This is a genomic window from Streptomyces sp. NPDC015346, assembly GCF_043078785.1.
In the GTDB taxonomy this organism is placed as follows: Bacteria; Actinomycetota; Actinomycetes; order Streptomycetales; family Streptomycetaceae; genus Streptomyces.
Window position 1 is genome coordinate 681345 of sequence record NZ_JBIBTW010000003.1, and the last position, 56743, is coordinate 738087.

Here is a 56743-nt window from a genome sequence, read left to right on the forward strand (position 1 = left end):
CGGGCCGCGTGGGGCCGGCGGCGGGGCCGCGCCCGCGGGGGGCCGCCCCCGGGGGGGCCCCCGGCCGCGCGGCGCGGGGGGGGCCCCCGGCCGGGGGCCCCCCCCACGGCCGCTCACCTGTCACGTCAGACGGCCGGCGGCACCCGTGAGGGGCGCCCGGAGCCGCGGGTCAGCACGTACCCGCCGATCCCCGCCAGGGCGCCGAGCGCACCGCCCACCGCCGTCCAGACCCAGCGGTCGGACCACCAGCCGGAGGACCAGCCACCCTCGGGCGCCCGCGCCTCGACCGCGTCCTCGGTCGTGGCACCGGGCACCAGCGGCGCGGCGAGCGAGCCGCCGCCCGCGTAGGCGCCGCCCTGGTCGACGGACACCGCGCCGATCCGGGCCGCGAACGGCTGGCCGAGATCCTCCTCCGGAAGCCCCGTCACCGTGAGCCGTACGTAATAGCTGCCCGGCAGGGCGTCGTTGTCCCAGGTCTCGGCCCAGGGCCGGACCGTCCGCAGCGTGCAGGACAGCTCCGCGGTCGGCGCCTCCTTCGCCACGGTCCGGGACTGCGTTCCGTACATGCAGGGCTGACGGCGGCGCAGGCCGTCGTAGACGTCGATCCGCCAGGTCGACGAACCGTGGCGGGCGGCGGACTCGGGCAGGGTGACCGAGGCCGACACGGTGGGGCGCTGCCCGGCGTCCGCCGGGAAGACCCAGTAGAGGTAGTCGCCCGTCGAGGCCTCGGCGGTAGCCCGCTGCCCCTGCCGGAACGCGGCGGCGGTACGGAAGGTGGTGCCCGCCTCCGTCGGCCCCGCGGCCGCTTCCGCGGCGGTGCTCGCGCTGCCGCTCGGGGAGGGAGTGTCGGCGTGGGCGGGAACGGCCGGGCCGAGCAGCCCGGCGCCCGTCAGGAGACCGGCTCCCGTCAGCAGGGCGGCGGTCAGCGCGCGTACGGTACGCATCAGTTGGTCCTCCAGACGGCGACGCGCCAGCGGGACAGCCAGCCCCACAGCAGACCGCCCACGAAACCGGCCAGTACGAGCACGGCGAGCAGCCACCAGCCGCGGCCGAGACCGAAGGCGGCCACGTCGGAGGCCTCGTCGGGCGCGTCGACGAGGTCGACGGCGAGCTCGATCGGCATGCCCGGAGTCGTCTTGACGCCGGGCGGCGCGGAGAAGGAGTTGCTGACCTGGAGGCAGACGGTCTCCGCGGCCGGCTTCGCGTCCCCGTCGACGCCGTCGAGCGGCGGCTTGGGATAGCGCAGCCCCGTCGAGATCACGTCCGTGCGACCGTCGCCCGCCTCGGAACCCCGGACGATCTCCCGGCCGCGCACGGTCACCGCGCGCAGCAGGACGCCGTAGTCGTCGTTGACGGCGCGGTCGGCCGACACGCTCACCGAGGCCCGCAGCTCCTGCCCGGGCAGGACGTCCACCCGGTACCAGCGGTGCTGGCCGAAGGTCTCCCGGTCGGTGAAGAGACCGGGCTGGAGCCGCGGGGCGTCGGCGCACCGGTCCGTGCCCTCGGTGGCCACCGGGGTGACCACCGGGTCCGCGGCGCGGTCCACCAACTGCCGCACGCGCTTGGAGAGTTCCTCGGTGTGGCGGACGGAGGTGTAGGTGCCGCCGGTCGCCTCCGCGATACAGGTCAGCTGCTGCCGGATCTTCGCGTTCGGCACCAGGCCCAGCGTGTCGATCGTGAGGTGGATGCCGCGGGCGGCGATGTCACGCGCCACCTCACAGGGGTCGAGCGGGGCGCAGGTGTCCTCCCCGTCCGTGATGAGCACGATCCGGCGGGTGGCGTCACCGCCCTTGAGGTCCTCCGCCGCGCCCAGCAGGGCCGGGCCGATGGGGGTCCAGCCGGTGGGTGCCAGCGTGGCGACGGCGGTCTTCGCCTCGGTCCGGTCGAGCGGGCCGACCGGATACAGCTGCCGGGTGTCCTTGCACCCCTTCTGCCGGTCCTGCCCGGGGTAGTCGGCGCCCAGCGTGCGTATGCCGAGCTGGACGTCCTCGGGCACCGCGTCGAGCACCTCGTTGAACGCCTGCTTGGCGGCGGCCATCCGGGACTGGCCGTCGATGTCCCGCGCCCGCATGGAACCGCTGACGTCGAGGACCAGTTCTACCTTGGGGGATTCCTTGGCCGCCGGTTCGTCGGCGGCGGCGCCGGTGGGGAAGAGCCCGGCGGCCAGGGCGGCGAGCAGGGCGCATGCTCCGGTCGCCAGCCGTTTTCTCGTGATCATCTGCCGGATCGTAGGGATGATCGTCCGACAATCCAAAACGGTCCCCGGGGCATGGGCCCCGGGCCGTGGTGTCAGGCGCCGGCCGGGAAGCGGACGTGCGCGGCCACCGGCAGATGATCGCTCCCCGTGTCCGGCAGCGTCCAGGTCGCGGTGACCTCCGCGCCGCGCGCCAGGACGTGGTCGATACGCGCCAGCGGGACGCCGGCCGGCCAGCTGAAGGCCCACTCCTCGCGGCTCCCGCGCACCTGGGACAGGACGGGAGCCAGGCCCCGGTCGTCGACGGTGCCGTTGAGGTCGCCGAGGACCAGCACCGCGCGGGAACGTTCCTTCTCCAACGCCCGCCCGAGCAGCGCGGCGCTCTCGTCCCGCCACCCCGTGGCGTACCCCCGCGTCGGCCGTATCCGGACGGACGGCAGGTGCGTCACGTACGTCGCCACGTCCCCGTGCGGGCCGCGTACGACGGCCCGCAGGCCGCGGTCCCAGCCGGCGCCGACCGCCCGGGGCCGCAGATCGACGCGGCCGATGTCCGTCAGCGGGTACACCGACCACAGCCCGACCGTTCCCACGGTGGCGTGATGGGGATGGGTCCGGCCCAGCTCCATGCGGTAGGCGGGCAGGCTCGCCGGCGTCAGCTCCTCCAGCGCGACGACATCCGGGTCGGCGGCGAGCAGGACCCGGGCGACGCGGGACGGGCTGGTGTTCTCGTCGCTCACGTTGTGCTGGACGACGGTCAACCCGTACGGGGTCGGTGAGGCGACGGCCGGGGGCAGCAGCACCTCCCGGAAGACACCCGCCCACACCGCGGCGACCACCAGGCACGCCACCGCGACGACGGCCGACCGGCGGACCGCGGCCACGACGAGCCCGGCCGGCACCACCAGGCCGAGCCAGGGGAGGAAGGTCTCGAACAGCCCCACCACGTTCCCCGGCCGGCGAGGCCACATGGGGTGAGTGAGGAGCAGACAGCCCACGGCGGCGACGGCGGACACGACCACTCCGGTGACCCGGCCTCGCCGCCGAAGCGCCCGAGAAGAATCGTCACTCCGCTCGCTCATGTCTGCCCTTCGCCGCTGCGGGATCTCCGACCCCAAAGCGCGCCGGACATGGAATGGGACGCCGGCGAGGGAGATCCAGTTCCCCGTCACGCCGCCGGGTCGGCGGACAGGACCGCGATGCCGAGGGGGCGGTCACCTGCGGCGAGGCGATGGGTCGCACCAGTCGGCAGGTCGACGACGGTGATGCCGTTCCAGTAGCCGTCACGGGTGAAACCGCCGGTGACGTACGCGGTGCGCCCGTCCTTCGACACGGCCACGTCCTCGTGGGGGCCCTCCAGCGGATAGACCCGTTCGTCACCGGCGGTCGTACGGACCGTGAGCGAAGGTCCCTCGTCCTCGGACGGGTCGATGGGGCCGGTGCCGACGACGAGGAGCGTGCCGTCGGGCGTGATCGTCGCACCGTGCTGGTGGGTGTCGGCGGTCATCGGCCGGATCTCCGAGCGGCCCGTCCGGGGATCGACCACCACCAGCCGCTCGCCCTCGAAGGGCAGCAACAGCCTGCCGTCCGAGGGCCGCACGACGGCGTAGTGCGGCTTGAGCCAGGAGCCGAGCCCGCCTTCCGTGCCGTACGGGGCGACCTCGACGCGGCGCGCGGCGAGCGAGTCGGTGGTGACGACCGTGACGTCGAAGGAGTCGTGGTTCGTCGCGTAGACCTCCGAGCCGTCGCGCGACACGTCGACGTCGAAGGGGCGACGCCCGACCGGCACGGTGCCGGTCACCTCACGGCGGTTCGTGTCGACGACCTCCAACACGCCGTTGCCGCCCGGCACGTTGACGCCGACGTAGACCCGCCCGCCGTCGGAGGAGAGGGCGATGCCCATGCCGCCGCCCCGGTACTCGCCGGTGCCGACGGGGCCGGTGTCGGTCTCGTACGGGATGAGGGCGAGCCGCTCCCGCGTGCGGGTGTCGACGACGGCGACCCCTTCGGCGGTAGCCACCCAGGCCCGTCCGTCGGCGCCGACGGCCAGGCCGTAGGGCGCCGTCCCCACCTCGACGGAGTCGACCGGGCCCCGCCGGGGGTCGACGAAGGTGACGGTGTCGGAGCCGAAGTCGGCGACGAGGAGGGTGCCGCCGGACGTGGCGGTGGCCGTGGGGGCGGGAGGGCCGGTCGGGGTGGCGGGGGAGGTGTGCGCGGCTCCGTCGTGGGCGGCGCAGCCGGCGATCAGGAGCGCTGCGGCCGCGCAGCAGGTGAGGGTACGTGCGAGGCGCCCGGCGCGACGCGCGTACGACGGGCTTGCGGGCCGAGCGGTGCTCGTGGGCCGAGCGGTGCTCGCGGGGCTCGTGCCGGTCTTGGGGGCTGGCGTGTCGAACCCCGCGACGGCGGGAGGTTCCCCAGCCCTCGGGAAGGCATGTCGGTCATCGGGGTCATCGGGTGTTCCCCGCCCCGGGCAAGGCGTGTCGGTCCTCGGGGTCATCGGGGGTCCCCCTGTCCCGTGGGCGTGGCGCGGGCCGAGGCGGCCTGGAGGAGTCCGGCGATCCGGTCGAAGCCGCGCCGGCGCGCGTGCTGGAGCGGCGTCGTGCCGTCGTGGTCCGCGAGGAGCGGATCCGCCCCGGCCGTGATCAGCAGTTCGACGACCTCTTCGTGCGCGCGGCCGCCGTCGCCGAGGATCACCGCCTCAAGCAGGGCGGTCCAGCCGAGCCGGTTGACGTGGTCCACGTCGATGTCGGTCTCCCGCAGCACCGCCCGTACGTACGCGACGTGGCCGCGCTCGGCGGCGGGGAGGAGGGAGGTGCCGCCGAAGCGGTTGGTGAGACGCAGGTCGGGCTCCGCGGTCAGCAGCAGGCGCATCATGCGGACGCTGCCCGTGACCCCGGTGACCAGCCAGGGCGTGTCGTCCCGGCCGTCCCGCGCGTCGGGATCGGCGCCCGCGCCCAGCAGGATCTCGGCGGCGGCCACCTGGTCCCCGGCGGCGGCCAGAAGCAGCGGCGTGCGGCCCTCGTGGTCGCGGCTCTCGACGTCCGCGCCGGCGGCGAGCGCGGCGCGGACCTCGATCGGGTCCCCGCGGCGGGCCGCCGCGAGCAGAAGCTGGTCGTCGGTGTGCATGGAGTCGTCCCTTCAGGATGTTCACCCATCCTGGGTCCGCCACGGCCCCACCCGGGTCGCTCCGACGGATGCCGGTGGAGAGCCGACCGGTGGACCCCGCCGTCATCCGATCGGTCGACCCCGCAGCGGGATCGCGCATCCACGACCGGCCCGTCCGTGTCGCGCGGACGGCGATCGCGCGGATCCCCTTCAGTACCCCACCGTGAACCGCCTCTGCACGAACCGGGCCAGCGCGGCCTCCTCGACAAGGTCCGGCCCGCCTTCCCCGACCTCCCGCCCGCCGGTGTGGCGCTCGCCCTGCGGATCTGGGGCCACCTGCACGGACTGGTCTCCCTGGAGGTCTACGGTCGAGCGCGGCCACGGAAAAAGCGGTGTCCCCCCGGACCTCCGGCAGGTGACAATGAGTCACCAAGACCAGGAGGAACCCATGAGCCAGGCGTACCTGACTCTCCAGGAGCTGCTGCCGCCGCGGGAACTGGCGGCGGCGCTCGACGCCGGACACGTCACCCGCAAGTCGCACCCCGAGCTGCCGCTGTCGCTCTACACCTACACGCGGGCGTGCCAGTACGAGCGGATCTGGAATCAGGTCACCACCCGTTGCCGTGGACTGGTCGCCGACGACACGACCGGAAGGATCGTCGCGCTCCCGCTGCCGAAGTTCTTCAACGTCGGCGAGCACGAGGCCGGCCGGCCGTACGCGCCCGCCCTGCCGGACGAGCCCTTCGAGGTCTACGACAAGGTCGACGGCAGCCTGGCCGTGGTCTTCCACTACGCGGGCCGCTGGCAGGTCGCGTCCAAGGGATCCTTCACCAGCGCCCAGGCGACCTGGGCGCAGCGGCGACTCGCCGCCAGGGACACCCGCGCCCTGACCCCCGGCGTCACCTACCTCGCCGAGATCCTGTATCCGCAGAATCGTATCGTCGTCGACTACGGCGACCGCCGCGACCTGGTGCTGCTCGCCGCCTTCGAACAGGACGGCACGGAACTGCCGCTCGCCGAGGCCGCCGAGCACTGGGCCGAGATCGGCTCGGTCGTCCGGACCTGGCCCGCCATGCCGATGACCGAACTGCTCGCGCTCACCGAGTCGAACACACTCCCCGGCGGCCGCGCCGCCACCGGCACCGATGCCGAGGGCTTCGTGCTGCGGTACGCCTCCGGCGTCCGCGCGAAGGCCAAGCTGGCGGAGTACGTACGGCTGCACAAGGTGCTGACGGGCGTCACCGAACGGGACATCTGGCGCAGCCACGGCATCCAGCGCTTCGCCGGGATGTCCGCGAAGCGGCTCGCGCAGGGCCTGGGCTGCTCGCTCGCCGAACTCGGTGGGATCCGGGAGGCAGGCGGGCGCCCCCTGGACGCCCTCCTGGAACAGGTGCCGGACGAGTTCGACACGTGGGTACGCGAGGTGATCGCCCGCCTGGAGGACGCGGCGGCGGCGCACGAGCGCGCCATCGACGAGGCGTACCGGAGCATCGCCCACCTGGCCGGCGACCGGGGCGCGTTCGCGCGGGCCGTCAAGGCGCTGCCCGCCGACCACACCGTCCGCTCGGCCATGTTCCTGCGCCTCGACGGGCGCCCCACCGACCTCGTCGTCTGGCGCGCCGTCCGTCCCGAGGCGTCCGACCCGTTCACGACCGATGTGGAGAACTGACCCCGTGCCCGTAGTACACGTCATGACGGGACTCCCCGCCTCGGGGAAGACCACCGCCGCCCGGCGGCTCCAGGCGGACTCCGAGGGGCGCGTGCGCCGTGTCAACCTCGACGACCTGCGCACCATGCTCGACGTCCCGGCGCCCGAGCGCGGCCGCTCGCACGCGCACGAACGGACCGTCCTCGACATCCAGGACGCGGCCGTCCGGTCGGCCGTCGAGGGCGGCTTCGACGTGGTCGTCGACAACACGCACCTGACCCCGCACATCCCCAAGCGCCTCAAGGCCGCCGTCACCGGCCTCGGTGCGAGCTTCGTCGTGCACGACTTCACCGGCGTGCCGGTGGAGGAGTGCGTACGGCGCGACGCCGCGCGTGAGCGGTCCGTCGGCGAGGAGATCATCCGGATCCTCGCCGACAAGCACGCCAAGGCCACCCGGGGCGGCTGGCGGCTGACGGCCGAGTGGCTGGGCGCCCAGCCGGCCGCCGAACCGTACGTGGCCGACCCGGCGCTGCCCTCGGCCGTCATGTGCGACATCGACGGCACCCTCGCCCTGCGCGGCGACCGGGGGCCGTACGACTTCACCCGCTGCGACCTCGACCTGCTCAACGTCTCGGTGCGCCAGGCCCTGCGGGCGTTCCGCGCGGCCGAGAACGACACCATCGTGCTGCTGTCGGGGCGCAGCGAGGACCACCGGCGGATCACGGAGGAGTGGCTCGCCCGGCACGAAGTGCCCTACGACGAGCTGTGGATGCGGGCGTCGGACGACGGCCGCAGTGACGACATCGTGAAGGCCGAACTCTTCGACGCCCACGTCCGCCACCGCTACGCGGTCCGCGTCTCGCTCGACGACCGCGACCGGGTGGTCGCCGTCTGGCGCCGCATGGGCCTGCCCACATGGCAGGTCAACTACGGCAACTTCTAGGGTGAGTCGGGGCCCGGCCGCCCCGCCCGCACCGGAGCGGGCGGCGTGGCCGGGGTTCTCGCGGAACCAGGGCCCGGCGCCGTCACGCGCCGGGCGTCGCCGCCTCCAGGAGGATGCGGGCCAGCTCGCGCGGCCGGGAGAACATCGGCCAGTGTCCGGTCTCCATCGTGACCAGCCGCCAGTGCTCGCTCCTCAGCAGCGCGGCCACGTCGTCGTTCGGCTCGGCACCGTCGAGAAGACATTTGACGTACGTCACCGGCAGCGCGCCGAGCGGCCCGGCCAGCACGGCCGGCTCGGTCAGTGTGGCGCCCGGGTGCGGGGTCGCTCCGCCGACGAGCCGGGCGATCTGCTCCTCGTCCAGGCCCTGGCCTTCGAAATCGGCCGCCGCCGGCGGCGGCCAGAAGCCGCCGTTCGCGGCGATCGAGGCCTCCACCATCGCCCGGCCGTCGGGCCAGGCGGAGACGAACGACTCACCGTCCGCCGGAACGTTGGAGTCCACGAAGACCACGTGGGACAGCCGGTCGCCGATCCGCTCGGCCGCCTGACCGACCGGTATCCCGGAGTAACTGTGCCCCACCAGGACGACATCGCGCGGATCGAGACGCTCGACGACGTCGACGACATCCCGCACATGCGTCTGCTGCCCTGCCGCGACGCCCTGCCTGTCGGCGAGCCCCGAGAGTGAGACCGGGTGGGCGCCGTGCCCGGCCGCCCGCAGCTCCGGCACCACCTCGTCCCACGCCCACGCTCCGAGCCACGCGCCTGCCACGAGTACGAAGTCCGTCATGCCCGCAACGTATCCGAGGGGTCTGACAATCGACGCGGAGCCGAGCCGAGCCGAGCCGATGCCGCCCCCGCGCGCGGCCACCGTCCCCGTACCGCTCAGGCGAGATGGAAGACCTCGCTCAGGGGCTTCATGGCCTCGTCCGGCCGGGTGCCGTCGAGGGACTCGAAGAACGGCGCCATCTCGTGCTGCCAGCGGGCGTTGACCTCGGTGGCCTCCATCGCGCGCCGGCTCTTCTCGAAGTCCTCCGTCTCCAGATAGCCGACGAGCAGGCCGTCCTCCCTCAGGAAGAGGGAGTAGTTGTGCCAGCCTGTGGCCGAGAGCGCGTCGAGCATCTCGGGCCACACGGTGGCGTGCCGGGCGCGGTACTCGGCGACACGGTCCGCACGCACCTTGAGCAGAAAGCAGACGCGCTGCATGGATGCCGCCTCCGGGCCTGTGTGGTGAAAGGTTTCACAACGTCTTCGCGGCGACGCTAAAGGGGTGGTCGCTTCATGGTCAATGGGGTTGACAGGGGTTTGGCGCGCTCATAGCTTCTGCATCTGAATCGTTTCACTCGCTTCTGTCGCCGTAGGAGCCCGCATGACCGACGCCCTTCCCGCAGTGAAGGACGCCCTGAGGACCCAGGCCGTGGAGACGCCGTCGTGGGCGTACGGGAACTCGGGTACGCGTTTCAAGGTGTTCGCCCAGCCGGGAGTCCCGCGCACCCCGCGCGAGAAGCTGGACGACGCGGCGAAGGTGCACGAGTTCACCGGCGTGACCCCGACGGTCTCGCTGCACATCCCCTGGGACCGGGTCGAGGACTACGCGGCGCTCGCCCGGCACGCCGAGGAGCGCGGCCTGAAGCTCGGCGCGATCAACTCCAACACCTTCCAGGACGACGACTATCGCCTCGGCAGCGTCTGCCACCCGGACGCGAAGGTGCGCCGCAAGGCGCTCGACCACCTGCTCGAGTGCGTCGACATCATGGACGCGACCGGCTCGCGCGACCTGAAGCTGTGGTTCGCGGACGGCACCAACTACCCGGGCCAAGACGACATCCGCGCACGCCAGGACCGCCTCGCCGAGGTCCTGAGCGCGGTGTACGACCGGCTCGGTGACGAGCAGCGGATGCTGCTCGAGTACAAGTTCTTCGAGCCCGCCTTCTACACCACCGACGTGCCCGACTGGGGCACGGCGTACGCGCACTGCCTCACCCTGGGGCCGAAGGCGCGGGTCGTCGTGGACACCGGTCACCACGCGCCCGGCACCAACATCGAGTTCATCGTCGCCACGCTGCTGCGGGCGGGAAAGCTCGGCGCCTTCGACTTCAACTCCCGCTTCTACGCGGACGACGACCTCATGGTCGGTGCCGCCGACCCCTTCCAGCTGTTCAGGATCATGTACGAGGTCATCGGGGGCGGCGGCTTCACCCCGGACATCGCCTTCATGCTCGACCAGTGCCACAACATCGAGGCGAAGATCCCGGCGGTCATCCGCTCGGTGATGAACGTGCAGGAGGCCACCGCCAAGGCGCTGCTCGTCGACCGGGAGGCCCTCGCCGCCGCCCAGCGCTCCGGCGACGTCCTGGCGGCGAACGCGGTCCTCATGGACGCGTACAACACCGACGTACGGCCGCTGCTCGCCGAGGTCCGTGAGGACCGGGGCCTGGACCCCGACCCCGTCGCCGCCTACCACCGCTCCGGCTGGGCACGGAAGATCGCCGACGAGCGCGTCGGCGGACAGCAGGCCGGCTGGGGCGCGTAAATCCCCGCTCTCCGCCCGCCTCGCCACCGCTCCCAGCCTCCCGCGCACACGCCACCGCTCCCAGCCTCCCGCGCCGCCCCCGCCACGACCACCCCCGAAGGACTTCCCATGCCCTCCGCCCTTCCTCCCGAAGCGGCCGCCCTGCTCGCCCGCTCCCACCGGCTCGGCGCCGACCCGCGTACCACCAACTACGCGGGCGGCAACACGTCCGCGAAGGGCACCGGGCCCGACCCCGTGACCGGCCGCGACGTCGAGCTGATGTGGGTCAAGGGGTCCGGCGGCGACCTCGGGACCCTCGGCGCCGACGGGCTCGCCGTCCTGCGCCTGGACCGGCTGCGCGCCCTGAAGGACGTCTACCCCGGCGTCGAGCGCGAGGACGAGATGGTCGCCGCGTTCGACCACTGCCTGCACGGCAAGGGGGGCGCCGCCCCCTCCATCGACACCGCCATGCACGGCCTCGTCGACGCCCCGCACGTCGACCACCTCCACCCCGACTCCGGTATCGCGCTCGCCTGCGCCGCCGACGGCGAGAAACTGACCGCCGAGTGCTTCGGCGACACCGTCGTCTGGGTCCCGTGGCGCCGTCCCGGTTTCCAGCTCGGCCTGGACATCGCCGCCGTCAAGGCAGCCCACCCCCAGGCGGTCGGCTGCGTCCTCGGCGGCCACGGCATCACCGCCTGGGGTGCCACCTCCGAGGAGTGCGAGGCCAACTCCCTCCACATCGTCCGCACCGCCGAGACCTTCCTCGCCGAGCGGGGACGGCCCGAACCGTTCGGTCCGGTCGTCGACGGGTACGGGCCGCTGCCCGAGGCCGAGCGCCGCGCGCGGGCCGCCGCGCTCGCCCCGCACATCAGGGCGCTCGCCTCCCGGGACCGCCCCCAGGTCGGCCACTTCGACGACTCCGCACCCGTCCTCGACTTCCTCGCCCGCGCCGAGCACCCGCGCCTCGCGGCCCTCGGCACCTCCTGCCCCGACCACTTCCTCCGTACGAAGGTCAGACCACTCGTCCTCGACCTGCCGCCCGCCGCCCCCCTCGACGACGCCCTCGCACGGCTGCGGGAGCTCCACGCCGTCTACCGCGAGGAGTACGCCGCCTACTACGCGCGGCACGCCGGGCCTGACACGCCCGCCATGCGCGGTGCCGACCCGGCGATCGTCCTGGTCCCCGGCGTCGGCATGTTCTCCTTCGGCAAGGACAAGCAGACGGCCCGGGTGGCCGGCGAGTTCTACGTCAACGCCGTCCACGTGATGCGGGGCGCCGAGGCCGTCTCCACGTACGCGCCGATCGACGAGGCGGAGAAGTTCCGTATCGAGTACTGGGAGCTGGAGGAGGCCAAGCTCCGGCGCATGCCCCCGCCCAAGCCGCTCGCGACCCGGATCGCGCTGGTCACGGGGGCGGGCAGCGGGATCGGCCGGGCGATCGCCCACCGGCTGGCCGCCGAGGGCGCCTGCGTCGTCGTCGCCGACCTCGACGGGGAGAAGGCCGCCGCCGTGGCGGAGGAACTCGGCGGCCCTGACCGGGCCGTCGCGGTCACCGTCGACGTCACCGACGAGGAGCGGGTCACCGCCGCCCTCGACGCGACGGTCCTCGCCTTCGGCGGCGTCGACCTCGTCGTCAACAACGCGGGCATCTCCCTGTCCAAGCCGCTCCTGGAGACCACCGCACGCGACTGGGACGTCCAGCACGCCGTCATGGCCCGGGGCTCCTTCCTCGTCTCCCGCGAGGCGGCCCGGATCATGATCGACCAGGGCCTGGGCGGCGACATCGTCTACATCGCCTCCAAGAACGCCGTCTTCGCCGGCCCGAACAACATCGCCTACTCCGCCACCAAGGCCGACCAGGCCCACCAGGTGCGCCTGCTCGCCGCCGAGCTCGGCGCCCACGGCATCCGCGTCAACGGTGTCAACCCCGACGGCGTCGTGCGCGGCTCGGGCATCTTCGCCGGCGGCTGGGGAGCCCAGCGCGCCGCGACGTACGGCATCGAGGAGGAGAAGCTCGGCGAGTTCTACGCCCAGCGCACCCTCCTCAAACGCGAGGTCCTTCCCGAGCACGTCGCGAACGCGGTCTTCGCCCTCACCGGCGGCGACCTCACCCACACCACCGGCCTCCACATCCCCGTCGACGCCGGCGTCGCCGCGGCCTTCCTGCGATGAGCGAACGAGCCAAGGCGTTCGCCGCCGTCGACCTGGGCGCCTCCAGCGGGCGCGTCATGGTCGGCCGCGTCGGCCCCGGCACGCTGGAACTCACCCAGGCCCACCGCTTCCCCAACCGCCCCGTCCTTCTCCCCGAAGGCCTGCGCTGGGACGCCCTCGCCCTCTACACGGGCGTCCTGGACGGACTGCGCGCCGCAGGCGCCGCGGGCCTGGTCGCATCCGTCGGCATCGACGGCTGGGCCGTCGACCACGGCCTCCTCGACCCCGACGGAAACCTGCTCGGCAACCCCGTCCACTACCGGGACGACCGCACCCGCGGCATCGCCGAGAAGGTGGCGGCGACCATCCCCGCCCAGGAGCTCTACGCCACCACCGGACTGCAGGACGCCCCCTTCAACACCCTGTACCAGCTCGTCGCCGCCCAGGGCACGGCCCCACTCGCCGCCGCGCGGCGCCTGTTGCTGATCCCCGACCTCATGGCGTACTGGCTGACCGGCGAACAGGGCACCGAACTCACCAACGCCTCCACCACCCAGCTCATCGACCCGCGCACCCGGGACTGGGCGTACCCCCTCGCCGACCGCCTCGGCGTCGACCTCTCGCTCTTCCCGGCGCTGCGCCGGCCCGGCGACCCGGCCGGGTTTCTCACGCCCGCCGTCCTTGAGGCGACCGGCCTGACCGGCCCCGTCCCGGTCACCACCGTCGCCTCGCACGACACGGCGTCCGCCGTGGCCGCCGTCCCCGCGACCGACGGAGAACGGTTCGCGTACATCTGCACCGGCACCTGGTCCCTGGCCGGCCTCGAACTCGACACGCCGGTCCTCACCGAGGAGAGCCGCGCCGCGAACTTCACCAACGAACTAGGCATCGACGGCACCGTCCGCTACCTGCGCAACATCATGGGCCTCTGGCTGCTCCAGGAGTGCCTGCGTGACTGGGGCGACCCCGACCTGACCGCGCTGCTGCGCGAAGCGGCCTCGATCCCCGGACCGGGAGCGGTCGTCGACTCCACCCACCCCGCGTTCCTCGCGCCGGGCCGGATGCCCGAGCGGATCGCGGAAGCCTGCCGCACCACCGGGCAGCGGCCGCCGCCGACCCGCGCCGGCGTCACCCGCTGCGTCCTCGACTCGCTCGCCCTCGCGCACCGCCGCGCCATCGAGGACGCCCAGCGGCTCGCCGACCACCCGGTCGACGTCGTCCACCTCGTCGGTGGCGGCGCCCGCAACGAGCTGCTGTGTCAACTCACCGCCGACGCCTGCGGGTTGCCGGTCGTCGCCGGCCCCGCGGAGGCGTCGGCGTTCGGCAACGTCCTCGTACAGGCCCGCGCCCACGGCCTCGTCGGCGACCGCCCCGCGATGCGGCGACTGCTCTCCCGCACCCAGCCGCTCCCGCGCTACGAGCCGCGCGGCGACCGGGCGCCCTGGGACGTAGCCGCCGCACGGCTCGCCGTGTGATGATCGACCGGCGCCGGGCGGACGGGGACCACGCGCCCCGGCACACCGGCGCGCCGACCGACCGATACGAAGGAGCCGCTGTGCGTGTCGCTCTCTTCCTCACCTGTGTCAACGACACGCTCTTCCCCGACACCGGACGCGCCGTGGTCAGGCTGCTGCACCGGCTCGGCGTCGACGTCGACTTCCCCATGGGCCAGACGTGTTGCGGCCAGCCGCAGTACAACACCGGCTACCGGCACCAGGCCGAACCGCTCGCCCGCCGTTTCGCGGACGTCTTCGGGGAGTACGACGCGATCGTGACGCCCTCCGGTTCGTGCGGGTCGATGGTGCGCGAGCTGTACCCCCGCATGGGCGCCCGGGCGCGGGCGGAGGGCCGCGGGGACTCGCTCGCCCGGGCCGTCGCCCCCGTCGTGCCGAAGACCTTCGAACTGACCGAGTTCCTCGTCGACGTCCTGGGCGTCACGGACGTCGGCGCGTACTACCCCCACACGGTCACCTACCACCCCACCTGCCACGGTCTGCGCGGCCTCCGCCTGGCGGACCGGCCGCTCCAACTCCTCCAGGCGGTCAAGGGACTCGAACTGCGCGAGCTGCCCGGCGCCGAGGAGTGCTGCGGCTTCGGCGGCACCTTCGCCGTGAAGAACCCCGACGTGTCGGCGGCGATGGGCGCCGACAAGGTACGCCACGCCGTGTCGACCGGCGCGGATGTGCTGTGCGCCGCCGACAACTCCTGTCTGACCCACATCGGCGGCACGATGAGCCGGCTCAGGGTCGGCATGCGGCCGGTGCACCTCGCCGAGATCCTGGCGAGCACGGAAGCGGAGCCCCTGTCATGGGAGCCCCTGTCATGGCAGACCCAGCCACGGGAGAACCGGTCATGAGCGACGAGAAGCCGCCCCCGGCGACGCACGCCGACACGCCCCGGCCGAGGCCCGTCCACGCCGCCACGCCCTCGCCCCCGCCCGCCGCCGCGCGGCGGCCCACGAAGGCCGAGGGACCGGCCTTCGTCGGCATGCCGGCGTTCCCCCGCGCGGCACGCGACGCCGTGCGCGACACCACGCTCCGGGCGAACCTGCGGCACGCCACCCACACCATCCGCGACAAGCGCGCGGTGGCCGTCGCCGAACTCGACGACTGGGCCGCGCTGCGCGAGGCCGGCCGGCAGATCAAGGACCACACCCTCCGCCACCTGGACCGCTACCTCGAACAGCTGGAGGCTTCGGTGACCGCCGCCGGCGGCACCGTCCACTGGGCCCTCGACGCCGCGGAGGCCAACCGCATCGTCGCGGACCTCGTCAAGGCCACCGGGGAGACCGAAGTCGTCAAGGTCAAGTCGATGGCCACCCAGGAGATCGGCCTCAATGAAGCGTTGGCGGCCGAAGGCATCCACGCCTACGAGACCGACCTCGCCGAACTCATCGTGCAGCTCGGCGAGGACCGCCCCTCGCACATCCTGGTCCCGGCCATCCACCGCAACCGCGACGAGATCCGCGACATCTTCGCCCGCGAGATGGGCGCGTGGGGGAGACCCGCCCCCGAGGACCTCACCGACGAGCCCGCCGCCCTCGCCGAGGCCGCGCGCCTGCACCTGCGGGAGAAGTTCCTGCGCGCGAAGGTCGGCGTCTCCGGCGCCAACTTCATGGTCGCCGAGACCGGCACCCTCGTCGTCCTGGAGTCCGAGGGCAACGGCCGCATGTGCCTGACGCTGCCCGAGACGCTCATCTCGGTCGTCGGCATCGAGAAGATGGTGCCCACCTGGCGCGACCTGGAGGTCTTCCTGCAGACGCTGCCCCGCTCCTCGACGGCCGAGCGCATGAACCCGTACACCTCGATGTGGACCGGCACCACCGACGAGGACGGCCCGCGCTCCTTCCACCTGGTGCTGATCGACAACGGCCGTACCGACACGCTCGCCGACGAGGTCGGCCGCCAGGCCCTGCGCTGCATCCGCTGCTCGGCCTGCCTCAACATCTGCCCGGTGTACGAACGGGCCGGCGGCCACGCCTACGGATCCGTCTACCCCGGCCCGATCGGCGCGATCCTCAGCCCCCAACTCCGGGGCACCGGCAGCGAGATCGACGCCTCCCTCCCGTACGCCTCCTCGCTCTGCGGCGCCTGCTACGACGTCTGCCCGGTGGCCATCGACATCCCCGAGGTGCTCGTCCACCTGCGCGAGCGGGTGGTCGAGGGCGGTCCGGTGACCCGCGGCGGTCAGAAGACGGTGATCAGGCCCGCGCGGGGGCACGCGGCGGAGCGGGCGGCGATGCGCGCGGCCCGCTGGGCCGCCGACCACCCCGGCGTCCTGCGCGCGGGCCAGCGGCTGGCCTCGCGGACCCGGCGGCTGCACCCGCGCACGCTGCCCGGGCCGGGGAAGGCGTGGACCGCGACCAGGGACCTGCCGCCGATGCCCCCCGAACCGTTCCGGGACTGGTGGCAGCGGACGAACGGCGGAAAGGACGGCCGGCGATGAGCAGCAGGGACCTGATCCTCGGCCGGGTGCGCGCCGCCCTCACCGACGTACCCGCCGACGACCCTCCGTACGAGCGGGCCGTCCAGCGCGGCTACCGGCACGCACACGGCGAACGGACCCTCGCCGAAACCGTCGACCTGCTGGCCGAGAACCTCGCCGACTACCGCGCGATCGTGCACCGCACCGACGAGCCGGGACTCCCCGCGCTGCTCGCCCGCCTCCTCGCCGAGCACGGCACGCGCTCCGTGCTGGTCCCGGCGGGCCTGCCGCCCCACTGGCTCGCGGCGAGCGCCGCCGAGCAGCTCCAGGACCGGGCCGAGGACACGCCCCGGCAGCTGGACCGGATCGCCAGTGTGGTCACCGGCTGCGCGGTGGCCGTCGCCGAGACCGGCACGCTCGTCCTCGACGGAGGCCCGGACCAGGGCCGCCGCCGCATCACCCTCGTCCCCGACCACCACATCTGCGTCGTGCGCGTCCCCGAGCAGGTCGTCTCCTCCGTGCCGCAGGCCCTCGGCCGACTCGACCCCACCCGCCCTCTCACCTGGATCTCCGGCCCCTCCGCGACCAGCGACATCGAGCTCGACCGGGTCGAGGGTGTGCACGGCCCGCGCCGGCTGGAGGTGATCCTGGCCGGGTGAACGTCCTGCTCGACACGGTCCAGGGGGACCGGCCCGGTGCGCGTCCCGCCCCGGGCCCGCGTCCTACCCTGGGTGTATGGGCAGTGACCCGGTCCGACTGTTCCTCTGCGGAGACGTGATGCTCGGCCGCGGGGTGGACCAGATCCTCCCCCACCCGGGGGATCCCGCCCTGCGCGAGCGCTATGTGCACGACGCCCGGAGCTATGTGGCCCTCGCGGAGTCGGCCGGCGGCCCGATTCCCCACCGCGTCGACTACGCCTACCCCTGGGGCGTCGCGCTCGGGGCCCTCGCCGAGGCCGCACCCGACGTCCGGATCGTCAATCTGGAGACGGCCGTGACCGTGAACCCCGAGTTCGCACCGGGCAAGGCCGTGCATTACCGGATGCACCCGGACAATCTGCCCAGCCTCGCGGCCGTCCGCCCCGACGTCTGCGTCCTGGCCAACAATCACGTCCTCGACCACGGCCGGCGCGGCCTCGACGACACCCTCACCGCGCTGCACGGCATGGGAACCGGCATGCGCACGGTCGGCGCGGGCCGGGACGCGCGGGAGGCGGAGCGGCCCGCGGTCGTGGACCTGCCCGGCGGCGCCCGCGTCGTCGTCCACGCCCTCGGCATGGCGTCCAGCGGCATCCCGCGCGACTGGGCGGCCACCGCCCGGCGCGGCGGAGTCCACTTCGCCGCCTCGCCGGTCGACACCACGGCCGCCCGCCTCGTCGCCCGCGTACGGGAGACCAAGAAGCCGGGCGACATCGTGGTGGTGTCGGTCCACTGGGGCTCGAACTGGGGGTACGCCCTCTCCCGCGCCGACGTCGACTACGCCCACGCCCTGATCGACAGCGGCGCCGACATCGTGCACGGACACTCCTCGCACCACCCCCGGCCCCTGGAGGTCTACCGGGGCCGGCTCGTCCTGCACGGCTGCGGCGACCTGATCAACGACTACGAGGGCATCACGGGGTACGAGCAGTACCGCGACGACCTGCGCCTGCTCCACCTCCCCACGGTGGCCCCCGACGGCACACTCCAGGAGGTACGCATCATTCCGCTGCACGCCCGGCGCATGAGGCTGGAGCACGCCTCCCGCCGGGACACGCGGTGGCTGCACGACGTTCTCAGCCGGACCAGCCGGCCCTACGGCGCGCACGTGGACCTCGACGAGGACGGCACCCTCGTCGCCTCGCCCACCTAGCGGACGACACCACCCGGGCCCGACGGCGCGCCCCTCGCGGAGCCAAGGAGACGAGCGGGACATGTACTTCACCGATCGCACGGACGCCGGACGGCAGCTCGCCGCCCGCCTGGAACATCTCAAGGACCAGGACGTGGTGGTCCTCGGACTGCCCCGCGGAGGGGTGCCGGTGGCCGAACAGGTCGCCCGCAGCCTCGGCGCGCCCCTGGACATCTGTCTCGTACGCAAGCTGGGCGTGCCCTACCAGCCCGAGCTGGCCATGGGCGCCATCGGCGAGGACGGCGTACGGGTCCTCAACGAGCGGGTCCTGCGGGAGACGGGGGTCTCCGACCGCGATGTCGACGCCGTCGAGGAGCGGGAGCGGGGGGTGCTGCTTGAGCGCGTCCAGCGCTATCGCGGGGCGCGGCGACCGGTCCCGCTCGACGGCCGCACGGCCGTGGTGGTGGACGACGGCCTGGCCACGGGGTCGACGGCGCTCGCCGCCTGCCGGGTGGTCCGCGCCCGGGGGGCCGCGCGGATCGTGCTCGCGGTGCCGGTCGCGCCCCACGGCTGGCCGGCCCGGCTCGGCGGGGAGGTGGACGAGGCCGTCGCCGTGCGGGAGCCGGAGTTCTTCTACGCGATCGGCCAGTTCTACGCGGACTTCTCGCAGACCCCGGACGAGGAGGTCATCGCCTGCCTGGAGCGCGGCCACGCGGCGGACGACAAGGCCGCGCACGACGAGGCCGCGCGCCGAGCCGGCGAGGACCCGCGGAGGTGAACTCCACGGGTCCTCGCCGACGGGTCAGGAGGTGGGGGCGTCCTAGTAGGGCCCGTTGACGTTGTCGATGGAGCCGTACCGGTCCGCGGCGTAGTTGCACGCGGCGGTGATGTTGGCGACCGGGTCGAAGAGGTCCATCGAGGTGCCGGGCACGTGGTAGGCGAGGAAGGTCGGCTCGATGACCTGGAGGAGACCCTTCGAGGGGGTGCCCTTGACGGCGTTGGAGTCCCAGAGGTTGATGGCCTGCGGGTTGCCGGACGACTCGCGCATGATGTTGCGGTGGATGCCCTCGTACGAACCGGGGATGCCGTACCGCGCCATGACGTCCAGCGACTCCCGGATCCAGCCGTCGAGGTCGTTGCTGTAGCTCTTCGCGGCCGCCGGGGCCGCGGCCGGAGCCGGGGCCGCCGGGGCGGTCCGCTCCTGCGAGCGGCTGGCCCGGTCGCCGGCGGTGCCGGTGTCCTTCGCCGGCTTGGCCTTCGGCTTCGGCTTCGCGGCGGGCTTCGGCTTCGCCTGCGGGGCGGTGCCGGTCAGCGGGCGGATCGTCAGTTCGAGACCGGGGTGGATAAGTGACGGGTTGTCACCGACGACACTTCGATTGGTCCGGTACAGAGCCTTCCAGCCGCCCCGCACACGCTGTTCCTGAGCGATCGCCGAAAGCGAGTCGCCGGATACGACCGTGTACGTCTTGCGCACCGATTCCTTTCCGGCGGGAATTGCATTCTTGATCTTTTCCACCGAGTTGACGACGGTCTTCTCGGTGGCGACCGCGGGGGCCGTCGCGGGCGCGGCGTGGGCGGCGGCCGTGGCGACCAGGGGCAGCGCGAGGGCGGCGCCACCCGTGCTCGCCAGGGCGATGCCGCGGCTGAGCGGACGGAGACGGGTCTTGGGGCGCCGGTGCTTACCGTGAGCGGGCATGTTGGGATTCCTCTCCGGCGCCTGCGGGGTGAGCTGTCGGGTTCGGGCTGGAGATGCCCGGCCGCACACGTGCGGCTTCACCCCGAGCCGGTCCGGAAATCCGGACCGGCGAAATACCTGGGTCCCCCGCTCCTGCCGACGGGTGTAATGATCGGGTTTTCGGACGGTGGCAGGATTCGGCGATCCGTCCGAATGGAGGTGACCGTAGGCGAGAAATACCGGCGGAAACAAGACGCGGCGAGTCTCCGTTATTTCCGCCCCTGGTTTCCTCGACTCCGAACTTCCTTGACGCGCAAGGGGGTGCGGTCGGGTGACGACCCGGGATTTCCCTGAGGGTGATTCATGTCACCGGCAGGGAATATCGGTCATCGCCATGCATCAGCCCTGATAGGCGATATCGAAGCAGAAGGAGGGAAAGGGTGCTTCTGTCCGATTCGGGAGTTCATGCCCTGGTTGGGCGTACGTCCTGGCGAGGGCCGCGCGGCCGGCCCACCGTCCCGGCGCTCCCGCGCGGGCCGGCCGGCACCGTACGGGAGTCGTCCCGCGCCCACAGGGACCGTACGTGGCTGAGGTGGCGGACCATGCAGGCCTCGGCGCCCATCGCGTCGCCGGCCAGCATGAGGTCGAGCAGCTCCAGGTGCTCCTCGGCGGAGGGCAGCAGCTCGCCCCGCTCGTCCAGCGCGGTCAGGCCGTAGAGCCGGGAGCGCTTGCGCAGATCGCCGACGGTCTCGACCAGGCGCTCGTTGCCGGAGAGGCCGAGCAGCGTGAGGTGGAAGCGCCGGTCGGATTCGAGGTAGCCGATGAGGTCGTGGGCGCGGGCCGCCGCCACGATGTCCTCGGCGATCGGGCGCAGCGCGCGCAGCTCCGCGCGGTCCGCCGTGAGCGTGACCCGGCCCACCGTCGGCACCTCGATGAGCAGCCGGATGTCCGTGTACTGGTCGAGGTCGCGTTCGTCGACCTCGGTGACCCGGAAACCCTTGTTGCGCACCGGCTCGACCAGGCCCTCGCGGGCGAGGTCGAGCATGGCCTCGCGGACCGGCGTCGCGGAGATCCCGAAGTCCTCGGCCAGACCGGGCGCCGAGTACACCTCCCCGGGCTTCAGCTCGCCGGAGATCAGCGCGGCCCGCAGGGCGTGGGCCACCTGGTCGCGCAGCCGCTCGCGGGTGGTGATGAGGTGACTCTGCTTCAGGTGGCCCATGTGCCGTTCTCCGACTTCCGCTTGTCACGCCGCCCGGCTGTCGCGGGAAGGCGCCGCCGCACCAGCGTACAATTTCACGTTTTCACGGCGGGAGACAGTGTCGGGACGTACGGCGGGAGGCCGTCACAGCAGGAACCCGGCGGGGAACGGGTCGTCAGGGTCCAGGAAGTACTGCGCCGTACCGGTGATCCACGCCCGGCCGGTGATGGCCGGCACCACGGCCGGTACCTCGCCCACCTCGGTCTCGCCGACCAGCCGGCCGGTGAAGCGGGTGCCGATGAACGACTCGTTGACGAAGTCCTGGTGCAGCGGAAGCCGTCCCCGCGCGTGCAGTTGCGCCATCCTGGCCGACGTCCCGGTGCCGCACGGAGAGCGGTCGAACCAGCCGGGGTGGATGGCCATGGCGTGCCGCGAGTGGCGCGCGTCCGAGCCGGGCGCGGTGAGATGGACGTGTTTGACGCCGCCGATCTCCGGCCGGTCCGGGTGCACCGGCCGGTCGTCGGCGTTGATGGCCTCCATGACCGCCAGACCCGCCTTGAGCAGCTCGTCCTTGCGCGCGCGGTCGAACGGAAGCCCGAGCACGTCCAGTTCGACGAAGGCGTAGAAGTTGCCGCCGAAGGCCAGGTCGTAGGGGACCGTGCCGTACCCGGGTACCTTCACCTCCCGGTCCAGTGCGGCGCAGAAGGCGGGAACGTTGGTGAGCGTCACCGCCTTCGCCGCTCCGTCCTCGACCTGTACCTCCACCCGCACGAGACCGGCGGGGGTGTCGAGGCGGACGGTGGTCACCGGCTCGGTCACCGGCACCATCCCGGTCTCCACCAGCACCGTCGCCACCCCGATCGTGCCGTGCCCGCACATCGGCAGCAGCCCGGACACCTCGATGAACAGGACGCCGACGTCCGCGTCCGGCCGGGTCGGCGGCTGGAGGATCGCGCCGCTCATGGAGGCGTGGCCGCGGGGCTCGTACATCAGCAGCGTGCGGATGTGGTCCATGTGCTCGATGACGTGCAGACGGCGTTCGGCCATCGTGGCGCCGGGGATCACCCCCACGCCGCCGGTGACGACACGGGTGGGCATGCCCTCGGTGTGCGAGTCGACGGCGTGGAACACATGACGGGTGCGCACGGTGGGGCTCCTCTCAGTGCCGGCCGTCGGCGACGGCCTTCTCGGTGGCCGCCCGGACCTCGGCCTCGACGGCGCCGGTGAGCGGGGAGCGCGGCGGGCGGCAGGGGCCGCCGCGGCGGCCCGCGATGTCCATGGACAGCTTGATCGACTGGACGAACTCCGTCCTGGAGTCCCAGCGCAGGAGCGGGTGCATCCCGCGGTACAGCGGCAGGGCGCGGTCGAGATCGCCGGAGACCGAGGCCCGGTACAGCTCCGCGCACGAGGCGGGGAAGGCGTTCGGGTAGCCGGCGACCCAGCCGACCGCGCCGGCCACCGCCAGTTCGAGCAGCACGTCGTCGGCGCCGATCAACAGGTCGAGCTCCGGTGCGAGTTCGGCGATCTCGTACGCCCTGCGGACGTCACCGCTGAACTCCTTCACCGCCACGATGTGGCCGGCCGCGTGCAGTTCGGCGAGGAGCGCGGGGGTGAGGTCCACTTTGGTGTCGTGCGGATTGTTGTACGCGACGACCGGCAGGCCGGCGGCGGCCACCTCGGCGTAGTGGGCGCGTACGGCGGACGTGTCGGCGCGGTAGGCGTTCGGCGGCAGGAGGAGGACCGATCCGCAGCCCGCCTCGGCGGCCTGCTCGGCCCACCGGCGCGACTCGGCGCTTCCGTAGGCCGCGACGCCCGCCATGACCCGGGCGCCGTCGCCCGCCGCCTCGACGGCCGTACGGACGACCCGGGCGCGCTCCTCGGCGGTGAGCGTCTGGTACTCGCCGAGCGAGCCGTTGGGCACCACGCCGTCGCAGCCGTTGTCGATCAGCCAACGGACGTGCTCGGCGTAGGCGTCGTGATCGACCGAGAGGTCGTGCTCCCGGAAGGGGAGGGCGGTGGCGACCATGATGCCGCGCCAGGGGCGTTGAGCGGTCCAGTGGGCGGGGGGAGGAGTGGCGGTCACGTCGAGCCCTTCGTGAGTGAGGTGTGACATGGCACTGATGGTTCGTCAGGTACGAAACGCGGTGACGGAGTCAGTCACCGTCCGGGTCCGGTTGGAGCGCGGCCAGGGTGCTCAGGCGGACCGGAACGGCCGGTGAGCGGCGCTCGGGAGAGGCGGGCAGCGGGTTCAGCGGTTCCGCGCCGCGCCGGTCGCGCCCGCCGCCCCCGCCGCCTCCACCGTGTCCGCCGCGCCTCGCGAGGCAGGCGACCGCCGGCCCGCACACCCGCCCCTGACACCAGCCCATGCCCGCGCGGGTCAGCAGCTTCACGGTGCGGGCGTCGCCCGCCCCCAGGCCCTCCACGGCTTCGGCGATCCGGCCCGCGGTGACCTCCTCGCAGCGGCAGACCTCCGTGGCGTCGTCGAGCCACGCCGGCCACCCGTCACCGGGCCGGTGCGCGGCGGCCATCACGTCGGCGAAGGCCCGCAGCCGCGCCCGGGTGCGCAGCAGCGAGCGGGTCCGGGCGGAGGGACGCGCGACCGCCGCGCCGCGCAGCCGGTCCGCGATCGCCGTCCCCGCCAACTCGCCCTCCGCCATGGCGAGCGGGGCGCCACCGACACCGGCCGTCTCACCTGCCGACCACAGGCCGGGGACCGAGGTCCGCTGGGCGGAGTCGAGGACGAGCGCCACCGCGCCGTCCACCGTGCGGCGCGTGGCGCAGCCGAGCGCCGTGGCCAGCTCGATCCGGGGCACGAGGCCGTGCCCCACGGCCACCGCGTCGCAGGGGACCCGCCGCTCGGTGCCGGGCACCGGCCGCCAGTCGTCGTCCAGGCGGGCGACCGTCACCGCCTCCACGCGCTCCGCGCCGTGCGCGCGGACCACGGCGTGGCGCGGATACGGCCGCGTCCCGTGCCCGAGCAGGCGCGTCACGTGCCCGGCCGCCTCCACCAGCTTCCCCGGACCGGCGGCGAGGACGTCCGGCCGCCGGGCGTAGCCCAGATATCCCGACGCCTCCACCAGGGCCGGCACCCGGGCCCCCGCCGTGACCAGCGAGGACGCGACGGCGAGCAACAGGGGCCCGCTGCCCGCGACGACGACCCGCCCGCCGGGCAGCACGAGCCCCGACTTCAGCATCGCCTGGGCGCCACCCGCCCCGATCACCCCGGGCAGGGTCCAGCCGGGGAAGGGCAGCTGACGCTCGGCCGCGCCGGTCGCCAGGAGGACCGCCCGGCCCCGTACGGCGACGGGCCGTTCCCCGTCCCCGTCCGGGCCGGTGACCGCGTGCACCACCCACGACGCGCCGTCCGCGCCCGCCCCCGGCGTGGCGGCCCGCTCGCTCGCCACCGTCCACACGTGGTGGTGCGGCAGATGAGAGCCGCCGCCGGCCTCCCAGCGACGGCGCAGCCCGTCGAACGCCGCCCACCCGTGGTGCAGCGCCTCGGGTACGGCGGCTCCCAGACCGGGGGCGGGGTGGCGGTAGAACTGGCCGCCGAGCTGGGCGTCGCCGTCGAGCAGCGCCACCGAGAGACCGCGTTCGGCCGCGGCCACGGCGCCCGCGAGCCCCGCCGGACCGGCGCCGACGACCACGAGGTCGTACGAGTCCGCCCTGCCGCCCGTGGGGGTGCCGGGGTCAGCGGGGGTCGAGAGCGGCACGGCCGTGTCCCTCCTGCGTGGTGACGACGTCTCCGGGACCGGCCGGGACGAGACAGGCCCGCCGATTGGGGCGGCCGTCGACCGTGACGAGGCAGTCGAAGCACTGACCGATCCCGCAGAACGCCCCGCGTGGCCGGCCGCCCTCGCGGGTGGTGCGCCAGGAGGTGATGCCCGCCGCCCACAGCGCGGCGGCGAGCGACTGCCCCGGCAGCGCGGTGAGGGCTCGCCCGTCGAAGGTGAACTCGACCGGCGGCCCCGGCCGCGCGTCGACGAGCGAGAGCGGTGTACGGGGGCGGGGCTCCGTGGACTTACCCAGGCGACGCGGCATGCTCTCTCCCGGCTGACGGCTGACGGCTGACGGCTGACGTCTGGTGGCTGGTGACTGCTGACTGGTGGGGGACGGTTGGCGCTTCGCGGCGGACGGCCGGCGGCGGACGGTGTACGGGACTTTTCCCGGTCAGGCCGTCCGCCCGAGGGGATCCGGCGGGAACCGCTCCGGCCGGAAGGGCCGGGTGTCGAGGCCCGGCGGGGCCCCGGTCAGGAACCGGGAGATCAACAGCCCGGTGGCCGGGGCCAGTCCGATCCCGGCGCCTTCGTGTCCGCAGGCGTGGAGGAGCCCGGGAACCCGCGGGTCGGGGCCGATCGCGGGCAGATGGTCCGGAAGGTATGGGCGGAAGCCGGCGTAGGCGCGCATCACCCGCACGTCGGCGAGCACCGGGAAGAGCCGCGCGGCCCCTCGCGCGAGCCGGCGCAGCGCCTCGGTCGACGGCGTACGGTCGAAGCCCACCCGCTCCCGGCTGGCGCCGATCAGCACCGGGCCCGCCGGAGTGCCCTCGACCACGGCGGAGGTCTGCAGCGCGGCCGAGTCGCTGGCGACGTCGGCGACGTAGTCCGCCGCGTACACCTTGTGGCGCACCAGTCGCGGCAGCGGTTCGGTGACCAGGACGAAGCCGCGGCGGGGGAGGACCGGCAGCTCCGTGCCCGCGAGCCGGGCGAACGCGCCGCCCCACGTTCCGGCGGCGTTCACGACCCTGGGCGCGTGCAGGCGGACGCCGGTTGCGGTGCGCACACCGCGCACGGCCCCGTCGGGCCCGGTGAGCAGGGCGGTGACCTCCTCGCCGAGGCGGAGGCGGGCGCCGGAGGCGCGCAGCAGGTGCGAGGCGGCGAGCGCCGGCTGCACCTGCGCGTCCTGCGGGTAGTGGAAGGCGCCGGCGAGACCCTCGGCGAGGTGCGGCTCCAGATCGTGGAGCCGGTCGCCGGGGATCTCGCCGGTCTCGACGCCCGCGGCGCCCTGGGCCTTGGCGAACCGGCGCAGGGCGTCGAGGCCTGTCTCGTCCGAGGCGACCACCAGGCCGCCCTTGGGCTCGAACTCGGCCTCCGCCCGCAGTGCGGGGGCCAGTTCGCGCCACAGGCGGTGCGACAGCAGGGCGAGGTCGAGCTCCGGTCCCGGCTCCTTGTCGGAGACCAGGAGGTTGCCCTCGCCGGCCCCGGTCGTCCCGCCCGCGACGGGACCGCGGTCGAGGACGGTGACGGAGAGGCCCGCGCGTGACGCGTAGTAGGCGCAGGCCGCGCCGATCATTCCGGCGCCGACGACGATGACGTCGGGCGCCGCTGTGGGGTGTCTCGTGGGCACGGCGGTAATATTTCACATGCCACTGTGCTTGCCAAGGGTCCCAACAAGCCTCGCCAGAAACGAACTTCGTGCCTCCCGGAGAGCCCCCTGACCTGAACCCCCTGAGCCCCCTGAGCCCGCTGAGCGCCTCTACGCCCCTGAGCCCCCTCCCGGTCACCCGTCCAGCAGGGCGCCCATCCACGCCTCGATCGCCTCCGGAGTACGGGGGAGCGCACCGGACATCAGCCGGGCCCCGTCCTCCATGATCACGAGATCGTCCTCGATCCGCACGCCGATCCCGCGCAGTTCGGCGGGCAGGGTCTCGTCGTCCGGCTGGAAGTACAGCCCCGGCTCGACCGTGAGGACGTGGCCCTCCGCCAGGGCCCCGTCCACATAGGCGTCCGACCGTGCCTGCGCGCAGTCGTGGACGTCGAGGCCGAGCATGTGCCCGCTGCCGCAGAGGGTGTAGCGCCGGTGCAGCTCGCCTTCGGGGGACCGGAGGACGCCCCAGTCGGCGAGCCCCTCGGCGATGACCTTCATGCCCGCCCGGTGGAAGTCCCGGAAGGAGGCGCCGGGTCGCAGGGCCGCGATGCCCGCCTCCTGCGCGGCCAGGACCAGTTCGTACACCTGGCGCTGAACGGGGGAGAAGCGGCCGGAGAGCGGCAGGGTGCGGGTGATGTCGGCGGTGTAGAGCGTGTCGGTCTCCACGCCCGCGTCCAGAAGCAGCAGGTCGTCCCGGTCGAGCCGGCCGTCGTTGCGCGTCCAGTGCAGGACGCAGGCGTGCGCCCCGGAGGCGGCGATGGTCTCGTACCCCGTTCCGTTGCCCTCGGCCCGGGCCCGCAGGTCGAAGACGCCCTCGATCCACCGCTCGCCCCGGGGGTGGGCGAGGGCGCGCGGAACGGCCCGTACCACGTCCTCGAAACCGGCTGTCGTGTGATCCACCGCCGCCTGCAGCTGCGACACCTCCCAGGCGTCCTTGACCAGCCGCAACTCGCTCAGCACGGAGGCGAGTTCGGCGTCGCGCGCCGCGTCCCTCCCCGGTGGGAGCCGCTTGAGGCCGTCGAGGTGGACGCAGCGGATGCCGGTCAGCCGCTCGGCCTCGGCGAGGTCGGGGCGGCGGCCCACCCAGAACTCGCCGTGGCGGCGGTCGCGGTAGAACTCCTCGCCGCCGTCGCGCGGCGAGCGCGGCCGCAGGAAGAGGACGGCCTCGTGTCCCCGCGTCCCGTCCGGCTCCAGGACCAGGACGTGACCGGCCTGGTCCTCGCCGGTCAGGCCGGTGAGCCAGGCGTACGCGCTGTGCGGGCGGAAGCGGTGGTCGCAGTCGTTGGAGCGGACGCGCGGCTCGCCGGCCGGGACGATCAGCCGTTCACCGGGGAAGCGGGCGGACAGCCGGGCGCGCCGGGCCGGGGTGAGGCCGGACCCGGGGACCCGGGCGTCGCGGGGCAGCGGCGAGGGCGCCCAGCCGCCCGCCATGAACGTGGCGAGCTCCGGGGACACCGGCAGGTCGTGGCTGCTGGTGTGGGGGCGTACGGACACCTCGGTCATTGAGGACTCCGGAAGGGGAGAAGGGGGAGGGGAGAAAGAAGAAGGGGCGTGGTGTGAGCGCGGAGGCGAAGCCGCAGGGGCCCGAACCGGCCCTCCGCGTACGGAAACTGATGACGCACAAGGCTTCTCAGTGCAATTTCACATTGCTATGTTACACGGCATGCCTCGGACCAGGGGCAGCCCAACCACCTTGCACGCAAGGGCAGTTCACGCCTCCGGTTCCTCCCATTGGAACCGTCTCGCATCTCACCAACCCCCCATACCAGGAGACTTCGTGTCCCAGCACAGAGCCGTGCGCACGACCCTTCTCGCCGCGGCGCTCGCCGCCACCCTCACCGCACCCCTCGTCTCCACGGCCCAGGCCGCGGCCCCGAGCACCGTGCCCGCCACCTTCGCCCCCCAGAGGACCGGCGCGACCGCCCCCACGCCGCTCGTCGCCAACCCGCGCGACGAGGTCGAGCGCCTCGCCGAGGCACCGGCCGTGAGGACCGGCCCCGCCACCGCGCCCCGCGGCATCACCGCGGGACGCGTCCCCGGACCCCAGAACGCCCCCGTCACCGCCGACCGGGCGCGTACCGCGGCCGCCGCCACCACCCTGGCCGGAGTGGAGTGCACCCTCGACGGCCTCACGAAACTCTCCCCCACCCAGCTCGCCGACTTCCTCGCCGACCCCGCAGTCCAGGCCGACGGTTGCCTGCGCGGACTCATCTGGACCTGGGACGCCCGCCTCGCCCCCGTGATGTCCGACGCCCACGTCCAGGCCGTCGCCCAGCGGATCACCCACCTCGCCGCCGCCCACGACGGCCGCAACACCACCCACCTTCTGGAGATGTTCACCTATCTCCACGCGGTCGCCTACCACGACTTCGGCCGCTCCGAGATCGACATCACCGACGCCCCCACCGTCGCGGCGATACGCGCGGCCACCAGCGCCTACGCCGCCGCCCCGCGCACCTTCGACGTCACCCCGCAGAACGCCCAGACCCTCCGCGAGGCCCTTTACACCGGCAGCGCGCCCGGACTGCGGCAGCACCAACTCGGCCTGATCGTCAAGGTCCTCGCCCGCATGGGCGCCGACCACCCGGCGACCGCCACCGACCCCGGCTGGGCCGGGGCGGCCCTCGCCGCCCTCTCCGTGAACTACCTCGGCGTCTACCCCGGCAACCAGGACACCGCCTTCCACACCGCCGTCGCCCAGGACCCCGCCTACCGCGCCGCCTTCAAGGCCTTCGCCGGCCACACGCATCTCAAGAACACCGCCAACGCCTGGGTCGTCCGCGACGCCCTCGCCGAATACGGCCGGTTCGGCCAGATCGAAGGCCTGCGCCCAGGCGTCGTCGCCGACCTCGGTGCCCTGCTCGCCCCGGTGGAACGGGACTTCGGTACGGGAAGCGCCCCGTGGGCCTCCCTCGTCAACTGGCTCAACCACTACGACGCCTGCGCCCCCTACGGAGTCTGCAAGGCCGACATCGAGGCGCGGATCTTCCCCCACACGTACACCTACGACAACGGGGCGATCAAGGTCCGCACCGGCCTCGACCGCGCCACCGTCGACCAGCTCTACTACGCGAGCAAGCAGGTCAAGGCGCAGTTCCACCGCGTCCTCGGCACCGAGAAGCCGCTCGCCGGCGACCCCAACACCGTCCTCACCGTCGTCCTCTACGCCTCCCGCCAGGACTACGAGACGTACCACCCGATCCTGACCGGCATGGGGACCCAGAACGGCGGCATCTACATCGAGCGCGGCGCGACCTTCTACACGTACCAGCGCCGCGTCCCGCAGGACTCCAGCCTCACCCTCGAAGAGCTCTTCCGCCACGAGTACGTCCACTATCTCAACGGCCGCTACGCCGTCCCCGGCTTCTTCGGCGAAGGCCCCTGGTACGAGAACGACCGCACCACCGCCATGGACGAGGGCACGGCGGAGTTCTTCGACGGCGCCACCCGCGACGACGGGATCGCCGTACGCAAGTCCCTGGTGCAGAGCGTCATCCGGGACACCGCGTCCGGCGGACCGCGCATGACCGTCGACCAGATCCTCCACGCCACCTACGACGGCGACGGCTTCCGCTTCTACGCGTACGCCGGAACGTTCTTCGAGTACCTCTGGACCGAACGCCCGGCCCTGCTGCGCACCATGTACGACCACCTCCGGGCGGGGGACGTCCGCGGCTACGACACCTGGCGCGACACGATCGGCAGGGACGCCGGGACCCAGCGCGCCTACGACGCCTTCCTCGACCGGCAGATCGCCCGAGTGGACGACCTCTTCGTGCCCGCCACCACCCACCAGCCGACCGCGACCCTGCGGCACGCCACCCCGGCGCAGATACGCGCCGCCTTCGCCACGGCGACGAGCAACACCCCCACCTGCACCGGCAGCACGGGCACCGATCTGCCCCGCTTCGTCTGCACCGGCAGGATCACCGCCAACCTCGCCGACGCCACCGACCCCGACCAGGTCTTCAAGGACATGTCCGAGACCGTCGACTACTTCGTCCTCGACCGCAGCCTGACCGGCGGGAACAACTTCAACGACATGAACTGCTCCTTCGGCCCGGTCCAGATCTGGTCCGGGGCCCGCGCCGGAACGTCCACGTTCACCTGCGAGGGTCCGCTGCGCCGCTGAACAGCACGACGCCGGCCTCCCCGGACGAAACGGGGAGGCCGGCCGTACCTGAGCTGAGCGAGACGAGACGTCGAGCGGTCAGATACCGCCGCCGGTCATACCGCCCTGCTGCTCGATCTGGTCCCGCAGCTTGCGTGCCTTCTCCTGCAGGCGCTGACGCTCCTGCGGATCCGAGGCGCGCTCGGCCTGCTCCTGCAGCTGCTGCGCCTTCTCGCGCATCTGCTGGGCCCGGCCGCGGGTTTCATCGGACATGCTCATGGTCACTCCTTGTCATTGGGGGAGGGTGAGACCTCCTTCAGAGAACCAGTGCGGCCGCGGCTTCGCATCTCGAATCGTCACGCTCTGTGGTCGAGGCGTGTGCGGGGGCGGCGACGCCGCTAGTCCGGAGGCTCCGGAACGGGCTCGGACGGGCCACTGGGGCCGGGCTCCGACCCCGGCTCGGGAGCAGGGGCGGGACGCGGATCGCGCGGTACTGGATCGGGTGTGGTCGGTACGGGGCCGGGGCCCTCGGGCTCCGGCCGGGTGGGCGTGGACGCGTCGGTCATTCGGTGCGCCTCCGTTCCGTGTCGAGGGCCGGACGTCCTTCGCCCGCCCCCGTTCGGTGCGGCTCTCCCGCCGCCCGTTCCTCCAGGGGGCGCGTGGCCGGTCCCTGCAGGACGCTGCCGTCGGCCGCGAAACGCGAGCCGTGGCAGGGGCACTCCCAGGTGTTCTCGGCGTCGTTGAAGCCGAGTTCGCACCCCATGTGCGTGCACCGCGGCGCGTGCCGGGCGAGCACGTGCCGGGCCACCTGGGCCTGCGACCTGACCACCTCGGGGATGTCCCGCAGCGGCAGATGGCGGCGCGGATCGAAGAGTTCGGTCCAGTCGGGCCGCGGCGCGCCGGTCACGTGCGCGGCGAGCAGACGGCCCGCCATCACTCCGTTGCTCATGCCCCAGCCGCCGAAACCCGTGGCCACGAAGACGTGTTGGGTGTCGGGATGCTCATGGCCGACGTACGGAAGGCGGTCGGCGGACATCACGTCCTGCGCCGACCACCGGAAGACGGTCCCCGCCTCGCCGAACCCCGGGAACCACCGGCCGGCCCACGCGGTGAGCCGTTCGAGCCGCTCCCGGGCGTGACCCGCGCCCGGTTCGAAGGCCTCGCCGGTGACGATCAGCAGCCGGTGGCCGTCGTCGTACGGGGCGGTGCGCACCGAGCGTGTGCGGTCCTCCGGCGTGAGGTACATGCCCTCGGGCGCGGCGGCGGTGGCCACCGGGGCGGCGACCACCAGTTCACGGCGCACGCTCAGCCTCGTCAGGAGCGAGGCGTGGGTGGTGAGCGGGAAGTTCGTGGCGATGACGACGTCCTCGGCCCGTACCGTCGCGCCGCCCTCGGTCCGCAGCCGGCAGTGTGCGTGCTCGCGCAGCGAGGTGACGCGGGTGTGTTCGTGGATCCGGCCGCCGCGCGCGACGAGATCGTCGGCGAGGGCGAGGAGGAACTTGCGCGGGTGGAAGAGCAGTTGCTCCTCCACACGCACGGCGGCGGCCACCGGGAAGGGCAGGTCCGTCCGGGTCACGAGAGTGGCGTCGAGCCCCGCCTCCCGTGCGGCCGCGTACTCGGCGCGGATCTCCTCCGCCCGCCGTTCGTCGACGACGTAGGTGAAAGCCGGGGCCCGCTCCAGCTCGGCGTCGACGCCGGTCTCGGCGCACAGCTCGACCACCCGGTCCAGCGCCTCCTGCTGGGCGCGGGCGTACCGGGCGGCGGCGAGGGGACCCTGAGCGTCACGGAGCTCGGCGTAGAGCAGGCCGTGCAGCGAGGTGAGCTTCCCCGTGGTGTGCCCGCTGACCCCGCGGGCGACGCGGTCCGCCTCGAGCACGACGACCTCACGCCCGGCCCGTACCAGCTCGTGCGCGGCGCACAGACCCGCGATGCCTCCGCCGATGACGACGACGTCGGCGGTGAGGTCGCCGTCGAGAGGGGCGTGGTCGGGGGACGGGGTGCCCCGCATCCAGTACGAACCGCCACTGATCGCGGCCGGGACCGCGTCCGTCGGCATGGCGCGCTCCTTCCGGCGGGCTGCTGCCTCGCGCCTGCCCGAGCGCCCCGGGACTATGCGCGCGGATCCCCGCCGGCGACCGCCTGACCGCTGCGGATCCCCGCCAGGCGACCGCCTGACCGCTGCGGATCCCGCCGGCGACCGCCTGACCGCTGCGGATCCCGCCGGCGACCGCCCGCCCCTCTACGGATCCGCCGGCGACCGCCCGACCCTCTGCTGATCCCCGCCGACGACAGCCCGGGACCGCCCGCGACCCGCATACGCCGCCGGGCGGTCAGGCCGCCGCCGTCGCTCTCGCCGCCGCGTAGTCGGCGAGGGTGCGGTGCGGCGTCCACCCCTGGGCCCGCGCCCTGGAGACGTCGAGGACGACCGTGTGGGCCAGCTGGTCGACCGCGTACCGGGTCAGCGGAGGCTCGGCGTGGGGCCGCAGACGGGACAGGGCCTCCGCCGCCACGGCCGCGCCCCGCGCCACGGGCAGCGGCAGGTGGCCGAGCCGCGCCCGCATCCCATGGGCGCGCAGGACCGTCCGTACCGCCTCGTCACGCCGGTACGGCACGGGGTCGGCGATGTTGTACGCCCCGGGCGGCCAGCCCCCGGCCGCCAGACAGGCCTCCGCCAGGTTCTCCACGGCGGTCAGGCTCAGCCGGACGTCACGGCCCGGCAGCAGCAACACCCCGCCGCGGACCCGCGCCAGGAGCCGGGGCACCAGGTGCGGATCGCCGGGCCCGTAGACCGCGCGCGGGCGGAGCACCACCGCCCCGGCGGCGAGCGCGAGCGCCTCGCCCGCCGCCTTCGTACGGCCGTAGGCGTTCAACTGCCCGCACACCGGATGCTCCTCGGTGATCCGGGCGCGGCCCGGCCCGGGGGCGTACACGCTCGCGCTGCTCACCCACACCACCGGGCGGCCCGCGGCCGCCTCCAGCAACCGTGCGGTGCCGTCGACGTTCACGGCGCGCATCGTGGCCTCGGCCGGCGATCCGGGGACCGGATCACCGACGGCCGCCGCGCAGTGCACGACGAGGTCGGCGCCCGCCAGCTCCGGCACGGCGTCCGCGGCGTCCCAGGGGATGTGCCGGCCCACCGGACCCGGCCGGCGCCCCACGCACAGCACCTCCGCGCCACGCGCCGCCGCGAGCGCGGCGACATGGGAGCCGCAGAAGCCACTGGCTCCGGTCACGGCGATGGTCCTCATGCGCTGCTCCGTTCTGCCGTTCCGCCGTCGGCTCGTGCCCGGTCGGCGGGCGCGCGGAGCGTCAGGCTGCGCCAGCCCGGCAGCGCCGCCCGCCGGTCCACCCGGGCCCGCACCACGCTCGGGCGGTACGGGGCGAGTGCGGCCAGCATGTCGTCGAGCTGAGCTCGCGCCAGCGCCGCGCCGGGGCAGGCGTGCGGACCGGCACCGAAGACGAGCTGGGCGACCGAGGGCGGCGCCGGACGCCGGGCGTCCGGCACATCGCGGTACGCCCCCACGGCGTGGCGGGCGACCAGCAGCAAGCGGTCACCCGCCCGCACCGGGCAGCCGCCGAGCTCGGCGTCGGCGGCGGCGACCCGCGGCAGCAGCGGGGAGGGCGCGGTGACCCGGAGCAGTTCGGAGACCAGGGCGGGCCGCAGCCGCTCGTCCTCGGCCTGCTCCCACCAGCCGGCGTCCGCGCACCAGGCCGCGGCGCGCGGCAGCGCGGCGACCGTCGTGTTGACCGCGGCGACGGCGAGCATGGCCCGCAGCCCGGCCTCCGGACCGCCGTCGCCTGCGCCCCCTTCGGCCTCACCCGCGAGCAGCGCCTCCAGCCGGGCCGTGGCCTCGGCGGCGACCCGTGCGGAGCCGGGCGGGCGGGGCCCGGGCAGATGGTCCCGGACGGCGGCCGCCGCCGCCTCGCCGGCCGCCCGCGCCACGGCGACCGGATCGGACGTCGTCTCCAGCAGCGCGCAGACGGTCGCCCCGGCCAACTCCCGGGCCAGCGGTACGAGATCGACCGCCCGGCCCTCGCCGAGCGGGGCGAGGCCCCCGTCGAGCACCGCCCGCCAGACCGGACGCAGCCGTGCCACACCGGCGGCGCCCAGGTCTCCCGCGATGGCCCGCCGGCTGTCACGGTGACCCGCTCCGTCCTGGTCGAACAGCATGCCGCCGCCGCCCAGTTCGCGGGCCGCGCCCCCGGTGGTCCCGGCGGCGGTCCGATCCAGGGGGATCCGGGTGAGCGCCCGGTGGTACGGCTCGGCGCCGTTCACCACCACCGCGCGCCCGATGCGGACCACGGGCCGACGGCGTACCGCCGCGAGCAGCGCGAACAGCAGCGGGTGCGAGCGTGTGTACACGCGCCGGTCACGCCGGCGCGCCGCACGGACGGCGGACGTCACCGGGCATACGGGCACGGGCACCGCCCCCGTCGGAGTCCCGCTCTCCGCCGTGCTCTCCGTCTCGCCCGGTGCCGTGCCCGGTGTCGTGCTCGGTGCCGTGTCCCGTGCCGTGCCCGGTGCCGAGCGCAGCGCCGTGCTCGGAGTCGTACGCGTATCGGCCGTCATCGGCCCCGTCCTCCCGCCCGCTCCGCCGTCAGCCGTTCCGCCGCCAAGGCCGCCGTGGCGGCGCGATCCGGCTTCAGGGAGCGGCCCGAGAGCGGGATGTCGGCGAACAGCAGCGCGTCCGGCCGGGCGCTGCCCATGCGTTCCAGCGGTGCGGCGAGCGCGGTCCGGACCCGGGCGTGGTCCGCTCCCCGGCGCGGCTGGACGACGGCGACCAGCCGTTCGTCACCGTCCTCGGCCGGAACCCCCACCAGCAGCGCCAGTTCGACGCCGGTCACGTGCAGCGCGGGTTCGTACAGACCCGGGTAGATGTTCTCGGCCCGCCTGAGCACCATGTCCTTGCAGCGTCCCTCCAGCACGATCCGCCCGTTCTCCAGCCGGGCCCGGTCGCCGGTGTCGACCCAGGGATCGGCCACCTCGCCGAGGTAGCGGTCCCGGGCCGCCGGGCCGGACAGCAGCAGTTGCCCCGCCGGCCCGGTCTTGGCCTCGACCCCCGGCAGGGGCGCGCCGACCAGGTCGCCGTCCGAGGCGAAGGCCGCCTTGTCCGCCTGTTCGACGGCCGCGGCGGGGAACAGTTCGGTGAGCGCGTACACCCCCCACGCCTCGTCCGCTCCCGCCTGCTTGACCCGGGTCAGCAGGTCGGCACTGGCCGGGGCGGATCCGGTCCACACCCGTCCGGTGAACCTGGCGCCCTTCGTAAGGGCCGCACGGAGGTGGGGCGGCGTCAGATAGGTGGCCTGCGGGGCCAGGCGGTGCATCTGCCGCGCCAGGACCCGGGGTGAGCGGGCGGGCAGCGCGACCGGCGCGCCGCTCGCCAGGGAGGGGACGAGGACGAAGAACGTCCCGCCGAGGACCGGTCGGCCCGGCTCCGGCCGCACCAGATCCGTCACGGTGGCCATGCCGGCGGCGAGCGAGGAACGGGTGTGGACCACGGCGCGCGGCAGCGAGGTGGTGCCCGAGGTGAAGACGATGACCGCGTCGCCGTCCTCGTCCACCGGTCGCGGCAGTCCCGAGGCTCCCGGCCGGGATCCACCCCCGGACGACGACCTCGCCCCCGCCTCCAGCGCGGGGGCGGAACCGGGCAGCCTCCGCCCGACCGTGGCCACCGGGCCACCCAGCTCCGCGAGATCGGGCAGGGCGAGCTGGGCCCGGCGCGCGAGCGGCCGGGCCCAGCCGGCGACCGCCTGCGCCGCCGCGTCGGCCAGGACGATGTCGGGGCGCGCCAGCGCGAGCCGGGCGCGCAGCACGTCGGGGCCCGCTCCGGGGTCGAGGACCGCGACCCGTACACCGAGCCGGTACGCGGCCAGCATCACGGCCAGCGCCCGCGGTCCCGGCCGGACCGCGACTCCGACCGTGGCACCGCGCTCGACACCGCGCGCGTGCAGGGCGAGCGCGTACCGGTCGGCGAGGTCGGCCAGTTCGCCGCAGGTCGCCCTGGTGCGTACGGCGCCGGTGCGGGTGGTGCCGAGGACGGCGGGGCGGCCGGGGTTCGACCGCAGGGTGTGGGCGAGAGCGTCGAGCATCAGCGCGGGTCCTCCCCGTGACGCCCCGGACCCTTGTCGAGGTACCAGCGGGCGGTTCCGACGATTCCGTAGGCGCGCAGGCGCCGGGTGGAGTTCTCCACGACCATGTCCCGGGCGTGCGTGATGGCGGTGGTGTGGCGCCGCACCCGGTTCAGGAAGAGCCGGTCGGTGGGGGAGGGGCGGCGGGGCATCCCGCCGACCGCCTCGTACAGACCGGCCGTGATCGCCATGTTGTTGCCCGCGTGCATCCGGTACGGAGTGAGGTAGCCGTGCCGGCGCCGGTGCGCGGGCCGGATCCGCCCGAAGAACGCCGCGGTGGCGACGAGCGTACGGAACAGGGCGCGGCCGAGCGGCCCGTGCTCGTCGCGGCGGGCGTCGATCCGCCCGCACACGAGGCCCGCACCGCCCTGCAGCGCGGCCCGCGCCGCCGCCGTCCAGCCGGGACGCGGCAGACAGTCGGCGTCGGTGCGGGCGAGCAGCGTGGCCCCCCGCGCGATCGCGTACCGGAAGCCGGTGTCGACGGCGCAGCCCACCCCCTTCTCCCGTTCGTCGAGCACATGCACCGGGAAGGGTGCCCGCTCCGCGAACGCGCGGGCGATCGCGGCGGTGTCGTCCTCGGAGGCGTTGTCCACCACGACGAGGTGGAAGTCACGGTCCCGCTGCGCGGCGAGCGCCTCCAGGGTGTCGCCGATCCGCGCGGCCTCCTGGTGGGCGGGCACCACCACCCACAGGGCGCTCACGCCTGCTCCCAGACCATCGTCATGATGCTGACGCCGCCACCCAGGCCGACGAACAACACCCGGTCGCCGGACTCCAACGTGTCCTGTATTCGGTCGAGTTGGATGCCCAGGCTCGCACTGGCGACATTGCCGAGCTCGGGAACGGTGACGACAAGACGGTCCTCGGGCACGCCGGTGATCTCCACGAACCGTTCCAGATACGGCACGGTGACCTGGTGGACGAGGACGTACCGGAAGTCGGTCCAGTCGTACCCCGTACGGTGCCGCACCCGGTCGAGTACGGACGTGCCGACCTTCTCGAACACCTCGCGCAGCTCGCCGCCGTCACCGCGGAAGTACGTGTGTTCCTCCCCGCGCGGGTGACGCGAGCCGCCGCCGAATATCCCCCCGACGCTCCAGTGCTCGGAGTGCGTCTGACTGTCCACGTCGAGGATCCCGCCGCGGTCGACCTCCGTCAGGACCACCGCCGCCCCGGCGTCGCCGAAGGTGTAGCCGGCGAAGCCGTCCCGGAACTGGTCCAGATCGGCGGGATCGTGCCGTACGGCCCGGCTCGGCGTCTCGCCGGTGACGACGAGGGCCCGCCGGGCGCGCCCCGCGAGGATCATGGAACGGGCGAGATCCACGCCGTTGACGAAGCTGTTGCAGGCGTTCGTCACGTCCAGGGCGTGCGCCCGGGAACCGAGTTCGGCCTGGACGATGTGCGCGGTGGCCGGCTCGACCATGTCGCGCGACGCGGAGGCGAACACCAGAAGGTCGATGTCCAGCGGGTCGAGGCCGGCCCGCGCCAGCGCGCCCCGTGCGGCGCCCACCGCCAGGGTGGAGGCGTACTCGTCCGGCCGCGCGACGCGGCGGGTGCGGATGCCGGTGGCCCGCTCGAACACACCGGCCGGCAGCGCGAACCCGCCCGCCTCGGACACCCGCTGCCGCAGCCGCTCCGAGCTCATGACCCGCTCCGGCAGGCAGGTGCCCACCCCGGTGATGCCGACCCGCACGGAGCCGTCGACGACGGCGTTCTGACTGTTCATGACAGGGAGGGTACGTGCGGACGGCGCCCGGGACCTGAGCGCCGGTACTCAGCCGCACTGAGCGAAAGCCCCTGATCCCGCGTGCTCGCCGCCCCGCGACCGGGCCCCGCCGGCGAGACGCTACGGTGGTCGGAAGATCGTTCCGGACGGAAGTGACGGGGACATGCGACTGATCCAGGATGTGCTGCCGCGCACCGAGGGGCGGGCCGGCTTCGTCACCCTGAACCGCCCGAAGGCCATCAACGCCCTCACCCACGCCATGGTGCGCCGCATCGACGAGGCGCTGACCGCCTGGGAGGACGATCCCGCCGTCGAGACCGTCGTCATCGAGGGCGCCGGAGAGCGCGGACTGTGCGCCGGCGGGGACATCCGGGCCATCCACGACGACGCCCGCGCCGGCGGTACCGCCTCCGTCGACTTCTGGCGCGACGAGTACCGCCTCAACGCCAGGATCGCCCGCTACCCCAAGCCGTACGTGGCCTTCATGGACGGGATCGTCATGGGCGGCGGTGTCGGCGTCTCGGCCCACGGTTCCGTCCGGATCGTCACCGAGCGCTCCCGCGTGGCGATGCCCGAGACGGGCATCGGCTTCGTCCCCGACGTCGGCGGTACGTATCTCCTGAGCCGTGCCCCCGGCGAACTGGGCACCCACCTGGCCCTCACCGGCGAAGGGGTGGGCGCCGCCGACGCCCTGCTGACCGGCCTCGCCGACCACTTCGTCCCCTCCGACGAGCTGCCCCGCCTGGCCCAGGAGCTGACCCGGGCACCCGCGCACGACGTGCTGCCCCGGTACGCCCGCCCGGCGTCGCCCGGCGGCCTCGCCGCCCGCCGCGCGTGGATCGACGCCTGCTACACGGCGGAGACGGTGGAGGAGATCGTCGACCGGCTCCTCGACTCCGGTGTGCCCGAGGCGAAGGAGGCCGCGACCACCCTCCTGGCCAGATCGCCCACCGCGCTGAAGGTGACGCTGGCCGCGATCCGCCGGGCCCGGCGCCACGACTCCCTGGAGACCGTGCTGAACATGGAGTTCCGGCTCTCGTGCGCCGCGCTCTCCTCCGCCGATCTCGTCGAGGGCATCCGCGCCCAGGTCGTCGACAAGGACCGCACCCCCCGCTGGTCCCCGGCGACGCTCGCCGAGGTGACGCCCGACGCCGTCGCCCGCTACTTCGCGGCGCCCGCCACCGCGGAGCCCTTCACGTCCTGAGGGTCGCGCGCTCGCCTCGCCGATGCGCGCGGTACGGCGTAAATCGGTGTCGCGACCGCGCTCGGGATCCCTAGACTCGCCGCACGCGCCGTCGACGTGCCGTCACGCCGGCGCGCCGATCGACCGACTTCGACCGACTTCGACCGACGAGGGGAGCCCGACCGTGCGTTGCCGTACCGCCGTCGTCGCTCCCCGGTCCCTCCGGTCCCTCCGGCCTCTCCGGTCCCTCCGGTCTCTCCGGTCCCTCCGGTCTCTCCGGTCCCGGTACGACGTGATCCTGATGTCCCGCGCCGCCCGATGCCGGCTGCGCGGCCGCCATCGGATGCCCGTGACGCATTCCTGACCCTCGCCTGCCCGATGTGCCGGCGGGGCGCCGCGTCCGGGAATCGCGCCGCCCTCTCCCGTACACGCGAAAGGCACTGGGCCGTGCGTACCCACCTTCAGCTTCCCCCGACCACCCCGCTCGACCGCGTCCGCAACCTCGGCATCCTCGCCCACGTCGACGCGGGCAAGACCACCGTGACCGAGCGGATGCTGTACCTCACCGGCGCCACCCACAAGCGCGGCGAGGTCCACGACGGCACGACCGTCACGGACTTCGACCCGCAGGAACGCGACCGTGGGATCACCATCTTCGCGGCGGCGGTCAGCTGCGACTGGGACGGTCACCGGATCAACCTGATCGACACACCCGGCCACGTCGACTTCTCCGACGAGGTGGAGCGCTCGCTCCGTGTCCTCGACGGCGCCGTCGCGGTGTTCGACGCCGTCGCGGGCGTCGAGCCGCAGAGCGAGACGGTCTGGCGGCAGGCCGACCGGCACCGGGTCCCGCGGATCGCCTTCGTCAACAAGATGGACCGCGCCGGCGCCGACCTCGACACCGCCGTGGCGTCGATCAGGGACCGGCTGCACACCGTGCCGCTGGTCGTCCAACTGCCGGTCGGCCGGGAGGACGGCTTCACCGGAGTGGTGGACCTGGTCCGCATGCGCGCCCTGCTCTGGGCCGCCGGCCACGACACGTTCACCGACGTGCCGGTGCCTGAGGGCCTGCGCGAGGAAGCACGGCGGCGCCGCCGAGCACTGGAGGAGGCCGTCGCCGAACTCCATCCGGGCGCACTGGAGGAGTTCTGCGCCCGGCCGGCCACCGACGGCTCGCCGGTGCTGGGGGAGCGCACGCTGACCACGGCGCTGCGCGACCTGACCCACGGCGGTGACGGCGTGGTCGTGCTGTGCGGATCCGCCTACCGCGACCGGGGGATGGAACCGCTGCTCGACGCCGTCGTCTCGTACCTCCCCTCGCCGCTCGACGCACCCCCGGTGCGCGGCACCCAGGACGGTGAGGAGCGGGAACAGGCCGCCGACCCGGAAGCACCCTTCGCCGCCCTGGCGTTCAAGGTGCACTCCACCGCCACCGGACGGCTGACCTATCTGCGGGTTTACTCCGGAACGATCGAGAAGGGAGACGTCGTGCTCGACGTGGCCGCACGGCGCACCGAGCGGATCGGCCGCATCCTGCGGGTGCGGGCCGACCGGAACACCGAGGTGGACCGGGCGCGGGCCGGCGACATCGTCGCCGTCGTCGGACCGAAGACGGCCCGCCCCGGCGCCACGCTCTGCGCGCCCTCGGCTCCCCTGCTCCTCGAACCGCCCACGCCGGCCGCCCCGGTGGTCTCCGTCGCGGTCGAGGCCCGCCGAAGCCTGGACACCGACCGGCTCGCGTCGGCACTGGCACGGCTGGTCGAGGAGGACCCCTCCCTCGCGGTCCGTACCGACCCCGAAACCGGCCAGACAGTGCTGTCGGGGATGGGCGAACTGCACCTGGAGGTCGCGGTGGAGAAGGTCCGACGGGCCCACGGCCTGGACGTCGGCGTCGGCAGACCGCAGGTCGCCTACCGCGAGACGGTCGTCCGCGGCGTGACCGGTCATGTCCACCGGCACGTCAAACAGGACGGCGGCGCGGGCCAGTTCGCCCATGTCGTCATCGACGTCGAACCACTCGGTACCGGCGACGACGCCGCGGGCGAGGACGGGGAGTTCGCCTTCTCCTCCACCGTCACCGGCGGCCGCGTGCCGCAGGAGTACGTCCGCGCGGTCGAGGCCGGCTGCCGGGACGCCCTGGCGGAGGGCCCGCTCGGCGGCCACCCGGTGACGGGCGTGCGGGTGACGCTCACCGACGGAGCCACCCACTCCAAGGACTCCTCGGAGATGGCGTTCCGTACGGCGGGCCGCTTCGCCCTGCGCGAGGCGCTGCGCGCCGGCGCGATGACACTGCTCGAACCGGTCGTCGAGGTCACGGCCACGGTGCCCGACAGCGCGGTGGGCGGCGTCCTCGGCGACCTGGCGGCCCGCCGCGGCCGGGTCCACGGCTCGACCTCGCGGGCCGGTACGGCGGTGATCACCGCCACCGTGCCACTGGCCGAACTCTTCGGTTACGCCTCCCGCCTGCGCGGCCGCACCCAGGGCCGCGGCACCTTCACCACCCGCCCCACCGGTTACGCCCCCGCCCCATCCGGCACGACCGGAGCACCGCCGACCCGGTGACCCCGGACCGGTGACGGCCAGACGGGCCCGCCCCTCCCCGGGGCGGGCCCGTCCCGGACCGAGAGAACGACGGCGCGTCAGCGCGCCGGCTCGCGCAGCACCACGAAGGAGCCGCGCCGCTCGTGGCCCTCCGGAGTGCGCCAGCCCGCCGTGACACCCCCCAGAGTCCCGGCGGTCACGCCGTCGGCCTCGGAATCCTCCGCCCGGAGGACCCGCGTCACCGTGAGGGTGAGCCGGGACGCGGCCGAATCCGAGCCACCGCCCGTCGCCTCCACGAGCAGGTCGGTCCCCTCCGGCCCGTCCTCGGCGGTCTTCGGCGCGCTCAGGCCTCCGGGGCCCCGGAAGTGGCGGGTGACGGTCGGGTCGGGGGTGTCGGACTCGCTCTGCGCCTGCGGCTCGGCCCGGCCCTCGACCAGCGCGAGCAGCCGCGCCACGAGCACCGGGTCGTGCGTACCGTCGTACACCCACCGCCGTCCCAGCACCCCGTGCTCCCGGGGCCGGCGCGGAGGGGCGCCGCTCGACGGCGCGGCGGGCCACCCGCGCCGCCCCCGGGAGAAGGGCGTGCGGCGCCGGACGGCACAATGAGGGGCATGCCGCAGTCGTTCCAGCCCGTCCTCGAGCGCATCGCCGAGGAGATCGGGGACATCGCCGCCCGGGGCAGGCCAGCCGACTACATCCCGGCGCTCGCCGCCGCCGACCCGGGCCGCTTCGGCATGGCCGTCGCCGAACCGGACGGCACCGTCTACGGCGTGGGCGAATGGCAGCAGCCCTTCTCCACCCAGTCCGTCACCAAGGTGTTCACCCTCGCCCTCGCCCTGGCCGGCGAGGGCGACACGCTCTGGGAGCACGTCGGACGGGAGCCGTCGGGCAACCCGTTCAACTCCCTGGTGCAGCTGGAGTACGAGAACGGCATCCCCCGCAACCCGTTCATCAACGCCGGCGCCCTGGTCGTCACCGACCGGCTGCACGGCCTGACCGGGGACGCCTCGGGCGCTCTGCTCGACCTGCTCCGCGCCGAGAGCGGCAACAAGGACCTCGACTTCGACCGGGACGTGGCCGCCTCGGAGACCGCGCACGGAGACCGCAACGCCGCGCTGGCCCACTTCATGGCCTCGTACCGGAACATCTCCACCCCCGTGCCCGCCCTTCTGCGCGAGTACTTCCGGCAGTGCTCGATCGAGGCGTCCTGCGCCGACCTCGCGCTCGCCACCGGGTTCCTCGCCCGCCACGGCATACGGGCCGACGGCTCACGGCTGCTCACCCGCAGCCAGGCCAAGCAGATCAACGCCGTCATGCTCACCTGCGGGACGTACGACGCGGCGGGCGAGTTCGCCTACCGCGTGGGGCTGCCCGGCAAGAGCGGGGTCGGCGGCGGCATCATCGCCGTCGTCCCGGGCCGCTGCACCCTCTGTGTCTGGAGCCCTGGCCTGGACGAGCGCGGCAACTCGGTCGCGGGCGTCGCGGCCCTGGACCGCTTCACCACGATCACCGGCCTCTCCGTCTTCTGAGCCGCGAGCCGCGACTCCCGCGAACCGCGCACCCCGGACGCCCACGGGACGCCCGCGGGCGCCCGCGCCCTCCCCCCGGCGAGGCGCCCTCTCCGAGGCGCCCGCGGCCCCCCGCGCGGATAATGGGGCTCATGGTTCCGCCCGTGCCCCCGCCGGTCCGACAGGGCGGGGCGGAGCACAGGGGCTCTGACGGCTGGGAGGTGCCTCGTGACCAGCACGGCCCGTCCGGTCGGAGGCGCCGGGGAGCTGGACGCCGCGCTCGCGGAGACCGTGCGGCGGACCGGCGCCTCCATCGGCGCCGTCTACCTCCTGGCACCGGACGAGCCCGTGCTGCTGCTCGAGGCACTGTTCGGGGCGCCGGCGGACGTCGCCGCACCCTGGTCGCGGGTGCCGCTCGCCGCGCCGGCCCCGGTGGCCGAATCCGTCCGCGACGAGCGCCTGATCTGGGTGGGCAGCCAGGAGGAGATGGCCCGCTCCTACCCCCGTACCGCCGTCGCGCTTCCCTACCCGCTCGCGCTCGCCGCCGCGCCCGTCATCGGCGACCGGTGCTGGGGATCGCTGCTGCTGATGTGGCCCGCCACGCGGCCGTCCCGCATGACCCGGCGCGAGCACGGCCACATCGCCGCCTGCTGCCGCCGCCTGGCCCGGCTCCTGGAGGAGGCCGTCGAGTCCGGCCGGCCCCTGGTCACGGCCGACCGGCCCCGGGTCCTTCCCCCGGACACCGGCGACCGGCCGGCCGGCCCGGCCGGGGCCGCCGCCGACTTCGCCGAGCGTCTGCCCGGCGGCTGCTGCTCCCTGGACCTGGAGGGGCGCATCACCTACCTGACATCCGGCGGAGCGGAGCTGCTGGGACGGGACGCGGGCCGCCTGCTCGGCACACTGCCGTGGCAGTCCCTGCCCTGGCTCGACGACCCCACCTACGAGGACCGCTACCGCGCCGCCGTGCTCAGCCGTGAGCCCGTCTCCTTCACGGCCTGCCGCCCGCCGGACCAGTGGCTGGAATTCCACCTCTACCCGGACGCCAGCGGCATCAGCATCCGCATCGTGCCCACCGGCGCCGCACCACCGCCCGCCCCGGCGCCCCGGCGGACCACCGGCAGCACCACCACCCCGGCCCGCGCGGGGCAGCTCTACCAGCTCATGCACCTGGCCGCCGGACTCACCGAGGTCGTCGGCGTCCAGGACGTCGTCGATCTGGTCGCCGACCAGATCATGCCCGCCTTCGGCGCCCACGGCCTGGTCCTCTCCATGGTCGACTCGGGACGGCTGCGCATCACCGGTCACCGCGGCTACCCCGCCGAGGTGATCGAGCGCCTCGACGGCCTGCCGCTCGACACCACCTTCACCCCCGCCGGCCAGGCGCTCGCCAGCGGGATCCCGTCCTTCTTCGGCGATCCGGAGGAGATGCGGCGCATCTACCCCGAGGCCCCACTGGTCAGCGGAAAGCAGGCGTGGGCGTTCCTGCCGCTGATCATCTCCGGCCGGGCCGTCGGCTGCTGCGTCCTGTCCTACGAACGCCCGCACACGTTCTCGGCCGAGGAACGCGCGGTCATGACGTCGCTCGCCGGGCTCATCGCGCAGGCCCTGGACCGGGCCCGTCTGTACGACACGAAGCATCGGCTCGCCCACGGGCTCCAGCAGGCGCTGCTGCCGCACAGCCTCCCGGCCGTCGCCGGCCTCGACGTCGCCGCCCGCTATCTGCCCGCGACCGCCGGCATGGACATCGGCGGTGACTTCTACGACCTGATCCGGCTCGGCGACACCGGCGCCGCGGCCGTGATCGGCGACGTCCAGGGCCACAACGTGGCCGCGGCCGCCCTGATGGGCCAGGTCCGTACCGCCGTCCACGCCCACGCGACCCTCGCCACACCCCCGGACAGAGTGCTCGCCGCGGCCAACCGGCTCGTCTCGGACCTCGATCCCGGCCTGTTCACCAGCTGCCTCTACGTCCACCTGGACATCGCCCACCGGCGGGTGAGCCTCGCGAGCGCGGGCCATCCGCCGCCGCTCGTACGCCACCGCGACGGCCGCACCGCACCCCTCGACGTCATTCCGGGGCCGCTGCTCGGGATCGACCCGGACGCCGAATACCCCGTCACCGAGACCGAGCTCGCCCCCGGGCTGATGCTCCTGCTCTACACCGACGGGCTCGTCGAGACGCCCGGCACCGACTACGACGACTCCGTGGCCGACCTGGCGCGCCATCTCGCCGAGGCCGACGACCGGGATCTGAGCCTTCTCATCGACTCCCTGCTGCGCAAGGCCCGGCCCGCCCTGCTGCGCACGGACGACATCGCCGTCCTCGTCCTGAAGGCCACCTCCGGCCCCTCCTGACAGCGGCCCCTCCTGACAGCGTGGCCCCGCTCCGCTCGACGGCGGCGGGTCACACGAAGGCCGTCACGGCCGTCACACGGCGTCGGAGGACTCGTCCAGGGTGAAGAGCGCGCCGTCCGGGTCCCGCAGGGTGACCTGCCGGTGGCGGCCGCCGCCCCACTCGGGGTCCGGCACGGTCTGCCCGCCGTTCTCGACGGCCAGCGCCGCCGCCGCGTCGAGGTCGCGGACCTTGAAGTGGACCAGCCAGCGGGGCCGCAGGTGCGGCTTCCACGCCGCCTCCTCCACCGGACCGCTGTTCAGTCGCGCCACCGGCTCGCCCGCACGCCGCAGGACGACCTGATCATCTTCGTAGGAGACCTCGCAGCAGCTCCCGCCGTCGGTGGCCCATTCCAGCACCTCGCCGTAGAAGACGGCCGCGTCGAAGGCGTTACGGGTGTGCAGTTCGAGCCAGGCGGGTGCCTTCCCCTCGCCGACGCTCCACTCGGACAGCACCCCGCCCTCCCAGATGCCGAACGTGGCCCCCTCCCGGTCCGCGACCAGGGCCGCCCGGCCTCGGGGCGGGTACGACACCGGGCCCACCCCGACCGTGCCGCCGCGCTCCCGGACCCGTGCCACCGCCTGATCCGCGTCGACGACGGCGAAGTACGCCGTCCAGGCGACCGGCACGGCCAGTTCCCCGGCGACCGCCCCGATGCCCGCGATGGGCACCCCGTCCCGTTCGGCGACGGAGAAGGCCCGCCCGAACCCGCCCGGCCGGAACGTCCAGCCCAGCACCGAGCCGTAGAAGCGCTGCGCCGCTTCGAGATCGCGCGCCACCAGACTCAGCCAGCACGGCGCTCCCACCACATCCGCTGCCACCAGCACCACGGCTGCCTCCTTACCGCAGTCCGCCCGGTGTCGATCTCCGGCCCGGGACCGTGTTCTGCCTGTTCCCCACCTCAGGATCGCCCATGCGCCGGGCGGCGGACGGAGCGCGCGGGCGTCAGGATGGAACGGTCGCCACGGCAAGGAGACGTCATGCTCGATCGCGACGCGGTCTCGGGACCAGCTCGCCGCCGCAGTTGGGGCAGATGTCCCGCAGGGCCTCACCGCACGGCACACAGAACGTGCACTCGTACGAACAGATGCGGGCTGGCTCGTCCTGCGGCAGGGCCGCGGTCTCGCACCGCTCGCAGCGATCACGCATCTCCAGAGCCATTCGTCTTCCTCACCTTGTGCCGTGTTCCACGGGCACGGCCCACCGGCCGGCCTCCTGCACAGCTTCTCGTCGGCCCTCCCCCTTCCACCAGCGCGCACGGGGCCAAAGATCAACACGATCGGGTCCCGTCCCCGCGCCCCGTACCCGAGGAACCGCACCATGACTGTCACCCGTGAGCTGCTGATCGGCGGCCGGAACGTACCCGCGGCCTCCGGGCGCACCGCCGAGGACATCGACCCCTTCACCGGCGAGGTGTACGCGCGGGTGGCCGCCGCCGGCCCCGAGGACGTCGCCCGGGCGGTCGAGGCCGCCGACGCCGCCTTCCCCGCCTGGGCCGCGCTCGCCCCCTTCGCCCGCCGCGAGATCTTCCTCAGGGCCGCCGACCTCCTCGACTCCCGCGCCGAGCAGGCCGTCGCGCTCATGGCCCGTGAGACGGGTGCCACCCGGCCATGGTCCCTCTTCAACGTGTCGCTCGCCGCGAACATCCTGCGTGAGGCCGCGGCGGCGGTCACCGCACCGCGCGGCTCGGTGCTCAGCGCCCAGGAGGAAGGCGCGCTGGGCCTCGCCGTACGCGAACCGCTGGGTGTCGTCGCCGCCTTCGCGCCCTGGAACGCGCCGCTCATCCTGGGCGTCCGGGCCGTGGCCGCGCCCCTCGCCGCGGGCAACACGGTGGTGGCCAAGCCGAGCGAGAACGCGCCGGTCGCCGCCGGGCTGTTCGTCGCCGACGTCCTGAGCGAGGCGGGGCTGCCCGACGGGGTCCTGAACGTGGTGACCAACGCGCCGGAGGACGCGGCCGGCATCGCCGAGGCCCTCGTCACCCACCCGAGGGTGGCGGCCGTCAACTTCACCGGGTCCACCCGGGTCGGCCGGGAGGTGGGAGCGCTGGCGGCGCGGCATCTCAAGCCGGCCGTACTGGAACTGGGCGGGAAGAACGCCGTGGTGGTCCTCGACGACGCCGACGTGGACTACGCCGTCGACGCCGCCGCGTTCGGCGTCTTCATGAACTCCGGCCAGATCTGCATGTCGGGCGACCGGATCCTCGTCCACGACTCCCTCGCCGACGCGTTCACCGGCAAGTTCACCGCCAAGGTGGCGTCGCTCCCGGCCGGCGACCCCGACCATCCCCACACCGTCATCGGCCCCTTGGTGAGCGTCGAGGCCGCCCAGCGGGTCGCCGCCCTCGTACGGGACGCGGTCGACGCGGGCGCCACCGTCCTCGCGGGCGGCGGACGTCCGCAGGGCTCGGTGCACCCGGCCACCGTGCTGAGCGGGGTCACTGCGGACATGGAGATCCACTACGCCGAGGCGTTCGGACCGGTCTGCGTGATCGACACCTTCGGCGACGACGACACCGCCGTCACGCTGGCCAACGACACGGAGAACGGGCTCACCTGCGGCATCATCACGGAGAACGCCACCCACGGCCTCGCGGTCGCCCGCCGCGTCCACTCCGGCATCGTCCACATCAACGACCAGTCCGTCGCCGACGAGCCCCACGCCCCCTTCGGCGGCGTGAAGGCCTCCGGCTACGGCCGCTTCGGCGGGCGCTGGGGCATCGAGGCCTTCTCCCACACCCGCTGGGTCACGATCGCCACCCAGCAGGCCCGTTTCCCCTTCTGACTCTGAGAATCAGAAGGGCGGGGCGACCAGGGTGGGGGACTGGCCGGCGCGCCGCAGCGCGTCGGCGACGAACCCTCCGGCCTTGAGCTCCTCGACGAGGTCGCGCAGGAACGCGATGGTCTCGGGCCGCCGCGACAGCGTCGTCCCCACCGCCTGCCGGATCTCCATGAACGGCTCCTCGATCAGCCGGAGTCCGGGGCGCTCCGCGACGAACGCGGTCATCGGCTGCCGGATGCCGGCCGCGACCTCCAGGCCCTCGGCGAGGAACGTGTCGACGCCTTCCTCCCCGCGTACGACGGTCGCGTGCCGCAGGGTGCGGGAGAGGAAGAGGTCGTAGGCGGATCCACGCTTCACGCCGATCCGTACACCCGAGCGGTCGACGTCGGCGACCGACGTGAGGGGCGAGTCCCGCTCCACCGCGTAGACGCCCTCGATGACGACGTACGGAGCGGTGAAGGCGACCTCGGCCTCGCGGGCGGGCTCGACGGCGAGGAAGCAGAGGTCGGCACGGCCCGCCGTCATCGCCTCGTAGGACTTGCGGGCGGCGTCGAAGCAGACGAGCTCGACCGGCACGCCGAGCCGCGCGCCGATCTCGCGCGCGATGTCGACCGTGACACCGGCCGGCACGGCCGGTGTGCCGTGGGCCAGTACCGGGTTCCCCAGGTTGATCGAGGCCCGGAGCACGCCTTCCGGCGCCAGATCCTCGGTGACGACATCAGGCACGGTGGTCATGGACCGGAGTCTAGGACACGCTCCGAGGCCGGCCCGGGGGGCGATCGCTGCCCGGCAGGGCGGGCGATCCGGCGCCCGGCCCTGTGGGCGATCAGGCGCCCGGCAGGAAGTAGTTGTGCACCTGGGACATCTTCGGCATCGGCCCCGCCGGGAAGCCGACCTCCGCGGCGAGCGGCATCACGGTGTCGGCGAAGCGCCGCATGTGCTCCTCGGACTCCCACAGGTCGAGGATCCGCAGGCCCGAGTCGGTCGGGACGGCCGCGTGGGAGAGGCAGCCCTCGAACGGGTTGCCCGGCAGTTGCCGGAGCTTGGCGTTGAGGGCGTCGTACTGCGCGGTCGTCACGCCTTCGAGCTCGGCCTCGATGAAGATCGCCACGGGGTCTCCCTGCTGTCGCGTCCGGTTCCCCCCACCGCCCTGTGTGACGGCCCGTCGGTCGAGCCCAGCAGACCACGCGCGCCTTCCGGCGGCATCCCGCCACGGCCGTACGGGCGAGGTTCGAGAGAGCTGATATGGGCATGCCAATGCCATCGCGCTCCCACCTCCCACGCGCGGTCACCCAGGAGGACGCAGTTGAAGACGAGTTCGCGGATCCGCAGGGCTCCGCTCAGGGCCTCGCTGAAGGCCTCGTACCGGGCCTCGATCGTCGCCGCCGGCAGCATCGCACTGGTCGTCGCCCTTCCGGGCAGCGCGCTCGCCGCGCCGCCGACCGCACTGCCCGCCCAGGCCGACGGTCTGGAACAGACCTTCCAGCCGGCCTACGACTACGACACGGACGGCTGCTACCCCACACCCGCGATCGGCCCGGACGGCACCCTCAACGGCGGCCTCAACCCCTCGGGCGCCCTCAACGGGCAGTGCCGCGACTCATGGGACCTCGACAACACCAACGGCTACGCCCGCTCCACGTGCAACAACGGCTGGTGCGCGATCATGTACGGCCTCTACTTCGAGAAGGACCAGGCCGTGACCGGCAGCGGGCTCGGCGGCCACCGCCACGACTGGGAACACGTCGTGGTCTGGGTCCAGAACAACGAGGCCCGGTACGTCTCCACGTCCGCCCACGGAAAGTTCGACGTCCACGGCCGCGACCGGATCCGCTGGGACGGGACGCACCCCAAGATCGTCTACCACAAGGACGGTCTGAGCACCCACTGCTTCCGCCCCGCCAACTCCAACGACGAGCCGCCGGAGAACCACGACCGCCAGTGGCAGTTCCCCGCCCTCGTCGGCTGGAACGGCTACCCCGCCGGCGTCCGGGACAAGCTGAGCCGGGCCGACTTCGGCAGCGCCGTCTTCGGCCTGAAGGACGGCAACTTCGCCGCCCACCTCGAGAAGGCCAGACCGGCCGGCATCCCCTTCGACCCCTACGCCTGACGCACGCCCCCGCCTTCGGCCTCCCGTCAGGGAGGGGCCGAAGGCGGACTGCCCGCCTCGCGACGAAATCCGCAGCACGGCCGCCCGCCCGGTAGCTGTATGGGCATTCCAAGGTCGTGATACCAAAAGAAAACGCACATCGCCTCTTGTGCTTCCACGCTCCTGCGGGCAGGATCCTGCATCTGTACGTCATCGGAGAGGCACAGCACGTGAGCATCAGGACCGGCAGCGAGCGAGGCGGCCTGCGCGCCGACGCCCTCGGCACGTTCGACTCGATCGTCATGGCGATCGCGGGCTGCGGCCCGGCGTACACCGTCGCGGCGACGATCCCCGCACTCGTCCTCGCCGTCGGCGTCGCCGGCCCCGCCGTGCCCCTGTACTGCGCCATCCCGATGATCGGCATCGCCCTCGCCTTCCGCCACCTGGGCCGACTCGACGTCAACGCCGGCGCCACCTACACCTGGGCGGCCCGCGCCCTCCATCCCTTCCTCGGCTACCTCGCCGGATGGGCCCTGGTCGTCGCCACCACCGTCTTCCTCGTCTCCGCCACCGTCCCCGCCGGCGCCGCGACCCTCGCCCTCATCGACCCGGCCCTGTCCGCGGACACCGCGACCGCCACGGCCGTCGGTGCCGGCTGGTTCCTCCTCATGGCGTGCGTCGTGGCGCTGGGCGCCCGCATCAGCCCGTACGCCCGAATGCTGCTCACCGGCACGCAACTCCTGCTGCTGCTCGCCTTCGCCGTGGCCGCCCTGGTCAAGGACGGCAACGTGGCCGACTTCTCGCTCTCCTGGTTCGGCTTCGGCCACTTCGACGCCTCCCACTCCTTCGTCGCCGGGGCGCTGATCGCCGGCGTCAGCTACTGGGGATGGGACGTCACCAGCAATCTCAGCGAGGAGACCCGCAACAGCCGCCGCGCCTTCGGCCTCGGCGGCCTCGTCGGCGTCCTGGTCTCCTTCGCCGTCTTCGTCGTCTTCACGGTCGCCGCCAACGTCCTCATCGGTGTCGACGCCGTGCGGGAGAACCCCGAGAGCTTCCTCTCCCTGCTCGGCGAGGCCGTCTGGCCCGGCTGGGGCGGCCGCCTGCTCGTGCTGGCCGTGGTGCTCTCCATGGTCGCCACGCTGGAGACCACGCTGCTCCAGGCCACCCGGACGCTCTTCGCCATGGGCCGCGACCGGACCGTGCCCGCCGTCCTCGCCCGCGTCCACCGCGACTGGCAGACGCCCTGGGTGGCGACGGCCACGGTGGCCGCGCTCGCCCTGCTGCTGGTCGTCGTGTCGGCGACCTTGGGATCCGGGACGCGGTTCGTCAGGGACGCCGTCAGCGGAATCGGTCTCCCCATCGCGTTCTACTACGCGCTCGCCGGCCTCTCGGTCGTCGTCGCCTACCGCAAGACGCTGTTCACCTCCGTCGGCAACCTCGTCTTCATCGGCCTGTGGCCGCTCGGCGGAGCGCTCTTCATGGCCTGGATCTTCGCCAGGTCCCTCCCCGAACTGAGCGGCGCCGCCCTCGCCATCGGCCTGGGCGCTCTCGCCGTCGGCCTGGTGCCGATGCTCCTGTCCTGGTCGCGGGGCAGCTCGTACTTCCGCCCGCGGCCGCTCGACCCCGGACAGGCCGAGGCGATGGACGCGTACGACGGGGGAGCGGGACCCGAACCGACGGCGCCGGCCGGATCGGAACGACGAGACGGCGTCCTCACCGACTTCTGACGACGTACTTCTGACGACCGACTTCTGCGACCGACTTCTGGCGACCGACTTCTGACGCCGTCCGTCCGCCGTCCGCCGCCCGCGTAGTTTCCGCCCAGCCCGCACAAGGAGTGTCCTGCCATGGCAGCCTGGCCGCGCCGCCGTTCCGGAGCACCGCTCTACGATCGGACGTTCGGCGACCGAGCCCTCGCCGAGGGCTGCCAGGACATGGTGATGGGCCGGTGGGAAGGCGCCCGCGAGCTGCTGTCCAAGCGGCCCAGGGACGACTGGGACCGGCGCGCGCACCGCATCCGGCTGCTGGCGGACGCGGCGGCGAACCGGCGCACCGTGGACGTCTGGCACGCCTCGGACCCCGGGAACCCGGACGCGGCGGTCCTGCGCGCGGAGACCGAGGTGATGCGCGCGTTCGCCCACGCCCGCGGCGGGACGCTCCCGGCCCGGGACAGCCTCGACCGGGTCGCCCGGCTCTGCATCCAGGCGTCCGACCTCGCGCCCGACGACCCGTACCCCTTCGTCTCCCTGGTGACGCTCGGCAGGCTGTACGAGGACGGGGACCCGAACATGGCCCACTGGTGGAAGGAGCTCCAGGCCAGGGACCCGTACCACCGCGAAGGCCACCACCAGGCGCTCCGCTACCTCTCGGCCCGCTGGCACGGTTCGCACACCGCGGCGTACAACTTCGCCTGGGACGCTGCCGCCTACGCTCCGACCGGCTCCCCGCTCGTGGCGCTGCCGCAGGTGGCCAGGGCGGAGGAGTACCGCCACCGCACCGAGACCGACGGCAGGACGGAGATCGGCCTGACGTACCACTGGACGGGCGAGCGCGCCCGCTGGGACCTGCGCACCACCCTGGAGAAGTGGATCGCCCCGCGCACCACCGAGTACGCCCAGGACGTCGCCGACCTGAACCACGTGGCCCACGGTCTGGTCCACGCGGGGCTGCACCGCGAGGCCGGTGCCGTGTTCGCCCTTCTGGACAACCGGGCCACCACGGTCCCCTGGTCCTACAGCGGCGACGCGGAGGGCCTCTTCACCCACTGGCGTGACAGGACCGCCCGGAGCTGAGCGTCCGTCGGCCCGCCGGGGGCGCGGGTCATCGGGGTGCGCCCGCGAGGGCCGCGGCCAGGGCGGCGAGGACCGTGACGGCCGCCAGCCCGGCCATCACGAGACGCACCACGGACAGGGTCCGGCCCGATCCCGCACGTTCCGGCCGGGGACACCCCGGACACGTGCCGTGATCGTCTCGGGCCGGTTCCAGCCAATACGCGCCGAGGAGGGCCGCGGGATGGGTGTGACCTTCGGTTCCGTCGAGGCAGCTCACGCCCGGATCAACGCCGCCCACCCCGGTCCGGCACGTCCCCCGCCCGGAGCGTGACCGGATCGACACCTTCCCGCCCGCCGGCCGTCGGCGACGCGATCGCGGCCGCGGCCGCCTGTGCGCGGTAGCGGCCCGGAGTGGTGCCGAACTCGCGGTGGAAGGCATGCGAGAGGGCGTACGGGCTGCCGTAGCCCACCCGGTGGGCGATGGCGGCGAGGGTGTCCTCGGTGGTGCGCAGGAAGGTGGCGGCGAGGGTCAGGCGCCACCAGGTGAGGTACGTCATCGGCGGGCGGCCGGTCAGGGCGGTGAAGCGTCGCGCGAGGGTGGGCCGGGAGACACCCGCCGCGGCGGCGAGGCGGTCGTTGCTCCAGGGCGCGGCCGGGTCGGCGTGCACGGCCCGCAGGGCGGCCGCCGTGACGGGGTCGTTGAGGGCGGCCGGCCACGTGCCGGTGCTCCCGGCCGCGTTGTCGGCGGCGTTCGCGGCGGCGTTTTCGGCGATCCAGGACCGGATCATGTAGACGAGGAGCAGGTCCAGGAGGTGGGGAAGCGCGAGGGCCGTTCCGGGCCGATGCGCGTCAAGTTCGCTTCCGAGCAGACCGATGGCGGCACGCAGCTCTCCGCCGCCCCCGCCCCCGCCGCCGACGCGGGCCGGCAGGTGGACGACTGCCGGGAGTTCGGCCAGGAGCGGGTGCGCGCGACGGCTGTCGAGCCGGTACTTCCCGCACAGCACCTCGACCTCGTCGTGCGCCGCGGGCGCGTGCGGGGGCAGCGCCCGGGGAGTCCCGGCCCATCGGTCGAAAGGCACCGCCCGTGCGACGGCGGCGGTGTCGGCGGGGGCGTCGGCGATCACATGTCCCGTGCCGTGAGGCAGCAGGACCGCGTCCCCCGGACCGAGGGAGACGGGAGAGCCGCCGTCCGGCAGCAGCCAGCAACTCCCCTTCAGAACCACATGGAAGCCCGCCCCCTCGTACGAGGCCAGCCTGGTGCACCAGCTCCCGCCGATTCTGAACCTGTCGGAGGAGGGCCGTCCGATGCGCACGGCCGAGATCGCGTCACTCACGACATCCATCGGCGCAGGCTACCCCGGCCGAAGCCGTCCGGCGTGAGACGTACGCGTATCCGCACGAGCCGAACGAGCATGGAGACGCTCACCCGCCGGTACCTAGGGTCGACTTCATGGAGCAGCGGAACACACAGCGCACGATGCTGGGAGAAGTCGAAGTCGTCCGGGTCGTCGAATGGCAGGGGGCGTTCGCGCCCGCCCGGGGACTCGTCCCGGAGTCCCGCGCCGAGATGTGGAAGGACAACGAGGACTGGCTGGCCCCGGACCACTGGCAGCCGGACAGCGACACGGCCGTGATGGCCCTGCAGACCTGGGTGCTGCGCAGCGGCGGCCGCACCATCCTCATCGACACCGGGGTCGGCAACGGACGCGAGCGCCCCGGCATGCCCCACTTCCACCACTGGCAGGGCGACTTCCTGGGGCACCTGGCCCGGGCCGGCGTCCGGCCGGAGGACGTCGACATCGTGGTCAACACACACATCCACGCCGACCACGTGGGGTGGAACACCATGGAGGTCGACGGCCGGTGGGTCCCGACCTTCCCGAACGCCCAGTACCTCGTCCCGGCCGCGGACGACCTCCACTTCGGCACTCCGCGCGCCGACGCGCCCCGCGACAGCGGCCCGACGGACGACGATCTCGTCTACGCCGACAGCATCGCGCCCCTCCACCGGTCCGGTCAGGCCGTCCTGTGGGACGGCGCACACCGCATCGACGACCACCTCACCCTGGAGTCCGCCCCCGGCCACACGCCCGGCTCCTGCCTCCTGCGACTCGCCTCCGGCGAGGCCAGGGCGGTCTTCGTCGGCGACCTGCTGCACAGCCCCGTACAGATCCTCGCCCCTTCCTGCAACAGCTGCTTCTGCCTCAACCCGGAACAGGCGGCGGCCACCCGCCACCGCATCCTTCGACGGGCCGCGACCGAAGGGGAACTGATCATCCCCGCCCACTTCGCCGGCACGGGAGCGGTAGAAGTCCACCGAACCGGCGAATCCCTCACCCCCGGCCGCTGGCTCCCCCTCGGCACCGCACTCGCAGGCGGGGGCGGCTAGGTCACGGCCGCGAAGGGGAAACGTACGTCGGTGAGTCGCTCCGAGACGTCCCACAGGCGGTGTCCCGTCTCGGCGTCGGCGGCCGCCGGGGACAGCTTCACCCGCCTCGGGTGGCCGCGCAGTTCACCAGGGCCGTCCGGCCCGATGAACTGTCCGCCCTCCGCCTCCCGTGCCGTGGCCGCGTACAGCTGAGGCAGCGCGCCCCGCTCCGGTGACTGGGCGAGTGGGGTGAGGACCCGGCCGAACAGCAGCTTCACCATTCCGGTCGGGGCGCTCGTCTGCAGGTTGGTGGCCGTGTAGCCGGGATGGGCGAGCAGGCTGCGCACCGGACTGCCGGCCGCGGTCAGCCGCCGGTGCAGCTCCCGGCCGAAGACGGCGTTGGCGAACTTCGACTGGTTGTAGAACTTCATGGGCGCGTACGAGCGCTCGCCCGAGAGGTCGTCGAAGAAGAGGCGCCCCTGACGGTGGTTGGTCGAACTGACCGTGACCACGCGCGGATCCCGGCCGAGCGCGAGCCGGTCGAGCAGCAGCCCGGTCAACGCGAAGTGACCGAGATGGTTGCACGCGAACTGCAGCTCATGA

49 protein-coding genes, 1 pseudogene and 1 riboswitch (1 of these 51 running past the window's edge) are annotated in these 56743 nt (G+C 73.7%); of the genes and pseudogenes, 20 read left to right on the top strand and 30 right to left on the bottom strand.

Annotation, left to right across the window (positions count from 1 at the left end):
• Nucleotides 1–125 precede the first annotated feature (125 nt).
• The 6 genes from ACF06X_RS13875 to ACF06X_RS13900 form a co-directional block, all read right to left on the bottom strand.
• Nucleotides 126–944 (bottom strand): hypothetical protein, encoded by an 819-nt coding sequence (locus ACF06X_RS13875; protein WP_392287465.1) that lies wholly within the window; start codon nt 942–944, stop codon nt 126–128.
• Nucleotides 944–2218, bottom strand: a complete 1275-nt coding sequence (locus ACF06X_RS13880; protein ID WP_392287466.1) for a VWA domain-containing protein — start codon at nt 2216–2218, stop codon at nt 944–946. The genes ACF06X_RS13875 and ACF06X_RS13880 overlap by 1 nt, the downstream gene beginning before the upstream one ends.
• A 71-nt stretch (nt 2219–2289) precedes the next feature.
• The gene (locus ACF06X_RS13885; protein WP_392287467.1) at nt 2290–3207 is read right to left on the bottom strand and encodes an endonuclease/exonuclease/phosphatase family protein; all 918 of its coding nucleotides are present in this window, start codon (nt 3205–3207) and stop codon (nt 2290–2292) included.
• A 152-nt stretch (nt 3208–3359) separates the two neighbouring features.
• Nucleotides 3360–4688 carry a hypothetical protein gene (locus ACF06X_RS13890; RefSeq protein WP_392287468.1) on the bottom strand — a complete coding sequence of 443 codons (1329 nt, stop codon included), beginning with the start codon at nt 4686–4688 and terminating at the stop codon, nt 3360–3362.
• On the bottom strand, nt 4685–5317 hold the full coding sequence (locus ACF06X_RS13895; protein ID WP_392287469.1) for an ankyrin repeat domain-containing protein: 633 nt from the start codon (nt 5315–5317) through the stop codon (nt 4685–4687). The genes ACF06X_RS13890 and ACF06X_RS13895 overlap by 4 nt, the downstream gene beginning before the upstream one ends.
• A 189-nt stretch (nt 5318–5506) precedes the next feature.
• Complete coding sequence (locus ACF06X_RS13900) at nt 5507–5638, bottom strand: hypothetical protein (RefSeq protein WP_392287470.1); 132 nt, start codon at nt 5636–5638, stop codon at nt 5507–5509.
• A 106-nt stretch (nt 5639–5744) separates the two neighbouring features.
• Here ACF06X_RS13900 and ACF06X_RS13905 point away from each other — a divergent pair, with 106 nt between their 5' ends.
• Together ACF06X_RS13905 and ACF06X_RS13910 are read left to right on the top strand one after the other, a co-directional pair.
• Nucleotides 5745–6965, top strand: a complete 1221-nt coding sequence (locus ACF06X_RS13905; RefSeq protein ID WP_392287471.1) for an RNA ligase — start codon at nt 5745–5747, stop codon at nt 6963–6965.
• A gap of 22 nt (nt 6966–6987) precedes the next feature.
• Nucleotides 6988–7887 (top strand): AAA family ATPase, encoded by a 900-nt coding sequence (locus ACF06X_RS13910; RefSeq protein ID WP_392287472.1) that lies wholly within the window; start codon nt 6988–6990, stop codon nt 7885–7887.
• Nucleotides 7888–7969: 82 nt separating this feature from the next.
• On the opposite strand, the gene ACF06X_RS13915 is transcribed toward ACF06X_RS13910, so the two are convergent.
• Together ACF06X_RS13915 and ACF06X_RS13920 are read right to left on the bottom strand one after the other, a co-directional pair.
• Complete coding sequence (locus ACF06X_RS13915) at nt 7970–8674, bottom strand: alpha/beta fold hydrolase (RefSeq protein WP_392287473.1); 705 nt, start codon at nt 8672–8674, stop codon at nt 7970–7972.
• Nucleotides 8675–8769: 95 nt separating this feature from the next.
• Complete coding sequence (locus tag ACF06X_RS13920; RefSeq protein ID WP_392287474.1) at nt 8770–9090, bottom strand: L-rhamnose mutarotase; 321 nt, start codon at nt 9088–9090, stop codon at nt 8770–8772.
• 163 nt (nt 9091–9253) lie between these two features.
• Here ACF06X_RS13920 and rhaI point away from each other — a divergent pair, with 163 nt between their 5' ends.
• The 8 genes and pseudogenes from rhaI to ACF06X_RS13960 form a co-directional block, all read left to right on the top strand.
• Complete coding sequence (gene rhaI / locus ACF06X_RS13925) at nt 9254–10417, top strand: L-rhamnose isomerase (protein ID WP_392287475.1); 1164 nt, start codon at nt 9254–9256, stop codon at nt 10415–10417.
• 108 nt (nt 10418–10525) lie between these two features.
• Entirely contained in the window at nt 10526–12571 is a 2046-nt protein-coding gene (locus ACF06X_RS13930; protein ID WP_392287476.1) for a bifunctional aldolase/short-chain dehydrogenase, read from the top strand.
• On the top strand, nt 12568–14025 hold the full coding sequence (locus tag ACF06X_RS13935) for a rhamnulokinase family protein (RefSeq protein WP_392287477.1): 1458 nt from the start codon (nt 12568–12570) through the stop codon (nt 14023–14025). The genes ACF06X_RS13930 and ACF06X_RS13935 overlap by 4 nt, the downstream gene beginning before the upstream one ends.
• 80 nt (nt 14026–14105) lie before the next feature.
• Nucleotides 14106–14906, top strand: coding sequence for a (Fe-S)-binding protein (locus ACF06X_RS13940; RefSeq protein ID WP_392287478.1), 801 nt, complete (start codon nt 14106–14108; stop codon nt 14904–14906).
• Between the two features lie 131 nt (nt 14907–15037).
• Nucleotides 15038–16495, top strand: a complete 1458-nt coding sequence (locus tag ACF06X_RS13945; RefSeq protein WP_392287705.1) for a LutB/LldF family L-lactate oxidation iron-sulfur protein — start codon at nt 15038–15040, stop codon at nt 16493–16495.
• Nucleotides 16492–17133 carry a lactate utilization protein C gene (locus tag ACF06X_RS13950; RefSeq protein ID WP_392287479.1) on the top strand — a complete coding sequence of 214 codons (642 nt, stop codon included), beginning with the start codon at nt 16492–16494 and terminating at the stop codon, nt 17131–17133. The genes ACF06X_RS13945 and ACF06X_RS13950 overlap by 4 nt, the downstream gene beginning before the upstream one ends.
• Before the next feature lie 76 nt (nt 17134–17209).
• Nucleotides 17210–18325 carry a CapA family protein gene (locus ACF06X_RS13955; RefSeq protein ID WP_392287480.1) on the top strand — a complete coding sequence of 372 codons (1116 nt, stop codon included), beginning with the start codon at nt 17210–17212 and terminating at the stop codon, nt 18323–18325.
• 61 nt (nt 18326–18386) lie between these two features.
• Nucleotides 18387–19019: pseudogene (locus ACF06X_RS13960) on the top strand (phosphoribosyltransferase); the annotation flags it as partial.
• A gap of 105 nt (nt 19020–19124) precedes the next feature.
• Here ACF06X_RS13960 and ACF06X_RS13965 read toward each other — a convergent pair.
• From ACF06X_RS13965 to ACF06X_RS14000, 8 genes are all read right to left on the bottom strand, one after another.
• On the bottom strand, nt 19125–20000 hold the full coding sequence (locus ACF06X_RS13965; protein WP_392287481.1) for a transglycosylase SLT domain-containing protein: 876 nt from the start codon (nt 19998–20000) through the stop codon (nt 19125–19127).
• 5 nt (nt 20001–20005) lie between these two features.
• Nucleotides 20006–20192: riboswitch (cyclic di-AMP (ydaO/yuaA leader) on the bottom strand.
• Nucleotides 20193–20442: 250 nt separating this feature from the next.
• Nucleotides 20443–21198 carry a GntR family transcriptional regulator gene (locus tag ACF06X_RS13970; RefSeq protein WP_392287482.1) on the bottom strand — a complete coding sequence of 252 codons (756 nt, stop codon included), beginning with the start codon at nt 21196–21198 and terminating at the stop codon, nt 20443–20445.
• A 123-nt stretch (nt 21199–21321) separates the two neighbouring features.
• The gene (locus tag ACF06X_RS13975) at nt 21322–22323 is read right to left on the bottom strand and encodes a proline racemase family protein (RefSeq protein ID WP_392287483.1); all 1002 of its coding nucleotides are present in this window, start codon (nt 22321–22323) and stop codon (nt 21322–21324) included.
• Between the two features lie 13 nt (nt 22324–22336).
• Entirely contained in the window at nt 22337–23290 is a 954-nt protein-coding gene (locus ACF06X_RS13980; protein WP_392287484.1) for a dihydrodipicolinate synthase family protein, read from the bottom strand.
• A gap of 40 nt (nt 23291–23330) precedes the next feature.
• Nucleotides 23331–24890 (bottom strand): FAD-dependent oxidoreductase, encoded by a 1560-nt coding sequence (locus ACF06X_RS13985; protein ID WP_392287485.1) that lies wholly within the window; start codon nt 24888–24890, stop codon nt 23331–23333.
• A complete protein-coding gene (locus tag ACF06X_RS13990) occupies nt 24868–25218 on the bottom strand; it encodes a (2Fe-2S)-binding protein (protein ID WP_392287486.1) in 351 nt (116 codons plus the stop codon). Before ACF06X_RS13990 ends, ACF06X_RS13985 begins: the two co-directional genes overlap by 23 nt.
• A 129-nt stretch (nt 25219–25347) precedes the next feature.
• Nucleotides 25348–26523, bottom strand: a complete 1176-nt coding sequence (locus tag ACF06X_RS13995) for an NAD(P)/FAD-dependent oxidoreductase (RefSeq protein WP_392287487.1) — start codon at nt 26521–26523, stop codon at nt 25348–25350.
• 153 nt (nt 26524–26676) lie between these two features.
• Entirely contained in the window at nt 26677–28047 is a 1371-nt protein-coding gene (locus tag ACF06X_RS14000; protein ID WP_392287488.1) for an aminopeptidase P family protein, read from the bottom strand.
• 274 nt (nt 28048–28321) lie between these two features.
• Here ACF06X_RS14000 and ACF06X_RS14005 point away from each other — a divergent pair, with 274 nt between their 5' ends.
• Complete coding sequence (locus tag ACF06X_RS14005) at nt 28322–30676, top strand: collagenase (RefSeq protein ID WP_392287489.1); 2355 nt, start codon at nt 28322–28324, stop codon at nt 30674–30676.
• A gap of 78 nt (nt 30677–30754) precedes the next feature.
• Here ACF06X_RS14005 and ACF06X_RS14010 read toward each other — a convergent pair whose 3' ends face one another.
• The 7 genes from ACF06X_RS14010 to ACF06X_RS14040 all read right to left on the bottom strand — a co-directional run bounded on the left by ACF06X_RS14010 (nt 30755) and on the right by ACF06X_RS14040 (nt 38510).
• On the bottom strand, nt 30755–30934 hold the full coding sequence (locus ACF06X_RS14010) for a DUF6381 family protein (protein ID WP_392287490.1): 180 nt from the start codon (nt 30932–30934) through the stop codon (nt 30755–30757).
• 283 nt (nt 30935–31217) lie between these two features.
• Nucleotides 31218–32711, bottom strand: a complete 1494-nt coding sequence (locus ACF06X_RS14015; protein WP_392287491.1) for an FAD-dependent oxidoreductase — start codon at nt 32709–32711, stop codon at nt 31218–31220.
• A gap of 274 nt (nt 32712–32985) precedes the next feature.
• The gene (locus ACF06X_RS14020) at nt 32986–33903 is read right to left on the bottom strand and encodes an NAD-dependent epimerase/dehydratase family protein (protein WP_392287492.1); all 918 of its coding nucleotides are present in this window, start codon (nt 33901–33903) and stop codon (nt 32986–32988) included.
• On the bottom strand, nt 33900–35225 hold the full coding sequence (locus ACF06X_RS14025; RefSeq protein WP_392287493.1) for a cytochrome P450: 1326 nt from the start codon (nt 35223–35225) through the stop codon (nt 33900–33902). The genes ACF06X_RS14020 and ACF06X_RS14025 overlap by 4 nt, the downstream gene beginning before the upstream one ends.
• A complete protein-coding gene (locus ACF06X_RS14030) occupies nt 35222–36745 on the bottom strand; it encodes a class I adenylate-forming enzyme family protein (RefSeq protein WP_392287494.1) in 1524 nt (507 codons plus the stop codon). The genes ACF06X_RS14025 and ACF06X_RS14030 overlap by 4 nt, the downstream gene beginning before the upstream one ends.
• Nucleotides 36745–37485, bottom strand: a complete 741-nt coding sequence (locus ACF06X_RS14035; RefSeq protein ID WP_392287495.1) for a glycosyltransferase family 2 protein — start codon at nt 37483–37485, stop codon at nt 36745–36747. The genes ACF06X_RS14030 and ACF06X_RS14035 overlap by 1 nt, the downstream gene beginning before the upstream one ends.
• Nucleotides 37482–38510 (bottom strand): 3-oxoacyl-ACP synthase III family protein, encoded by a 1029-nt coding sequence (locus ACF06X_RS14040; RefSeq protein WP_392287496.1) that lies wholly within the window; start codon nt 38508–38510, stop codon nt 37482–37484. The genes ACF06X_RS14035 and ACF06X_RS14040 overlap by 4 nt, the downstream gene beginning before the upstream one ends.
• A 163-nt stretch (nt 38511–38673) precedes the next feature.
• Between ACF06X_RS14040 and ACF06X_RS14045 the strand changes: the two genes are divergently transcribed.
• Nucleotides 38674–39714 carry an enoyl-CoA hydratase/isomerase family protein gene (locus ACF06X_RS14045; RefSeq protein ID WP_392287497.1) on the top strand — a complete coding sequence of 347 codons (1041 nt, stop codon included), beginning with the start codon at nt 38674–38676 and terminating at the stop codon, nt 39712–39714.
• A gap of 426 nt (nt 39715–40140) precedes the next feature.
• Nucleotides 40141–42255, top strand: a complete 2115-nt coding sequence (gene fusA, locus ACF06X_RS14050; protein ID WP_392287498.1) for an elongation factor G — start codon at nt 40141–40143, stop codon at nt 42253–42255.
• 77 nt (nt 42256–42332) lie between these two features.
• Here the strand turns inward: fusA and ACF06X_RS14055 are convergent, their stop codons facing one another.
• Nucleotides 42333–42737 carry a hypothetical protein gene (locus ACF06X_RS14055; RefSeq protein ID WP_392287499.1) on the bottom strand — a complete coding sequence of 135 codons (405 nt, stop codon included), beginning with the start codon at nt 42735–42737 and terminating at the stop codon, nt 42333–42335.
• A 99-nt stretch (nt 42738–42836) separates the two neighbouring features.
• On the opposite strand from ACF06X_RS14055, the gene ACF06X_RS14060 reads away from it, so the two are divergent.
• Both ACF06X_RS14060 and ACF06X_RS14065 read left to right on the top strand, forming a co-directional pair.
• Nucleotides 42837–43763: a glutaminase gene (locus ACF06X_RS14060; protein ID WP_392287500.1), complete on the top strand. Its 927-nt coding sequence runs from the start codon at nt 42837–42839 to the stop codon at nt 43761–43763.
• 207 nt (nt 43764–43970) lie between these two features.
• Nucleotides 43971–46097 (top strand): SpoIIE family protein phosphatase, encoded by a 2127-nt coding sequence (locus ACF06X_RS14065; protein WP_392287501.1) that lies wholly within the window; start codon nt 43971–43973, stop codon nt 46095–46097.
• A 72-nt stretch (nt 46098–46169) separates the two neighbouring features.
• On the opposite strand, the gene ACF06X_RS14070 is transcribed toward ACF06X_RS14065, so the two are convergent.
• Entirely contained in the window at nt 46170–46964 is a 795-nt protein-coding gene (locus tag ACF06X_RS14070; RefSeq protein ID WP_392287502.1) for a VOC family protein, read from the bottom strand.
• Nucleotides 46965–47112: 148 nt separating this feature from the next.
• Nucleotides 47113–47295, bottom strand: a complete 183-nt coding sequence (locus ACF06X_RS14075; RefSeq protein ID WP_392287503.1) for a DUF1272 domain-containing protein — start codon at nt 47293–47295, stop codon at nt 47113–47115.
• A gap of 159 nt (nt 47296–47454) precedes the next feature.
• Here ACF06X_RS14075 and ACF06X_RS14080 point away from each other — a divergent pair, with 159 nt between their 5' ends.
• Nucleotides 47455–48915, top strand: a complete 1461-nt coding sequence (locus ACF06X_RS14080) for an aldehyde dehydrogenase family protein (protein ID WP_392287504.1) — start codon at nt 47455–47457, stop codon at nt 48913–48915.
• 9 nt (nt 48916–48924) lie between these two features.
• Here the strand turns inward: ACF06X_RS14080 and ACF06X_RS14085 are convergent, their stop codons facing one another.
• The gene (locus tag ACF06X_RS14085; protein WP_392287505.1) at nt 48925–49647 is read right to left on the bottom strand and encodes a transporter substrate-binding domain-containing protein; all 723 of its coding nucleotides are present in this window, start codon (nt 49645–49647) and stop codon (nt 48925–48927) included.
• Nucleotides 49648–49738: 91 nt separating this feature from the next.
• A complete protein-coding gene (locus ACF06X_RS14090) occupies nt 49739–50023 on the bottom strand; it encodes a hypothetical protein (protein ID WP_392287506.1) in 285 nt (94 codons plus the stop codon).
• A gap of 195 nt (nt 50024–50218) precedes the next feature.
• Here ACF06X_RS14090 and ACF06X_RS14095 point away from each other — a divergent pair, with 195 nt between their 5' ends.
• The 3 genes from ACF06X_RS14095 to ACF06X_RS14105 all read left to right on the top strand — a co-directional run bounded on the left by ACF06X_RS14095 (nt 50219) and on the right by ACF06X_RS14105 (nt 53793).
• Nucleotides 50219–51022 carry an NPP1 family protein gene (locus ACF06X_RS14095; RefSeq protein ID WP_392287507.1) on the top strand — a complete coding sequence of 268 codons (804 nt, stop codon included), beginning with the start codon at nt 50219–50221 and terminating at the stop codon, nt 51020–51022.
• Nucleotides 51023–51231: 209 nt separating this feature from the next.
• Complete coding sequence (locus ACF06X_RS14100; protein WP_392287508.1) at nt 51232–52728, top strand: APC family permease; 1497 nt, start codon at nt 51232–51234, stop codon at nt 52726–52728.
• Between the two features lie 120 nt (nt 52729–52848).
• On the top strand, nt 52849–53793 hold the full coding sequence (locus ACF06X_RS14105) for a hypothetical protein (protein ID WP_392287509.1): 945 nt from the start codon (nt 52849–52851) through the stop codon (nt 53791–53793).
• Nucleotides 53794–54056: 263 nt separating this feature from the next.
• Here the strand turns inward: ACF06X_RS14105 and ACF06X_RS14110 are convergent, their stop codons facing one another.
• Nucleotides 54057–55115, bottom strand: a complete 1059-nt coding sequence (locus ACF06X_RS14110) for an AraC family transcriptional regulator (RefSeq protein ID WP_392287510.1) — start codon at nt 55113–55115, stop codon at nt 54057–54059.
• 107 nt (nt 55116–55222) lie between these two features.
• On the opposite strand from ACF06X_RS14110, the gene ACF06X_RS14115 reads away from it, so the two are divergent.
• Entirely contained in the window at nt 55223–56161 is a 939-nt protein-coding gene (locus ACF06X_RS14115) for an MBL fold metallo-hydrolase (protein ID WP_392287511.1), read from the top strand.
• Here ACF06X_RS14115 and ACF06X_RS14120 read toward each other — a convergent pair.
• Nucleotides 56158–56743 carry the 3' portion of an oxidoreductase gene (locus tag ACF06X_RS14120; RefSeq protein WP_392287512.1) on the bottom strand. The gene runs 380 nt beyond the window's last position, so 586 of the gene's 966 nt are visible here — the last part of the coding sequence; the start codon falls outside the window, past its right edge — the gene reads right to left on this strand; the stop codon is at nt 56158–56160. The two genes, ACF06X_RS14115 and ACF06X_RS14120, sit on opposite strands and share 4 nt — an antisense overlap.

Bases quoted from the DNA above. Each gene is read 5' to 3' on its own strand.
- ACF06X_RS14105 (WP_392287509.1), top strand. From the start codon at position 52,849: ATGGCAGCCTGGCCGCGCCGCCGTTCCGGAGCACCGCTCTACGATCGG.
- ACF06X_RS13915 (WP_392287473.1), bottom strand. From the start codon at position 8,674: ATGACGGACTTCGTACTCGTGGCAGGCGCGTGGCTCGGAGCGTGGGCG.
- ACF06X_RS14060 (WP_392287500.1), top strand. From the start codon at position 42,837: ATGAGGGGCATGCCGCAGTCGTTCCAGCCCGTCCTCGAGCGCATCGCC.
- ACF06X_RS13910 (WP_392287472.1), top strand. From the start codon at position 6,988: ATGACGGGACTCCCCGCCTCGGGGAAGACCACCGCCGCCCGGCGGCTC.
- ACF06X_RS13980 (WP_392287484.1), bottom strand. From the start codon at position 23,290: ATGTCACACCTCACTCACGAAGGGCTCGACGTGACCGCCACTCCTCCC.
- ACF06X_RS13955 (WP_392287480.1), top strand. From the start codon at position 17,210: ATGGGCAGTGACCCGGTCCGACTGTTCCTCTGCGGAGACGTGATGCTC.
- ACF06X_RS14000 (WP_392287488.1), bottom strand. From the start codon at position 28,047: ATGACCGAGGTGTCCGTACGCCCCCACACCAGCAGCCACGACCTGCCG.
- ACF06X_RS13935 (WP_392287477.1), top strand. From the start codon at position 12,568: ATGAGCGAACGAGCCAAGGCGTTCGCCGCCGTCGACCTGGGCGCCTCC.
- rhaI (WP_392287475.1), top strand. From the start codon at position 9,254: ATGACCGACGCCCTTCCCGCAGTGAAGGACGCCCTGAGGACCCAGGCC.
- ACF06X_RS13920 (WP_392287474.1), bottom strand. From the start codon at position 9,090: ATGCAGCGCGTCTGCTTTCTGCTCAAGGTGCGTGCGGACCGTGTCGCC.
- ACF06X_RS14030 (WP_392287494.1), bottom strand. From the start codon at position 36,745: ATGCTCGACGCTCTCGCCCACACCCTGCGGTCGAACCCCGGCCGCCCC.
- ACF06X_RS13890 (WP_392287468.1), bottom strand. From the start codon at position 4,688: ATGACCCCGAGGACCGACACGCCTTGCCCGGGGCGGGGAACACCCGAT.
- ACF06X_RS14010 (WP_392287490.1), bottom strand. From the start codon at position 30,934: ATGAGCATGTCCGATGAAACCCGCGGCCGGGCCCAGCAGATGCGCGAG.
- ACF06X_RS13945 (WP_392287705.1), top strand. From the start codon at position 15,038: ATGCCGGCGTTCCCCCGCGCGGCACGCGACGCCGTGCGCGACACCACG.
- ACF06X_RS13970 (WP_392287482.1), bottom strand. From the start codon at position 21,198: ATGGGCCACCTGAAGCAGAGTCACCTCATCACCACCCGCGAGCGGCTG.
- ACF06X_RS13930 (WP_392287476.1), top strand. From the start codon at position 10,526: ATGCCCTCCGCCCTTCCTCCCGAAGCGGCCGCCCTGCTCGCCCGCTCC.
- ACF06X_RS13880 (WP_392287466.1), bottom strand. From the start codon at position 2,218: ATGATCACGAGAAAACGGCTGGCGACCGGAGCATGCGCCCTGCTCGCC.
- ACF06X_RS13990 (WP_392287486.1), bottom strand. From the start codon at position 25,218: ATGCCGCGTCGCCTGGGTAAGTCCACGGAGCCCCGCCCCCGTACACCG.
- ACF06X_RS14045 (WP_392287497.1), top strand. From the start codon at position 38,674: ATGCGACTGATCCAGGATGTGCTGCCGCGCACCGAGGGGCGGGCCGGC.
- ACF06X_RS14015 (WP_392287491.1), bottom strand. From the start codon at position 32,711: ATGCCGACGGACGCGGTCCCGGCCGCGATCAGTGGCGGTTCGTACTGG.
- ACF06X_RS14025 (WP_392287493.1), bottom strand. From the start codon at position 35,225: ATGACGGCCGATACGCGTACGACTCCGAGCACGGCGCTGCGCTCGGCA.
- ACF06X_RS14115 (WP_392287511.1), top strand. From the start codon at position 55,223: ATGGAGCAGCGGAACACACAGCGCACGATGCTGGGAGAAGTCGAAGTC.
- ACF06X_RS14040 (WP_392287496.1), bottom strand. From the start codon at position 38,510: ATGAACAGTCAGAACGCCGTCGTCGACGGCTCCGTGCGGGTCGGCATC.
- ACF06X_RS14085 (WP_392287505.1), bottom strand. From the start codon at position 49,647: ATGACCACCGTGCCTGATGTCGTCACCGAGGATCTGGCGCCGGAAGGC.
- ACF06X_RS13950 (WP_392287479.1), top strand. From the start codon at position 16,492: ATGAGCAGCAGGGACCTGATCCTCGGCCGGGTGCGCGCCGCCCTCACC.
- ACF06X_RS13905 (WP_392287471.1), top strand. From the start codon at position 5,745: ATGAGCCAGGCGTACCTGACTCTCCAGGAGCTGCTGCCGCCGCGGGAA.
- ACF06X_RS14075 (WP_392287503.1), bottom strand. From the start codon at position 47,295: ATGGCTCTGGAGATGCGTGATCGCTGCGAGCGGTGCGAGACCGCGGCC.
- ACF06X_RS14110 (WP_392287510.1), bottom strand. From the start codon at position 55,115: ATGGATGTCGTGAGTGACGCGATCTCGGCCGTGCGCATCGGACGGCCC.
- ACF06X_RS13875 (WP_392287465.1), bottom strand. From the start codon at position 944: ATGCGTACCGTACGCGCGCTGACCGCCGCCCTGCTGACGGGAGCCGGT.
- ACF06X_RS14080 (WP_392287504.1), top strand. From the start codon at position 47,455: ATGACTGTCACCCGTGAGCTGCTGATCGGCGGCCGGAACGTACCCGCG.
- ACF06X_RS13965 (WP_392287481.1), bottom strand. From the start codon at position 20,000: ATGCCCGCTCACGGTAAGCACCGGCGCCCCAAGACCCGTCTCCGTCCG.
- ACF06X_RS14020 (WP_392287492.1), bottom strand. From the start codon at position 33,903: ATGAGGACCATCGCCGTGACCGGAGCCAGTGGCTTCTGCGGCTCCCAT.
- ACF06X_RS13895 (WP_392287469.1), bottom strand. From the start codon at position 5,317: ATGCACACCGACGACCAGCTTCTGCTCGCGGCGGCCCGCCGCGGGGAC.